The organism is Rhizobium atlanticum (genome assembly GCF_030182485.1).
Taxonomy (GTDB): Bacteria; Pseudomonadota; Alphaproteobacteria; order Rhizobiales; family Rhizobiaceae; genus Rhizobium.
In genome coordinates this window covers 114,141-170,897 of sequence record NZ_JAQJCJ010000012.1, presented here as the reverse complement: position 1 = coordinate 170,897, position 56,757 = coordinate 114,141, and the positions used below count along the sequence as shown (strand labels likewise).

At 61.0% G+C, this 56,757-nt stretch carries 55 protein-coding genes and 2 pseudogenes (2 of these 57 running past the window's edge); 25 read left to right on the top strand and 32 right to left on the bottom strand.

Going from position 1 to position 56,757, the window contains the following annotated elements; translation table 11 throughout:
• The 3 genes from PH551_RS18745 to PH551_RS18735 form a co-directional block, all read right to left on the bottom strand.
• Positions 1-269 carry the 5' portion of a DUF2325 domain-containing protein gene (locus PH551_RS18745; protein ID WP_285194327.1) on the bottom strand. The gene continues 139 nt to the left of window position 1, outside the view, so 269 of the gene's 408 nt are visible here — the first part of the coding sequence; its start codon is at positions 267-269; its stop codon lies off the left edge, out of view.
• 107 nt (positions 270-376) lie between these two features.
• On the bottom strand, positions 377-1,699 hold the full coding sequence (locus PH551_RS18740) for an energy transducer TonB family protein (protein WP_285194326.1): 1,323 nt from the start codon (positions 1,697-1,699) through the stop codon (positions 377-379).
• Between the two features lie 140 nt (positions 1,700-1,839).
• The gene (locus PH551_RS18735; protein ID WP_285194325.1) at positions 1,840-2,265 is read right to left on the bottom strand and encodes a hypothetical protein; all 426 of its coding nucleotides are present in this window, start codon (positions 2,263-2,265) and stop codon (positions 1,840-1,842) included.
• Between the two features lie 178 nt (positions 2,266-2,443).
• Between PH551_RS18735 and hemP the strand changes: the two genes are divergently transcribed.
• The 7 genes and pseudogenes from hemP to PH551_RS18700 all read left to right on the top strand — a co-directional run bounded on the left by hemP (position 2,444) and on the right by PH551_RS18700 (position 7,446).
• Positions 2,444-2,617: a hemin uptake protein HemP gene (gene hemP, locus PH551_RS18730; protein ID WP_183699158.1), complete on the top strand. Its 174-nt coding sequence runs from the start codon at positions 2,444-2,446 to the stop codon at positions 2,615-2,617.
• A gap of 20 nt (positions 2,618-2,637) precedes the next feature.
• Positions 2,638-3,687, top strand: coding sequence for a hemin-degrading factor (locus PH551_RS18725; protein ID WP_285194324.1), 1,050 nt, complete (start codon positions 2,638-2,640; stop codon positions 3,685-3,687).
• Between the two features lie 11 nt (positions 3,688-3,698).
• Positions 3,699-4,621 (top strand): annotated as a pseudogene (locus tag PH551_RS18720) (heme/hemin ABC transporter substrate-binding protein).
• 19 nt (positions 4,622-4,640) lie between these two features.
• Positions 4,641-5,728: pseudogene (locus tag PH551_RS18715) on the top strand (FecCD family ABC transporter permease).
• Between the two features lie 23 nt (positions 5,729-5,751).
• Positions 5,752-6,546: a heme ABC transporter ATP-binding protein gene (locus PH551_RS18710; protein ID WP_285194375.1), complete on the top strand. Its 795-nt coding sequence runs from the start codon at positions 5,752-5,754 to the stop codon at positions 6,544-6,546.
• A gap of 147 nt (positions 6,547-6,693) precedes the next feature.
• Positions 6,694-7,038, top strand: coding sequence for a glycine zipper domain-containing protein (locus tag PH551_RS18705; RefSeq protein ID WP_085779156.1), 345 nt, complete (start codon positions 6,694-6,696; stop codon positions 7,036-7,038).
• Between the two features lie 9 nt (positions 7,039-7,047).
• Positions 7,048-7,446: a hypothetical protein gene (locus tag PH551_RS18700; protein WP_285194323.1), complete on the top strand. Its 399-nt coding sequence runs from the start codon at positions 7,048-7,050 to the stop codon at positions 7,444-7,446.
• 347 nt (positions 7,447-7,793) lie between these two features.
• Here the strand turns inward: PH551_RS18700 and PH551_RS18695 are convergent, their stop codons facing one another.
• On the bottom strand, positions 7,794-8,351 hold the full coding sequence (locus tag PH551_RS18695; protein ID WP_011426507.1) for an RNA polymerase sigma factor: 558 nt from the start codon (positions 8,349-8,351) through the stop codon (positions 7,794-7,796).
• 9 nt (positions 8,352-8,360) lie between these two features.
• Positions 8,361-8,567: a NepR family anti-sigma factor gene (locus tag PH551_RS18690; RefSeq protein WP_011426508.1), complete on the bottom strand. Its 207-nt coding sequence runs from the start codon at positions 8,565-8,567 to the stop codon at positions 8,361-8,363.
• A 251-nt stretch (positions 8,568-8,818) separates the two neighbouring features.
• Between PH551_RS18690 and PH551_RS18685 the strand changes: the two genes are divergently transcribed.
• From PH551_RS18685 to treZ, 5 genes are all read left to right on the top strand, one after another.
• Positions 8,819-9,613: a response regulator gene (locus tag PH551_RS18685; protein ID WP_020922074.1), complete on the top strand. Its 795-nt coding sequence runs from the start codon at positions 8,819-8,821 to the stop codon at positions 9,611-9,613.
• A gap of 193 nt (positions 9,614-9,806) precedes the next feature.
• Positions 9,807-10,802: a sensor histidine kinase gene (locus tag PH551_RS18680; protein WP_176536356.1), complete on the top strand. Its 996-nt coding sequence runs from the start codon at positions 9,807-9,809 to the stop codon at positions 10,800-10,802.
• A gap of 399 nt (positions 10,803-11,201) precedes the next feature.
• Complete coding sequence (locus PH551_RS18675; RefSeq protein WP_285194322.1) at positions 11,202-12,563, top strand: NAD(P)-dependent oxidoreductase; 1,362 nt, start codon at positions 11,202-11,204, stop codon at positions 12,561-12,563.
• 15 nt (positions 12,564-12,578) lie between these two features.
• Positions 12,579-13,892, top strand: coding sequence for an NAD-dependent dihydropyrimidine dehydrogenase subunit PreA (preA, locus tag PH551_RS18670; protein ID WP_285194321.1), 1,314 nt, complete (start codon positions 12,579-12,581; stop codon positions 13,890-13,892).
• A gap of 141 nt (positions 13,893-14,033) precedes the next feature.
• On the top strand, positions 14,034-16,028 hold the full coding sequence (gene treZ / locus PH551_RS18665; RefSeq protein WP_285194320.1) for a malto-oligosyltrehalose trehalohydrolase: 1,995 nt from the start codon (positions 14,034-14,036) through the stop codon (positions 16,026-16,028).
• Here treZ and PH551_RS18660 read toward each other — a convergent pair whose 3' ends face one another.
• The 4 genes from PH551_RS18660 to PH551_RS18645 all read right to left on the bottom strand — a co-directional run bounded on the left by PH551_RS18660 (position 16,029) and on the right by PH551_RS18645 (position 18,792).
• Positions 16,029-16,865, bottom strand: coding sequence for an SIR2 family NAD-dependent protein deacylase (locus tag PH551_RS18660; protein ID WP_483315430.1), 837 nt, complete (start codon positions 16,863-16,865; stop codon positions 16,029-16,031).
• A 139-nt stretch (positions 16,866-17,004) separates the two neighbouring features.
• Complete coding sequence (locus tag PH551_RS18655; protein ID WP_285194318.1) at positions 17,005-17,439, bottom strand: DUF6766 family protein; 435 nt, start codon at positions 17,437-17,439, stop codon at positions 17,005-17,007.
• Between the two features lie 67 nt (positions 17,440-17,506).
• Positions 17,507-18,544, bottom strand: a complete 1,038-nt coding sequence (locus PH551_RS18650; protein ID WP_285194317.1) for a TIGR03885 family FMN-dependent LLM class oxidoreductase — start codon at positions 18,542-18,544, stop codon at positions 17,507-17,509.
• The gene (locus PH551_RS18645; RefSeq protein WP_285194315.1) at positions 18,541-18,792 is read right to left on the bottom strand and encodes a hypothetical protein; all 252 of its coding nucleotides are present in this window, start codon (positions 18,790-18,792) and stop codon (positions 18,541-18,543) included. The genes PH551_RS18650 and PH551_RS18645 overlap by 4 nt, the downstream gene beginning before the upstream one ends.
• A gap of 296 nt (positions 18,793-19,088) precedes the next feature.
• On the opposite strand from PH551_RS18645, the gene PH551_RS18640 reads away from it, so the two are divergent.
• Positions 19,089-20,735: a glycoside hydrolase family 13 protein gene (locus PH551_RS18640; protein WP_285194313.1), complete on the top strand. Its 1,647-nt coding sequence runs from the start codon at positions 19,089-19,091 to the stop codon at positions 20,733-20,735.
• Positions 20,736-20,834: 99 nt separating this feature from the next.
• On the opposite strand, the gene ftrA is transcribed toward PH551_RS18640, so the two are convergent.
• Positions 20,835-21,833: a transcriptional regulator FtrA gene (gene ftrA / locus PH551_RS18635; RefSeq protein ID WP_285194311.1), complete on the bottom strand. Its 999-nt coding sequence runs from the start codon at positions 21,831-21,833 to the stop codon at positions 20,835-20,837.
• 69 nt (positions 21,834-21,902) lie between these two features.
• On the opposite strand from ftrA, the gene PH551_RS18630 reads away from it, so the two are divergent.
• The gene (locus PH551_RS18630; protein ID WP_285194309.1) at positions 21,903-22,313 is read left to right on the top strand and encodes a rhodanese-like domain-containing protein; all 411 of its coding nucleotides are present in this window, start codon (positions 21,903-21,905) and stop codon (positions 22,311-22,313) included.
• A 40-nt stretch (positions 22,314-22,353) separates the two neighbouring features.
• Here the strand turns inward: PH551_RS18630 and PH551_RS18625 are convergent, their stop codons facing one another.
• The gene (locus PH551_RS18625; protein WP_285194307.1) at positions 22,354-23,376 is read right to left on the bottom strand and encodes a zinc-dependent alcohol dehydrogenase family protein; all 1,023 of its coding nucleotides are present in this window, start codon (positions 23,374-23,376) and stop codon (positions 22,354-22,356) included.
• 102 nt (positions 23,377-23,478) lie between these two features.
• On the opposite strand from PH551_RS18625, the gene PH551_RS18620 reads away from it, so the two are divergent.
• Positions 23,479-24,378: a LysR family transcriptional regulator gene (locus tag PH551_RS18620; RefSeq protein ID WP_285194305.1), complete on the top strand. Its 900-nt coding sequence runs from the start codon at positions 23,479-23,481 to the stop codon at positions 24,376-24,378.
• Between the two features lie 29 nt (positions 24,379-24,407).
• On the opposite strand, the gene PH551_RS18615 is transcribed toward PH551_RS18620, so the two are convergent.
• Positions 24,408-25,052, bottom strand: a complete 645-nt coding sequence (locus tag PH551_RS18615; RefSeq protein ID WP_085779165.1) for a TetR family transcriptional regulator C-terminal domain-containing protein — start codon at positions 25,050-25,052, stop codon at positions 24,408-24,410.
• Between the two features lie 299 nt (positions 25,053-25,351).
• Here PH551_RS18615 and PH551_RS18610 point away from each other — a divergent pair, with 299 nt between their 5' ends.
• Genes PH551_RS18610 through hydA form a run of 3 tightly spaced genes read left to right on the top strand, consistent with a single transcriptional unit; the run spans position 25,352 to position 28,646 of the window.
• A complete protein-coding gene (locus PH551_RS18610; RefSeq protein WP_085779166.1) occupies positions 25,352-26,605 on the top strand; it encodes a Zn-dependent hydrolase in 1,254 nt (417 codons plus the stop codon).
• Positions 26,605-27,195: an endonuclease domain-containing protein gene (locus PH551_RS18605; RefSeq protein ID WP_285194301.1), complete on the top strand. Its 591-nt coding sequence runs from the start codon at positions 26,605-26,607 to the stop codon at positions 27,193-27,195. The genes PH551_RS18610 and PH551_RS18605 overlap by 1 nt, the downstream gene beginning before the upstream one ends.
• The gene (hydA, locus tag PH551_RS18600) at positions 27,192-28,646 is read left to right on the top strand and encodes a dihydropyrimidinase (protein ID WP_285194300.1); all 1,455 of its coding nucleotides are present in this window, start codon (positions 27,192-27,194) and stop codon (positions 28,644-28,646) included. Before PH551_RS18605 ends, hydA begins: the two co-directional genes overlap by 4 nt.
• A gap of 58 nt (positions 28,647-28,704) precedes the next feature.
• Here hydA and PH551_RS18595 read toward each other — a convergent pair whose 3' ends face one another.
• Positions 28,705-29,118 (bottom strand): cupin domain-containing protein, encoded by a 414-nt coding sequence (locus PH551_RS18595; protein WP_011426527.1) that lies wholly within the window; start codon positions 29,116-29,118, stop codon positions 28,705-28,707.
• A gap of 94 nt (positions 29,119-29,212) precedes the next feature.
• Between PH551_RS18595 and PH551_RS18590 the strand changes: the two genes are divergently transcribed.
• From PH551_RS18590 to PH551_RS18565, 6 genes are all read left to right on the top strand, one after another.
• Positions 29,213-29,998, top strand: a complete 786-nt coding sequence (locus PH551_RS18590; RefSeq protein ID WP_285194298.1) for an ABC transporter ATP-binding protein — start codon at positions 29,213-29,215, stop codon at positions 29,996-29,998.
• Positions 29,999-30,232: 234 nt separating this feature from the next.
• On the top strand, positions 30,233-31,162 hold the full coding sequence (locus PH551_RS18585; RefSeq protein WP_285194297.1) for an ABC transporter permease: 930 nt from the start codon (positions 30,233-30,235) through the stop codon (positions 31,160-31,162).
• Positions 31,159-32,286, top strand: coding sequence for an ABC transporter permease (locus PH551_RS18580; RefSeq protein WP_285194296.1), 1,128 nt, complete (start codon positions 31,159-31,161; stop codon positions 32,284-32,286). Before PH551_RS18585 ends, PH551_RS18580 begins: the two co-directional genes overlap by 4 nt.
• A gap of 59 nt (positions 32,287-32,345) precedes the next feature.
• Entirely contained in the window at positions 32,346-33,317 is a 972-nt protein-coding gene (locus tag PH551_RS18575; protein ID WP_085779170.1) for an ABC transporter substrate-binding protein, read from the top strand.
• Between the two features lie 392 nt (positions 33,318-33,709).
• Complete coding sequence (locus PH551_RS18570; protein WP_285194295.1) at positions 33,710-34,900, top strand: efflux RND transporter periplasmic adaptor subunit; 1,191 nt, start codon at positions 33,710-33,712, stop codon at positions 34,898-34,900.
• Between the two features lie 12 nt (positions 34,901-34,912).
• Positions 34,913-38,233: an efflux RND transporter permease subunit gene (locus tag PH551_RS18565; protein ID WP_285194294.1), complete on the top strand. Its 3,321-nt coding sequence runs from the start codon at positions 34,913-34,915 to the stop codon at positions 38,231-38,233.
• A 300-nt stretch (positions 38,234-38,533) separates the two neighbouring features.
• On the opposite strand, the gene ureG is transcribed toward PH551_RS18565, so the two are convergent.
• From ureG to PH551_RS18470, 19 genes are all read right to left on the bottom strand, one after another.
• Entirely contained in the window at positions 38,534-39,145 is a 612-nt protein-coding gene (ureG, locus tag PH551_RS18560; RefSeq protein WP_085779173.1) for an urease accessory protein UreG, read from the bottom strand.
• An 86-nt stretch (positions 39,146-39,231) separates the two neighbouring features.
• Positions 39,232-39,903 (bottom strand): urease accessory protein UreF, encoded by a 672-nt coding sequence (locus PH551_RS18555; protein WP_285194293.1) that lies wholly within the window; start codon positions 39,901-39,903, stop codon positions 39,232-39,234.
• Positions 39,903-40,505, bottom strand: a complete 603-nt coding sequence (locus tag PH551_RS18550; RefSeq protein ID WP_285194292.1) for an urease accessory protein UreE — start codon at positions 40,503-40,505, stop codon at positions 39,903-39,905. The genes PH551_RS18555 and PH551_RS18550 overlap by 1 nt, the downstream gene beginning before the upstream one ends.
• An 88-nt stretch (positions 40,506-40,593) precedes the next feature.
• Positions 40,594-41,457, bottom strand: a complete 864-nt coding sequence (locus PH551_RS18545; RefSeq protein WP_285194291.1) for a GGDEF domain-containing protein — start codon at positions 41,455-41,457, stop codon at positions 40,594-40,596.
• 330 nt (positions 41,458-41,787) lie between these two features.
• The gene (locus PH551_RS18540; protein WP_285194290.1) at positions 41,788-42,459 is read right to left on the bottom strand and encodes a TIGR02117 family protein; all 672 of its coding nucleotides are present in this window, start codon (positions 42,457-42,459) and stop codon (positions 41,788-41,790) included.
• Between the two features lie 12 nt (positions 42,460-42,471).
• Positions 42,472-44,184, bottom strand: coding sequence for an urease subunit alpha (gene ureC, locus PH551_RS18535; RefSeq protein ID WP_285194289.1), 1,713 nt, complete (start codon positions 44,182-44,184; stop codon positions 42,472-42,474).
• Positions 44,185-44,187: 3 nt separating this feature from the next.
• Entirely contained in the window at positions 44,188-44,826 is a 639-nt protein-coding gene (locus tag PH551_RS18530) for a Urease operon accessory protein (RefSeq protein WP_285194288.1), read from the bottom strand.
• A gap of 1 nt (position 44,827) precedes the next feature.
• Positions 44,828-45,235: a lysozyme inhibitor LprI family protein gene (locus PH551_RS18525; RefSeq protein ID WP_097600664.1), complete on the bottom strand. Its 408-nt coding sequence runs from the start codon at positions 45,233-45,235 to the stop codon at positions 44,828-44,830.
• Positions 45,236-45,252: 17 nt separating this feature from the next.
• Positions 45,253-45,558: an urease subunit beta gene (locus PH551_RS18520; RefSeq protein ID WP_003542314.1), complete on the bottom strand. Its 306-nt coding sequence runs from the start codon at positions 45,556-45,558 to the stop codon at positions 45,253-45,255.
• 10 nt (positions 45,559-45,568) lie between these two features.
• The gene (locus PH551_RS18515; protein WP_183699108.1) at positions 45,569-45,820 is read right to left on the bottom strand and encodes a DUF1272 domain-containing protein; all 252 of its coding nucleotides are present in this window, start codon (positions 45,818-45,820) and stop codon (positions 45,569-45,571) included.
• A 9-nt stretch (positions 45,821-45,829) separates the two neighbouring features.
• Positions 45,830-46,132, bottom strand: coding sequence for an urease subunit gamma (locus PH551_RS18510; protein ID WP_064695492.1), 303 nt, complete (start codon positions 46,130-46,132; stop codon positions 45,830-45,832).
• Between the two features lie 28 nt (positions 46,133-46,160).
• Positions 46,161-46,982, bottom strand: coding sequence for an urease accessory protein UreD (locus PH551_RS18505; protein WP_285194285.1), 822 nt, complete (start codon positions 46,980-46,982; stop codon positions 46,161-46,163).
• Between the two features lie 151 nt (positions 46,983-47,133).
• A complete protein-coding gene (urtE, locus tag PH551_RS18500) occupies positions 47,134-47,829 on the bottom strand; it encodes an urea ABC transporter ATP-binding subunit UrtE (protein WP_097600743.1) in 696 nt (231 codons plus the stop codon).
• 18 nt (positions 47,830-47,847) lie between these two features.
• Positions 47,848-48,366 (bottom strand): hypothetical protein, encoded by a 519-nt coding sequence (locus tag PH551_RS18495; protein WP_097600667.1) that lies wholly within the window; start codon positions 48,364-48,366, stop codon positions 47,848-47,850.
• A 76-nt stretch (positions 48,367-48,442) separates the two neighbouring features.
• Positions 48,443-49,198, bottom strand: coding sequence for an urea ABC transporter ATP-binding protein UrtD (urtD, locus tag PH551_RS18490; protein ID WP_085779184.1), 756 nt, complete (start codon positions 49,196-49,198; stop codon positions 48,443-48,445).
• A 6-nt stretch (positions 49,199-49,204) separates the two neighbouring features.
• A complete protein-coding gene (urtC, locus tag PH551_RS18485; RefSeq protein ID WP_097600668.1) occupies positions 49,205-50,368 on the bottom strand; it encodes an urea ABC transporter permease subunit UrtC in 1,164 nt (387 codons plus the stop codon).
• Positions 50,365-51,990: an urea ABC transporter permease subunit UrtB gene (urtB, locus tag PH551_RS18480; protein ID WP_285194284.1), complete on the bottom strand. Its 1,626-nt coding sequence runs from the start codon at positions 51,988-51,990 to the stop codon at positions 50,365-50,367. The genes urtC and urtB overlap by 4 nt, the downstream gene beginning before the upstream one ends.
• A 111-nt stretch (positions 51,991-52,101) precedes the next feature.
• Positions 52,102-53,394 carry an urea ABC transporter substrate-binding protein gene (urtA, locus tag PH551_RS18475; protein ID WP_097600669.1) on the bottom strand — a complete coding sequence of 431 codons (1,293 nt, stop codon included), beginning with the start codon at positions 53,392-53,394 and terminating at the stop codon, positions 52,102-52,104.
• A 179-nt stretch (positions 53,395-53,573) separates the two neighbouring features.
• Entirely contained in the window at positions 53,574-55,478 is a 1,905-nt protein-coding gene (locus PH551_RS18470) for an acid phosphatase (protein ID WP_285194283.1), read from the bottom strand.
• Between the two features lie 178 nt (positions 55,479-55,656).
• On the opposite strand from PH551_RS18470, the gene PH551_RS18465 reads away from it, so the two are divergent.
• Positions 55,657-56,757, top strand: the 5' portion of a protein-coding gene (locus PH551_RS18465; RefSeq protein WP_285194282.1) for a hybrid sensor histidine kinase/response regulator. It continues 2,283 nt past the right edge of the window; the window shows 1,101 of its 3,384 coding nt (coding positions 1-1,101); its start codon is at positions 55,657-55,659; the stop codon falls past the right edge of the window.

Here is a 56,757-nt window from a genome sequence, read left to right as displayed (position 1 = left end):
CAGTCGATGGGGCAGAACACGCAATCAACAGAGGGAAGCAAGGTGTCGATGCGCGAAACCGCCTCGCGCAGGCCGCCATCGTGATGAATGAGTTCGGCGCCGAAATTGCTGGCGATCTGGCGCAGATGCGCCACTTGGCAGTCGCGCCCGCCGACATAAAGGAAACTGCGGCCATCCAGTTTGGTTCGTCCGTTGGATGCCTGGCCGGCCTCCTCCCCCGCGCCGTCGCGGACCTCCCGGTTCGATCCCTTCTTGCCCTTGCGAGCCATATGCCACCCGTTCGCTCGTTGATCGTCACACGATTCCTGCGTGTGCGGATGGACCTTATTAAACTTGATTTTTGCAGTAAAGTATAAAGTTGATTATTGTTATCATATTATTCGACTGAGATTGGCACGGAGGTGAAGCTCCTACCATTTCCACCGGGCGTCGCTCCAAACGGCGCCGCGCGCCGGATGGCATCGATGGCAATCTGATCGATTTCGGGGACGCCAGAGCCGTTCACGACGCGAACGGAAGTCAGGCCGCCGCTGCCATTCACCGAAAACGACACGACCACAGTTCCCTCGACACCACGCGGCGTTCTGATCGCACGGCGAATGCGACTGCGGACCTTGCCGTCGTAATTGGCGAAAGCTGCACGTCCGACACCATCATTGTTGCTGACGCCGCGTGAATTGCGATCCGACTGAGCTGACGGGTTACCCTCAGCAACGCCTCGTGTTGAATCCTGCTGCGCCTCGCCCTGAGAGCCGGAGGCTTTTTGCGGCGGGCGCTTCTTTTCAACCTGTTTCGGCTTTTCCTGAACCACCACTTTTGGCTTCGGTTTCGGCGCCACGACCTCTTGCGGCACTTCCGGCTCCGGCTGAACCTCCGCCCTCTCGACCGGCTTCACCTCTTCGGGCTCCACCTCCGCAACAGGCGGCGCCTCGGACGGCTGCACTTCCGCTGGAACTTCCTCAAGCTTCCGCTCCTCCGGAACAACCGTCGACATCGGCGGCGCAACGGCAGTTTCGGCCGGCACTTCCGAAACGAGAACTTCAGGTTTCACGGCTGCCATAAATTCCGGAGAGACGCGTGTTACCTCAGGAGTAGGAGCTTGTTCTATCGGATCCTGCGTCTCGACGGGTGAGACCTGGGTTGGCTGAACGGTTTCCGGCTGAAGACTTATCGTTTCCATCGGTTGAATCGTATCCAGCTGGACCTCCTCCGGAATGATCTCATCTTGGACGGCTACGTCGGTCTCGCTTGCAGCCGTCTGATCGATGTCCGAGTTGCCGAACATCACGACACTTACGGCTTCACCAGCTTCCTCGACCGCCTCCTCCGGAAGCTTCGGGAACGCAGTGAGTAACGCTACCGCCAACGCCGCATGGAAAATCAGCGAACCGAAACACGTCAGCGCCACCCGCCGCCGCACCGCCTTCTGCTCGTCTTCCTGCCTCTCCACCGCCGCATCCATCGGCGGCGCAGAAGCGGGAGCGGCCGGTTCGACTTCCGGATGGTCGGGAAAAGAAGAGATCTGCACGAAACGCGTGTAGTGGATCACCGTCTCTCCGGCCGGCTGCCGCTGCGCGTTTCGCAGTTCGGGAAGTTCGTGGCCGGGGTGCATGCCGGGTGTGTTGTCATTCAGGCTGGTGTCGGCGTCCGCCTCCCCGATGAGCACGTGTCTCGATTTGGATTTCGCTGAAATCGCCATTCTTTGCGCCTCGGACAGCCGGAAACATGTTCGCCGGGGTTCATCCCCGGCGTCTTCTTGAGCAATTCCAGCAAAAGTGCGCAGCGGTTTTGCGTCCGGAATTGCGTAAAAACAAAGAGTTAGAGCATTTCCGAAATGCTCTAACCTTCGAAGGGAACGGAGATCTGCGAGCGAGTGACGAGACCCTTCATGCATCCACCGGCGACCGGCCCGTCGCAGACCGGTGTGTCGTTGATCAGGATGCGGGTCACGCTCTCGCATTTGACATTCGGCATGTCGAACTGGCGCACGCGCTTCTTGCCTTGCGGCAGATCGCGGAAGTCGAGAACGGTGATCCGGTCGACGGCATTCTTGTCGTTGAAGAAGGCAAGCTCGAAGGAAACCTTGTCGATGGCGGCGGCTAGCTTGTTGAGCGCCACGAAGGTCATCATGCAGCCCTTCTGCGAGGGCGCCAGCGCATTGAGTTCGACATCGAGGGAGGCTGCGGGCGCCGCCTCCTGCGCCTGGGCTGCGATTGCAACCATCATCACCAAGCCGGCCGCAACGGCCGCAAACCTACCAGTCATAATCGTCTCCGCATCGTCGCGAGCCGTCGGCGGACGGCTTCGTATCAGCAATCTCAAAAACTTGACTACGTTAGTCTCCTATTGCGTCTTTAAAAAACTATGAGTAAGAAAGTCAAGTTAATTGTAGACACGACCGGAGACCTTCAGATCCCCGGCCTCACGGAAATGCCAAACCGAAATGATGGTTGATAACTTTAAGGACATGGCGCTGCAGAGCGAGCCTGCGGCGCAACACCGGATCATCGAAAGCGCGGATCTTTTCCGCGGCACGAACGAGATCATGATCAGACACGACGGGCTGGTTTACCGCCTGAAGATTACCCGCCAGGGCAAGCTCATTCTCAATAAATAGGGCCAATAAACAGGTAAGACATGACTGAGCAGAAAAGACCGGCGCCAGCCGAAATCCGTGCATTTCGCGCCGAAAACCTGAAAATGCGCGAGCGCGATATCGCCGCCCAGCTGAAGATTTCCGAGGCAGCCCTCGTCTCCGCCGAAACCGGCATCAGCGTGACCCGCATCGATGGCAGCGCGGCGAAGCTTCTCGAACGCGTGGAACGCCTCGGCGAAGTGATGGCGCTGTCGCGCAACGGAAGCGCCGTGCACGAAAAGATCGGCGTCTTCGAAAACATCAAGAGCGGCGCCCAGGCCGCGATCGTCCTCGGCGAGAACATCGACCTGCGCGTCTTCCCCAACCGCTGGGGGCATGGCTTTGCCGTCTCCAAGAAGGATGGCGAACAGGAGCGTCTCAGCCTGCAATATTTCGACAAGGCGGGCAACGCCGTGCACAAGGTGCATCTGCGTCCGAATTCGAATATCGAGGCCTATCACGCGATCGTCGCTGAGCTGAAGCTCGAAGAACAGTCGCAGGAATTCGTCGAGGCCGAGATCTCGAATGCAGCCGACGAGACCGCCGACGTCAGCCGCGACGAGCTGCGCGACAACTGGAGCAAGCTCACCGATACCCACGAATTCTTCGGCATGCTGAAGCGCCTGAAGATCGGCCGCCAGGCCGCTGTGCGCACCGTCGGCGACGACTATGCCTGGAAGCTCGACAACACCGCGACGGCGGAAATGATGCATGTTTCGGTAAAATCGGGCCTGCCGATCATGTGCTTCGTCGCCAATAACGGCATCGTCCAGATCCATTTCGGCCCGATCTTCAACTTGCAGACGATGGGTCCGTGGATCAACATCATGGACCCGACCTTCCACCTGCATCTGCGCCAGGATCACATCGCCGAGACCTGGGCCGTGCGCAAGCCGACGAAGGACGGCCACGTCACCTCGCTGGAGGCTTACAATTCCGAGGGCGAGATGATCATCCAGTTCTTCGGCAAGCGGAAGGAAGGTTCCGATGAACGCGCCGAATGGCGCGAGATCATAGAAAACCTGCCGCGGGCAGCCAGCGTAGCCGCATAAGGATCACAGCGATGACGATGCGTAACAATCTGCGCCGGATTCGTCTATGGGAACTAACCTTGACGGCGGTTGTCATGGCGCTGCCGCTGATCCAGACGGCGCCGGCCGGCAAGCACTTCACTTTCATCCGCACCGCTCACGCCGAGGAAAATAAGCTCGATACGTCGCGCCTCGTTTCGGCCGGCGGCGACGTCACCGAGATCGTCTACGCCCTCGGCGAGGAAAGCCAGCTGATCGCCCGCGACACGACGAGCCTCTATCCGGAGGCGGCGCTGAAGCTCCCGAACGTCGGTTACATGCGGGCGCTCTCGCCGGAAGGCATCCTCGCCATGAACCCGACGGCGATCATCGCCGTCGAAGGGTCCGGTTCGCCGGAGGCACTTGCTGTGCTGAGCCCGCGTGCCCTTCGAGACCGTGTCGAACACCTTCACCCGCGACGGCCTCGTCGCCAAAATCGACCGCATCGGCACACTGCTCGATGTGCCCGACAAGGCGAAGGCGCTCGAAAAACAGGTCGCTGCCGACCTCGACACGGCGATCGCCGATGCCGAAAAGCGCCCGGAGGCCGAGCGCAAGCGCGTTCTCTTCATACTCAGCGCCCAGAACGGCCGGATCATGGCCTCGGGCACCGGCACGGCGGCCGACGGCGTGATTAAGCTTGCCGGCGCCGTCAATGCCGTCGGCGTATTTCCGCTACAAGCCGCTGACGGACGAGGCGATCATCGAAGCCAAGCCCGACATCATCCTGATGATGAACCGCGGCGACGGCGCCGGCACCAGGAACGAGGACCTGCTGGCGCAGCCGGCAATCGCGTTGACGCCGGCCGGAGAGAAGAAGGCGATCATCCGGATGGACGGCGTCTACCTGCTCGGCTTCGGCCCGCGTACGGCGAGCGCGGTGCGTGACCTCAATGCGGCGATCTACGGGGGCTGATCATGACCCTCCACAAGCCATGACGGAACGAAGGCGATCAATCGCGATGGCGGCGATGCTTGAAAGCCAGCAGGCAGGCGACAGGACGCGGCTCGCCCTGCTGGCAATCACCCTGCTCGTCGCCGGCTCTGCCTTCTCGATGATGTTTTCGGTGACAATGGGCGCCTCGAATGCTTCGATCCTCGATGTCATCGCCAATATGGCCGGCTCCGAGACGGCGCTCAGCGCCAGTGACCGGATCATCATCTTCGACATCCGCCTGCCCCGGGCGATCCTCGGCTTCCTGATCGGCGCCTCGCTTGCCGTTTCCGGCACGGTGATGCAGGGCCTGTTCCGCAATCCGTTGGCCGATCCCGGCCTCGTCGGCGTCTCCTCCGGCGCAAGCTTCGGCGCGGTCGTCATGTCGTGCTCGGCGGCGGCCCCGCAGCCCCGCTCCAGGCATTTTTCGGCATCTATGCCCTGCCCGCGGCCGCCTCCGGCGGCGGCCTCGCGACGACGCTGCTGCTCTACGGGATTGCGACACGGCACGGCCAGACCTCGGTGGCGACGATGCTGCTTGCCGGCATCGCGCTCGGCGCGCTTGCGCTGGCGCTCACCGGCCTCTTGATCTGCATGGCGAACGACCAGCAGCTGCGCGACCTGACCTTCTGGAGCATGGGCTCGCTTGCCGGCGCCACCTGGACGAAGATCGCCACCGCCGGCCCGATCATTCTCCTGTCCTTCACCGTCCTGCCCTTCATGGCGCGCGGTGCCATCACGCTCGGCGAGGCAGCCGCCTTTCATATGGGCGTGCCGGTGCAGCGGCTGAAGAATGTCGCGATCGTCGGCGTCGCGGCCGCGACCGGCGCTTCCGTCGCCGTCAGCGGCGGAATCGGCTTCGTCGGCATCGTCGTGCCGCATGTCCTGCGCATGGCGATTGGGCCGGATCATCGTCGCTTGCTGCCCGCCGCAGCCCTTCTCGGCGGTTCGCTGCTGATCTTCGCCGACGTGCTCGCCCGCACCCTGGTCGCTCCTGCCGAGCTGCCAATCGGCATCATCACCGCAGCGGTCGGCGGCCCGTTCTTCCTGTGGATCCTGCTGAAGCAGCGTTCGCGCCTTGCCCTCTGAGCAACCTTGTGAGTGACGTGCCGATGATCGAAGTGTCCGGCCTCTCCGTGCGCCTTTCCGGCAAATCAATCGTCAGCGACGTCGCTTTCAGCGCAAAGGCCGGTGAACTGACGGCGATCGCGGGACCGAACGGCTCCGGCAAGACGACGACGATGAAAGCAATCTCCGGCGAGCTCGCCTATGACGGCTCCGTGCGCATCGGCGGCGATGAGGTGAAGGGGCTGAAGCCCTGGCAGCTTGCCGCCATTCGCGGCGTGCTGCCGCAGGCAAGCACCATCTCCTTTCCCTTCACTGTGCGCGAGATCGTCCGCATGGGCCTGACCGCGGGCCTGAACCCGCACCCCGACAAATCAGATCAGACGGCGGCGGCCGCCCTCGCCTCGGTCGATCTGACCGGTTTCGAAGGCCGCTTCTACCAGGAACTCTCCGGCGGCGAGCAGCAGCGCGTGCAGCTTGCCCGCGTGCTCTGCCAGATCTCGGAACCCATCATTGATGGCAAGCCCTGTTGGCTGCTGCTTGACGAGCCGGTCTCGAGCCTCGACATTAGCCACCAGCTGACCATCATGTCCCTCGCCCGCACGTTCTGCGAGCGCGGCGGCGGCGTCATCGCCGTCATGCACGACCTCAACCTGACAGCACTTTTTGCCGATCGCATCGTGCTGATGAAATCCGGCCGGCTCGCCGCCGCCGCTAGAGTTAAAGAGGTGCTGACCGACGAGACGATGCTTTCGGTATTTGGCTACGCGCTGCGGATCAATCAGATCCCGGCTGATGGCACGCCTTTCGTGCTCGCCCACAGCGCCCTCTCCCATGCCTGAGCCTGCGCGGGCGGAACTTTTGCCCCTTCAACACGTTGTCGGCAATGATCTGGGTCAATGCCGGGCGACATCATTCATGCAACGGACGGTGGTGACCCTCGTGCGAAACAGGCGGGCTCGCGCGCGCCCCAGCCAATGGAGACAGCCATGAGCTATTCTATCTTCCAGTCCGGCCGCAGCCGCCGCAACGGCACCTTCCACCATCTTGAATCCGGGATCGAAGAACAGATCGAGGCATTGCGCGACGAGCTCGCCGAACTGACGCGCCTCGTCGGCAAGAACTCGCGCCACCAGAGCGAGAAGATTCGCAGCCAGGCTAGCGCCGGCTTTGAGGAACTGCTCGGCCGCAGCGAGGAACTGCTGCGCGAGCTGCAGCACGGTTATGAGCGCGGCGCGACCGAAATGCGCGAGACGGTGCGCAATCATCCGCTGGCAACCATCGGCGCCGCTGCCGCTTTGGGCTTGGCCATCGCCTTCCTCGCCCGTCGCTGAGGAAGCTCGATGCTCTCGATCCTCAGTCTGCTCACGGGCGCGAGCGTGCATCGGACCGTTGCGCGCGTCAAACGTAACAGCATCTTCGTCGCGCTTGCCGCGCTGTTCCTCCTTACAGCCTATGCGCTGGCGGTGGCCGCCGGCGCCATTTGGCTCGCCGGCATCTACGGTCCCCTCGCCGCCGTCCTCTTCCTGGCCTTCGGCGCGCTGCTGATCGCAATCATCATGCTGGTGGTGATGTCGATCATCAACGCCCGCGAGGCACGTCGAGCCCGCAATCGCCGAGCGGCGCTGGAATCTCTGGCGACAGTAGGCATCGGCCTCGTCCGCGCCCAGCCGCTGCTCACTGCCGGCGTCCTGGCGGCCATCGTCGCGGCCAATCTGATCGGCTCGAAGCGGGAGGATTAGGGGAGCCACTCGCTCGCCCACAAGAAGAGAGGTAGGAAGGTGTGCTATCCCTTTCTACACGCAAGCAGAAGATTGGGACAAGACTCCCACTCCACTCTCCCTCACCTGTGCTCGTCACAGGAATCCAGCCACGGCGCGTCTGCGCCGTGAATGAAAAAGCTTCAAAGGTTAGAGTCGTTCGCGGCCAACGACTTGGGCGCGCTGGATTCCTGTGACAGGCACAGGAATGAGGGAGGAGAGGTAGTGCCTCGAATAACAACCACCGTACAGCGTCCTCCCCGTGCAACGAAGCAAAACGCCGGCGCGCCCAAGAAGCAGCCGGCGTCCTTTTCAAGCAGAGTCGCTTCTCAGAACGCAAAAGCCTTCGATGTTAGAGGCGCCGAAGTGGCGTCGGGGCCGAAATCGGCCTCGCCTGAAATCTGCAGCAGTTCCTGCAGGCGCTGCCGCGCGCGGTTGACGCGGCTCTTGATGGTGCCGACGGCGCAGCCGCAGATTTCGGCGGCTTCCTCGTAAGAAAAGCCCGAAGCGCCGACGAGGATGATCGCTTCGCGCTGGTCCGGCGGCAACTGGTCGAGCGCCTTCTTGAAATCCTGCAGGTCGAGCGCGCCATATTGCGAGGGATGCATCGCCATCGATTCCGTGAACAGCCCGTCGCTGTCCTGCACCTCGCGGCCACTCTTGCGCATCTGGCTGTACAACTCGTTGCGCAGGATCGTGAAGAGCCAGGCCTTCATATTGGTGCCCATCTCGAAATGATCCTGCTTGGCCCAGGCTTTCATGATGGTGTCTTGAACGAGATCATCGGCGCGATCGTGCCGTCCGATCAGCGAAATGGCAAAAGCGCGAAGGCTAGGGAGGGCCGCCAGCAATTCCCGCTTGAAGCTGGGTTGCAGTTTCTCTTCCATGCGACGATCCTATTCGGCCATCTTGGCAGAAGCCATCATTTCAGCATGGTCGAGCTTTTCGAGAAGATCGAGAAAACGATCGGGGATCGCCTCTTCTTGTGCCGCGGCATAGAGCGACCGCAGCTTGACGCCGATCTGGTTGTTCGGGTCCAGAATATCGCTTGCCCGCAGCTCCAGCTTCCGCTGATCCGCCGCCTCTTTATTGCGTGTAGTCATCAACTCGTCTTCTCACCGTTATCTGTTACAAAGGCGTGCAATCAAGAGATCAACCACCGAGACCGACCGTTCCACTATCGATATCGCTGATATTTGCCGCGGCATGGATCAAAATGCTACGCTCGCCCTTTCTTTGTCGGGTGGAATAATGCGGCGCGACAAAAAAAGTTCCTACAGTTCCGGAACTTTTTTACCAAGGCAGCGTTAACTGGCCATTGAACCTACGACCGGCCTGCATACGGGAGCCTTTAATGACACTTTCCACTCGAATTGCGCCGCACCTTCCTTATCTGCGTCGCTATTCCCGCGCCCTTACCGGCACCCAGACTTCAGGTGACGCTTACGTCGCTGCCGTTCTTGAAGCCATTATAGCCGATTTGTCGATTTTCCCGGATACGGCCAATGACCGGGTCGCGCTTTACAAACTGTTCACGCAACTATTTGGTTCCACTGCGGTGCAGATTCCGGAGCCGACTTCCCCTTATGCATGGGAACAGCGCGCCACACTCAATCTGTCCAAGGTTTCCCCCGGCGCTCGCCAGGCTTTTCTGCTCGCGTCGGTGGAGAATTTCCGCGTTGCAGAAATCGCGGAAATTCTCGAACTCGATGAACAGGATGTCATGCAGTTGCTCGACAAGGCCTCGCAGGAAATCTCCCGTCAGGTCGCAACCGACATCATGATTATCGAGGATGAACCGCTGATCGCCATGGATATCGAGCAGATGGTCGAGAGCCTCGGCCATCGCGTCACCGGCATTGCCCGCACGCACGCCGAAGCCGTCGCGCTCTACAACAAGACGAAACCGAGCATGGTGCTCGCCGACATCCAGCTTGCCGACGGCAGTTCCGGTATAGACGCGGTCAACGACATCCTCAAGACGTCGAGCGTGCCGGTGATCTTCATCACCGCATTCCCGGAACGGCTTTTGACGGGCGAACGCCCCGAACCCACTTTCCTCGTCACCAAACCGTTCAATCCCGACATGGTCAAGGCCCTGATCAGTCAAGCGCTTTTCTTCAATGAATCGACCAAGGTAGCCGCCTGAGACGCAATTTTCCGGTTCTCGGAACCAAACCGCCGAGACAGGCGTTCCGGTGCTACCGGGGCGCCCCGATGGCTTTAACGGTTTTTGCAGCGCTTTATTCTAGAGTTGGCAGGCGGTTTCTGGCGGGGCGTTCCGTTCAGCGATGCTCCGAGATGTCACAGGGAAAGGCGGCCGAGTGAATACGACTGAACCATTGTCGGGCACGCCTTTCACCTTCGAAGGCAAAGCCGCAATGATGGAGCGGGCGCTCGGCAGCGCCGGGATTTCGATCCTCTGCCAGGACGCCCGGCTTTCAATCTTCTACGCCGAAAATCTGCCGCCGCATTTCGCAGCGCTTTTTATGCCCGGCGGCAGTGATTCCGCCCTTTTCGGTGATGTCCATGGACAATATCTGACGGCGCTGAAGCGCAAGGTGCTGGAGACTGGCATTCCCAACAATGCCGAGGTCGAAATCGATGTCGACGGCGAACTGCGTACCTACGAATTGAAGATCCAACGCACTGGCGACCGCGGCACGCTTGGACTTCTGTCCGTGATGACGGAGGTCACTGAAAGCCGGCATCGCGAAAAAGTGCTGAAATCGCTGCTGCGTGAGCTCTCGCACCGCTCGAAGAACCTTCTCGCTATCATTCAGGGCATTGCGACTCAAACAGCGCGCAACACGCTCTCCCTCGACAGCTTCCTCCTCAAGTTCCGCGGCAGGCTGCAATCGCTTTCGAATTCCCAGGACCTCGTCACGGATTCCAGCTGGCGGGGCGCCTATCTCTTCGAACTCGCTGAAAAACAGTTCGCTCCCTACTGGCCGGAGACATCAGGCTCCATGCCGATCTACGGCATCAATGCCCATCTGACGCCGAATGCCGCCGTGCATCTCGGCCTCGCCCTCCACGAGCTCATTGTCAACTCCGCTTCCTACGGGGCAATATCAGGCGGCGCCGCCTCAATCACGTTGAACTGCCGCGAAGCGATGATCAACGACAGGAAGGCGATCGAGATCGCCTGGGCCGAAGTGCTGCAGGATCAGTCTGAAGTCCACGAATTCAGCGATAACAGCTTCGGCCGCACCGTGCTGGAGCGTGTCGTACCCTCGTCGGTCAACGGCAAGGCGGAATTGAACCTCGTGCCCGGCCGTATCGAATATCGGCTGACTATTCCGGAAACCGAATTCGAGATCTTCAAGCGAGTGTGAAGAGCGACACCACAACGAAAAACAGCCGGTGCGAGGGCGGCGCACCGGCTGTCTTCACTCACCGGGAGGGGACCGTGAGTACGTCCGGATAGTGGGTTGGGGGCGCGCATGTTGGGTCGATGCGATCACCATCCGGATACCGCAATAACGGCGAAGCTTAAGTTTGGTTCCCTGCCATTCGAAAAAAATCGTGTTTTTTTAATCTTTTTTCCGATGCTCTTTCCTCGCCGCACGCTCAGATAAATCATCGGTCAAAACTGAAGAAATTAATCTTTAAAAAACAGTTATTTACCGGCACCTCTTCCAGGAGGATCCGTCAAAATTTTACCGTTTGATAAATTTTTAAACCTGAGTTACGCTTTCCCTCACAGGCCGTTTACCAATAATGAGGGAACTTCAATGGAACGACTGGAAACTGGGATTCATGCCGGCCGGCTTTCGCCCGCCGAGTATGAGGCTAATTTTTCCGACCTGCATCCGCGCCTTGACAATCACGAGGCGCTGGTCGCCGCCGACCGCTGTTATTTCTGTTATGACGCGCCGTGCATGACGGCCTGTCCCACCTCGATCGACATTCCGCTTTTCATCCGCCAGATTTCGACCGGCAATCCGCTGGGTTCGGCCAAGACGATCTTCGACCAGAACATCCTCGGCGGCATGTGCGCCCGCGTCTGTCCCACCGAAGAGCTCTGCGAACAGGCCTGCGTGCGTAACACGGCCGAGGAACGGCCCGTCGAGATCGGCCGCCTGCAGCGTTATGCGACCGATGCCGCCATGCAGGTCGGCAAACAGTTCTATGTCAGGGCCGAAGCGACAGGAAAGAAGATCGCCGTCGTCGGCGCCGGCCCGGCAGGTCTTGCCGCCGCCCATCGTCTCGCCGTGAAGGGTCATTCCGTCACGATTTACGACGGCAGGGAAAAATCCGGCGGCCTCAATGAATACGGAATCGCCACCTATAAGACGGTCGACGATTTCGCCCAGCAGGAAGTTGATTACATCATCTCGGTCGGCGGCATCGACGTCCGTCACGGCGCTCTCCTTGGCCGCGATTTTTCGCTCTCCGATCTGCAGTCGCAATATGACGCCGTCTTTCTGGGCATAGGTCTTGCCGGCGTCAATGCGCTGCGTATCGAAGGCGAAAACCTAGCCGGCGTCGAGGACGCCGTAGATTTCATCGCAGCGCTCCGCCAAGCTGAAGACAAAAGCGAAATCGCGATCGGCCGCCGGGTCGTCGTGCTCGGCGGCGGTATGACGGCGATCGACGCTGCCGTGCAGGCAAAGCTGCTTGGCGCCGAAGAGGTGACCATCTGTTACCGCCGCGGCAAGGAGCACATGAACGCCTCCGAATACGAGCAGGATCTGGCCAGCTCGAAGGGCGTCATCATCCGCCACTGGCTGGCGCCGAAATCGATCCTGTCGCAGGACGGCAAAGTTGCCGCGATCGAAGTGGAATACACCAAGATCGTCGAAGGCCGTCTCGTCGGCACCGGCGAGACCGGCGTGATTGCCGCCGACCAGATCTTCAAAGCGATCGGCCAGACCTTTGATGCCGGGGGCCTTGGTTCGCTGCGCATGGAGTCCGGCCGCATCGCGGTCGACGTCGAAGGCCGCACCTCGCTCGACGGCGTCTGGGCCGGCGGCGACTGCGTCTTCGGCGGCGAGGACCTCACGGTTTCCGCCGTCGCCCACGGCCGCGACGCGGCTGAATCCATCCATCGCGCCCTCTCCGCAACAGCCGCTCCGGCTGTCGCGGTTGCTTGAAGGGGAGAATGAACAATGGCTGATCTCCGCAACAATTTTGTCGGCATCAAATCCCCGAACCCGTTCTGGCTGGCATCCGCGCCGCCGACCGACAAAGCCTATAACGTCGAGCGCGCCTTCAAGGCCGGCTGGGGCGGCGTGGTCTGGAAGACGCTCGGCGAGGAAGGCCCGCCCGTCGTCAACGTCAACGGCCCGCGCTACGGCGCGATTTTCGGCGCCGACCGCCGCCTGCTAGGCCTCAACAATATCGAGCTCATCACCGATCGCGACCTCTATACAAACCTGCGTGAAATGAAGCAGGTGAAGATGAACTGGCCGGATCGGGCGCTGATCGCCTCGATCATGGTGCCCTGCGAGGAACAGGCCTGGAAGTCGATCCTGCCTCTGGTCGAGGAGACCGGCGCCGACGGCATCGAACTCAATTTCGGCTGTCCACACGGCATGTCGGAGCGCGGCATGGGCTCCGCCGTCGGCCAGGTCCCGGAATATATCGAAATGGTCGTCCGCTGGTGCAAGCAGTACACCCGCATGCCCGTCATCACAAAGCTGACGCCCAACATCACTGACATCCGCCGCCCCGCCCGCGCCGCCAAAGCCGGCGGCACCGATGCCGTCTCGCTGATCAATACGATCAATTCGATCGTGTCGGTCGATCTCGACAACTTCGCTCCCAACCCGACGGTCGGCGGCAAGGGCAGCCATGGCGGCTATTGCGGCCCGGCGGTCAAGCCGATCGCTCTCAACATGGTCGCCGAGATCGCACGCGATCCCGAAACCTACGGCATGCCCATCTCCGGCATCGGCGGCATCACCACCTGGCGGGACGCGGCCGAATTCCTGGTTCTCGGCGCCGGCAACGTTCAGGTCTGCACGGCGGCGATGACCTATGGCTTCAAGATCGTGCAGGAGATGATAACGGGTCTCTCCGACTGGATGGACGAAAAGGGCCATCGCAATCTCGACGACATCACCGGCCGCGCAGTGCCCAACGTCACCGACTGGCAGTATCTGAACCTCAACTACGTCGCCAAGGCGAAGATCGACCAGGATGCCTGCATCAAATGCGGCCGCTGCCATATCGCCTGCGAAGACACCTCGCACCAGGCAATCACCAACGTCGTCAACGGGCTACGCCATTTCGAGGTGATCGAAGAGGAATGCGTCGGCTGCAATCTCTGCGTCAACGTCTGCCCGGTCGAGAACTGCATCACCATGGAACCGCTTGCCGCCGGCTCCATCGACAAACGCACCGGCCGCGTCGTCGATCCGAACTATGCCAACTGGACGACCCACCCGAATAATCCGATGACCCGCCAGGCGGCGGAGTGACGGCTTCGCAACGCCGCGGACCAGCGCGTCCGCGGCGTAACGCTAGATTGCAAATCCGGATTTCCGGCTTGATGGACGACCCTGAAGCGGGAACATCATGAGGCTGCCGAAGTTAGCGCAGGCGATCTCCGCGAGAGAGCCATGCACGACCACTCAAGCAGCGAAAAATCGAGACCGGCACCCCCCCGTTGGAGCCGACGCCTCCCGATCGGAGCGGAGGTTGATGCCGGCGGCGTTTGGTTCCGGCTATGGGCCCCTGCCAGGGAACGCTGTTTCCTCATCATCGAGGAAAATTCCGGATATGAGATGACGGCGGAGGAAGGCGGCTACTTCTGCCTCTATCTGCCCGGTCTGGCTGCAGGGACGCGATACCGGTTTCACTTTGAGGACGCAGGTGATCTTCTTGCCGATCCTGCCTCGCGTTTTCAGCCGGAGGGTCCATCGGGGCCATCAGTCGTCGTGGATCCGACGCGGTATCAGTGGCGCGATCACCATTGGCAAGGAATGTCCCCCTTCGGAGCCGCTCTCTATGAGATGCACGTCGGCACCTTCACAAGGGAGGGGACCTTTGCGGCGGCCAGGGAAAAGCTGGCAAGACTCAGGTCGATTGGCATCAACTGCCTGGAAGTCATGCCGATCAACGAATTTGAAGGCGAGTTCGGCTGGGGTTACGACGGCACGTTGCTCTATGCTCCGACCCGACTCTATGGACCACCGGACGATGTGCGCGCCTTTGTCGACGAAGCCCACCGAATCGGCATTGGGGTGATCCTCGACGTCGTCTACAATCACTTCGGTAAAGGTGAGCGTTTTTGCGAATTCACACCAGACTATTTCACCGAGCGTTATTCGAACGAGTGGGGCAAGTCGATCAACTTCGATGGACCGAACAGCCGTGGCGTTCGCGAGTATGTCGCAAAGAACGCGGCTTATTGGATCGACGAATTTCATTTTGATGGACTGCGCATCGATGCAACGCAGGCCTTATTCGACTCAAGCCGCGAACACATCGTCACGGTTATCGCCAGGGAAGCTCGCGCAGCAGCGAGACAGCGTCAAATCTATCTCGTCAGCGAAAATGAGCCGCAACAAACCAGTATGGTGCGGCCGGCTGAGGTGGGAGGGCATGGGCTGGACGCCTTGTGGAATGAGGATTTCCACCGCTCCGCGACAGTGGCGCTGACGGGCCGCAACGAAGCCTATTTTCATGATTATTGTGGTACCGCTCAGGAGCTCGTTTCTGCCGCCAAATATGGCTGCCTGTTTCAGGGACAAAGATATGATTGGCAGGACAAACCACGGGGCACTGCGGGGCTCGACCTCAAGCCGTGGAATTTCGTACACTTTCTCCAAAACCACGATCAAGTCGCTAACTCCGGCACAGGAGCGAGGATCGGCCACATAACATCGCCGGCTCGCCTTCGAGCCCTGACGGCGCTCCAGCTGCTGGGGCCGCAGACCCCCATGCTCTTTCAGGGGCAGGAGTTTGGTTCCTCTTCCCCGTTCTATTATTTCGCTGATCACACCGGAGAAATCGCCGACATCGTACGGCAGGGACGGCGCGATTTTATCAGTCAATTCCCGAACCTGCGGGATGAAGAACTCATCAGACACATGGCGGATCCATGTGCTCGCGAGACGTTCGACAAGGTGAAGCTTGATTGGGCCGAATGGGAGAGGAACGCGGCAGTCGTTCAGCTTCATCGCGACCTGCTGAATCTGCGTCAGACAGAAAAGGCATTTTCCCGCCAAGCCTGCGCCCGTGACGGGCAATTGGACGGCAGTATCTTGCCCAGCGCCTCCAGCACCGCCTTCCTCCTCAGATTCTTCGCGGAAAAACCGTCTGAGGAGAGACTATTGCTGATCAACTTCGGCAATGATCTCGTGATCGACAGTCTGCCGGACCCGCTTTTTGCTTCACCAAGAGGTCACCAATGGCATCTCTGGTGGTCGAGTGAAGATGCCGCCTACGGTGGCAGCGGGCGCCGCCCCTATGACTTTCAGAAGCGTTGGGTATTGAACGGGGATATCGCCCTGGTTCTCGCCCCCGTCAAAGTCGACAACCGGCAAAACGCCTCGGCAGTGCCAATGGAGGAATGGCAGGCCGGCATTTTGCGAGCCGGAGACTCCTGGTAGCTAACGGCAGGCACCCGGGCTTCGGCGTTCAAGCAGACGTTCGAGGAACTGAGCGAGGGAGTGGCCTGAATTCTCTCCCTCGCCACTGAGGACGGTAACACCCCACCTCTTTAGAACATGCACCTGGACTTCGGTTGGCTCGTGCATGAAGAGAAAAAGCGGTGGTCGGTGTCGGTCCAGTCCTGTCCGCCGCCATGTTGACCATAAGTGATGCAGCAAAAAGCGAATATTCAGATCGGACATGCTGTAGCCGATGAACAGCAACGTCGAGGCGAAGGCATCGCTCCTGAATTTAATATCCAAGGGAGCGTCGAATGAGAGGCGGTCGAAATAATCCGACTCGGTCAGCACCAGCGTGTCGGGATCGGAGAAATCACCGTGGTACTTGACGATCTGCGTTTTGCCGGCTGGCGCGGCCGCCATGTCTTTCGCACTTGTGATCCGGGTGAACGGCCGCTCGAATGTCTCATAGGACATTTCGAGATTTGCATCATAATTTGTGGTGTAAACGAGAGGAAAGTCCAGTTCCACGATGAGCCGATGCAACTCCGAACTCCTCAGTTGCTCCGGCGAAATCTGCCACTCGTGCTTCATCCATGCGACCAACTGAGACAATGACCCGTGCTTCAGCCGGTAATATTCGGCGATTTCCTGATAGGTGGTGCCGTGCTCGGCGGCGAACGACGACGGCAGGCCGAGATCCACCAACATGTGGTCGATGAGGCAGGTCCACGACGGCAAGCCGACATTCATCGATATGCCTGCCCCAACGAACAAGATGGCCTGCCGGCGTTCAAGCGCACCGGCGATCGCCATTATCTGTTCATCGTGTGGCACAAATCCTCCTGACTGCCATAGATCGAACGTCGTCTGGAGGGACTTGTTTCCGTTCGCTAGCGTACCTCCGTGAGGTGCCTAAGCGGCCGGCTGCAAGGATGCAACCGAACCGGCAGCTCCGTGGTCCAGCTTAGCCTGCCTAAGTGGCGTCGCCGGTCCTCTGGGGGCCCCTACGCGTCTCCAGCTCGTGGGCGTAGGGACCCGCATGTCCACCGGTTCTCATGAAGTGTTTGTCGATCTCGGCGATGATCGCTTCAGCCTTCTCTCCGCCATTTAATCTGATCAGAGCGTCCAGCTTCGCTTCGGTGCGATCATCGTTTTCCTTCGAAGACGGAGAGCCGATATAGAGAAAGTAGGCAAGACCGACGACCTGCCAGAGCAACTGCAAGAATTCGGACTGCCAGTTTTCAAAGGTGTCTCGGCTCATCTCCATCAGGTAGGCATTGATATCAGGGGCTTGACCGTGGCTCTGTTGCTCGCCGACAAAGGCGAACCAGCCAAATAACCAATGGCCGGCGAGCGAAAATAGAAAGAAGCCGACTGTGATCCAGGCGTAGGCGTATTTCTTGAACATGATACCTCCTTTGGACAGGCGACCGATGGGCGGCGTGCACGACCAGCCGCACTTTTTGAAGTCCTCATCAGCTGATACCTGGCCTGCCCTCCAAGTCCGCTCGGATCGAGAGATCGCCTGCAGCAATCGGCGCGCCGATGCTGAAAGCGGGCACGACCTCGTGTCCAAAGGTTTTGATGAACTCGCGCTGGTTGCGCCCGACATTGTGGATATAAATCTCTTCAAATCCCATCGCGATATCGGCCTTCAGCCACTCGACGTGCTGTTGCGGATCGGCCGAGATGCGCACATGCTCATCCATGTCTTCGGGCCGCACCTTCAGGCACGCCTCGTCGAACTCCTCCGGCAAACGAAGCGTTTCCGAGATCGCGGCCGAAATCGCGTTGCTCCGCCATTGGTCGAAAGCGTTTGCCCTCGCTTCGCCTTCGGAGTCGGCATAGGACACATGCGCCTGTAAATAGAGCGGCTTGTCCTTCCCGCCGCCACGGCGGAAGGCATCGACGACTTCGCCGAGCTTGTCGGGCGGCTGGTTGATGGTGATAAGCGCATCCGCCCATTCTCCCGCCCACTCGGCCGTTTCGGGCGAAAGAGCACCGACGACAATGCGGGGAAGCCTGTTCGACAGGGTATGGACCCGCGCCTGATCGACTTTGATCGGCGCTGACCGACTGACAAGCTTCCCCGACCATAAGTCCCGTATGATCTCGACCGCCGCTCGCAGTCGTTCATTTCTTTCTGCCTTGGAAGGCCAGCGTTCCCCCATGACGTGTTCATTCATGGCTTGCCCGCTGCCGACCGCGATCCACGGCAACCGTCCGGGAAACATCTCTGCGATCGTCGCGCCGGCCTGTGCAGTAATCGCCGGATGATAACGCCAGCCCATAGGGACGGTTATGATACCGAAGGGAATAGACCGCGTCGCCTGGAGGCCCGCCCCTAACCAAGCCCAAGCAAAGCCTGACTGACCCTGCCTCTCGCTCCATGGCGTCAGATGATCGGACGACATCACGGCGCCGAAACCTGCAGCTTCCGCCGCCTGCACATATCCAAGGAGCTCACTTGGCGAAAATTGTTCATGGGATGCGTGATAACCGATGAGCGTCATGATCCGTTTCCTTCCGAAACAAACCAATGGTTGGCATAGGGCTCGAGCTCCGGGCGTGGTTGGAGGATACCTTCGAACTCCACATCGCCGATGAGATCTCTGAACTTCCTGGGCTGCATGCCGCTAAAATCGATTTCCGTCTTGTAGGAAAACGGTCCGTCGGCGACGATCGGCTGACACAGTTTTCCGACATTCGCACTGGAGAACCCCGCCTTCTTCTCCGACCACCATTGCATCGGCAGCCGCACTGCTGGTCGCGGTGCTTGCCTAGGACGGGTTCTGCACCTTCGAATATGGAATAGCCTATGCATACCAGCTGCTGCTTCGGTTCGGCACCGCGACGGTCTCCCGATAATCTCTGTTGCCACACCTTCTAACGGTTCCGGAGGGAGGGGGTTCCTTGAGCCGCGCCACGGCTACGAACGGGAAGTTGGGATCAAGTCCGGCCCGATGGAACCCACGCGCACCACCGGTGTTCTCCCAAGATCCCAAACAAGTAGGAAAGCTTCCGATGGATCAGTCCACGACACCGCTGGGAGGTCCCATGCGATCACCTCTCCAACCGAAATGGTGGCATACGGCAACTGTCTATCAGGTCTATCCGCGCAGCTTCTGCGATTGTAACGGAGATGGCATCGGCGATATTCCGGGCATTACCTCCAAGCTCGATTACCTGAAGAAACTCGGGATCGACATCATCTGGCTGTCGCCGATCTACAAGTCGCCGATGGACGACAACGGCTACGACATATCCGACTATAGGGACATCGCCCCCGAGTTCGGCTCGCTCGCAGATTTCGACGAGTTGGTGGCGGAGGCGAAAGACCGCGGGATCGGCATCATGCTCGACCTCGTCGTGAACCACAGCTCCGACGAGCATCCGTGGTTTCTTCAATCTCGCCGCGACCTGGACAACCCATTCCGCGATTTCTACATCTGGCGCAAGCCCGCCCCGGACGGAGGACCGCCGAACCGGTTAACATCCTCCTTCGGCGGGCCGGCCTGGACGCTCGATCCCGCCACCGGCGAATATTACCTGCACATGTTTTCCCGTCGCCAGCCGGACCTCAATTGGGAGAGCGAGAAGGTCCGGGCGGAAATCTACGACATGATGAACTGGTGGCTCGAGCGCGGCATTGCAGGCTTCCGAATGGATGTCATCGACTATATCGGCAAGCAGGTGGATCAGGAGCTCGTCAAGGACGGACCACATTTGCACGATTATCTGCAGGAGATGAATGCCAAGACCTTTGGCAGCCGCGATATCCTGACGGTCGGCGAAGCCTGGAGCGCCACACCCGGCGCAGCGCTCCTCTATTCCGGGCGTGAACGCCGGGAACTGTCGATGATCTTCCAGTTCGAGCACGTCACCCAGCAATGGGACGCGGTTTATGGGAAATGGCGCCCGAAGCCGTTCGACCTCGTAAACCTCAAGACCGTCCTCAGCAAATGGCAGCTTGCTCTATCCGAAGATGGGTGGAATTCGCTCTTCTGGGGCAATCATGATCTTCCGCGCGCAGTCTCGCGCTACGGCAATATCACCGGCTATCACGTTGAGTCGGCGAAGATGCTGGCGACCGCGTTGCATCTCCTGAAGGGCACGCCTTTCGTCTATCAGGGCGAGGAGATCGGCATGACGAACGTTCCCTTCACCTCCATCGAACAGTATCGCGATATCGAAACTATCAACATGCACAGACTGCACGTGGAGGCCGGCCTTTCACCGGAGGAATTCATCCGCGGAGCAAACGAGAACGGCCGCGATAACGCCCGCACGCCGATGCAATGGAGTGCTGCCCCCTATGGCGGTTTTTCCACAGGCGTCCCCTGGATCGAGGTCAATCCCAATTATCCGAAGGTCAACGCCGAAGCGGCCATCAAGGACGAGAAGTCGATCTGGAATCATTATCGCAAGCTGATCGCTCTCCGGAAAACCCACCCTGTTATCGTTTATGGCGAGTACCGGTCCTGGCTCGACCAGCACCCCGATGTCTTCGTTTATACCCGCACGCTCGACAGGAGCTGGATCATCGTGGTCGCCAACTTCACACCCAGGGACATTATTCTGAGTTTGCCGACGGAGCTCGCTATCAACGGAGAATGCCTCATCTGCAATTATGAACCAGTGCACATGATCGGCGAAACTGTTGAGCTCAAGCCATACGAAACCTTCGCGATAGAATGTAAGTGAAGCTCTCGAGCCAATGCGCGCTTTGCCAACCGACGGAGTGACGGTTTTCGGCGATCTCGAACTCTTTGAAAAGTTGCACCCTATGTTGGCATGACGCGATCAGCCGCCGAATGACTTCCGATAGGCATGCGGGCTCGTGCCCAGCCGCTTGCGGAAGTGGTGCCGCATCGTCGCCAGCGTGCCGAAGCCGCTTGATATCGCGATATCGTCGAGCGATACGGCTAGTTCTCTTTCGAGAAGGTCGCGCGCATGGCGCAGCCGCTCCTTCAGCAGCCATTCGCCGACGCTGAGACCCGTCGTCGCTTCGAAGCGGCGCTGGAAAGTGCGTATGCTCATGCCGGCCCTTTTGGCGAGCAGGCTGATCGGCTGCTCCTCGGCAAGGCTTGCGCGCATCCAGTCGATCAGCGGGCTGAGGCGTATGCCCTCACGTTCCTCCGGAACCGGCGCGCCGATGAACTGCGCCTGCCCGCCTTCGCGGTGCGGCGGCACGACGAGGCGGCGGGCGACGCTGTTTGCCGCCTCCGAGCCGAAATCGCCGCGCACCACATGCAGGCAGAGATCGATGCCTGCGGCGCTGCCGGCCGCTGTCAGCAGGCTGCCCTCATCTATGTAGAGTACATCCGCGTCGAGCGTGATGTCGGGATAACGCGCCGCGATCGAGTTGACATAGCGCCAATGTGTTGTCGCCCTGCGGTTGGCAAGCAGTCCGGCGCCGGCAAGGACCGCAACGCCGGAACAGAGCGACATGATGCGCGCGCCGCGCTGATGCGCTGCCTTGAGAGCGGCGGCAAGCGGTTCCGGCACCGGCGCATCGATCGACCGCCAGCCGGGCACGACGATCAGGTCTGCCGCGTCGAGCACTTCCAGCCCCCTGTCGACCGCGACCGTCAATCCGCCGGCGGCGCGAAGCGGCCCCGGCTCGATGCCGCAGACGGAGAAGCGATACCACCCCTCGCCCATCTCGGGACGCGGCAGGCCGAAGACCTCATAAGCTATCCCGAATTCGAAGGTGCAGAGCCCGTCATAGGCAAGCACCGCGACCAGCGGTCCGTTCGTCTTCGGAGATATGTTTGGCATGATCTTTACGCTGTCAGTCATGATGGCCAATTTCGCCAAGCTTTAACATCGGCGATATCAGGGGGCAATCCAGCACGAAAGGAAAGACCGATGCCAAGCGCCGTCTCCGAAATCCCCGCCGCCGAGCCTGACCTCGCCGCCGCCCATTATGCCGCTAAGCTCGCCTTCGAGACCGATTGTTCGGATGTCCGCGCCGCTTTCGCAGCTGGAAAGGTCGATTTCGTTCTTCTCGATGTGCGCTCGCCGGCACTGTTTGCGCAGTCCCATGTGCCGGGCGCGATTAACCTGCCGCACGGCAAGATGACCGCACATCGCATGTCGGAATGGGCAAAAAACACGCTCTTCATCGTCTATTGCGCTGGTCCTCATTGCAACGGCGCCGACAAGGCGGCCTTTCGCCTTGCCAAGCTCGGCCTCAGAGCCAAGCTGATGATCGGCGGCATGACCGGTTGGGCCGATGAGGGTTTTGCCTTCGAAACCGAAACCATCGCTGCCGAATAACAGAAGGCTCCCCTCCACGATTCGCAGGGAGCCTCATGTCTCAAAACTCAATGACGATCTTGCCGAAGGGGCCTCGATAGAGATGATCGAGCGCCTGCGGCAGCTCTTCGAAGCCATAACGCCTGTCGATAACAGGCTTCAGCCCGGTCTGGTCGACGGCGCGCACCAGATCCTCCAGTGCCCTGCGGTGACCGACCGTAATTCCCTGCAGGACGGGCGCCTTGAGAAGCAGTGGCGCCACCGGCGCCGAAACCTCGAAGCCCTCGAACACACCGATCACCGAAATTCGGCCGTTGACCGCCACGGCCCTCAGCGCTTGGCCGAGATGCGGACCGCCGACGATTTCGAGCACATGGTCGGCGCCGTAATCGCCGGTCAGTTGATGCAGCCGCTCCACCCAGTCGCCCTCGTGCCGGTTGATCAGATGATCGGCGCCGAGCGCCAGCGCCCGGTCGAGCTTTTCGCTACTGGCTGACGTGATGAAGACCTCGGCGCCATGCGCCTTGGCGATCTGCAGGCCGAAGAGCGCGACGCCGCCGGTTCCCTGCACCAGCACCTTGTCGCCAGCCTTGAGCTTGCCGCATTCGATCAGTGCGAACCATGCCGTCAGTCCGGCGCAGGGCAGCGTGCTCGCTTCAGCGGCATCGAGCGTTTTCGGCGCATGCGTGAACCACTCCTCGGAAAACACGGTGTGTTCGGTCAGCACGCCCGGATGGAAGCCGCCGCGCGTCTGGTAGGGTAGATTACGCGCGTTGCCCGGGCCGCGTCCATCGATCCAATCCGGGGAAAAGGTGGATATAACTCGATCTCCGGGTTTGAAGCGTGTGACATCCGGCCCGACGGCCTCAACCACGCCTGCCATGTCCGAGGCCGGGACAAAGGGAAACTGCAGCGGCAGTCCCATGCCGCTTTCGAGCACAAGCCTGTCGCGGAAATTGAGGGAGACCGCCTGCGTCCGCACCCGGATCATGCTGCCAGACACGTCGGGAATTCTCGCTTCACCGATCTTCAGATTGGCCTCCGGCCCAACGGCATCGGTTTGCCACTGCTTTGTCGTCTGCATCTCCTGCTCCTTCTCGATTGGAGGAGCAGCAGGTATATCGTTGAATATTCATCGCCTGTTGCGATATTATGTCGTCGAACTGGTGCCATAAAGGAAACAAAGATGGAGCAATTGAAGGGGATTTCGATCTTCGTCCAGACGGTCGAAGCCGGCGGTTTCTCCGCCGCCGCCGAACGGCTTCACCTCACCCGCTCGGCAGTCAGCAAGACGATCGCAAGGCTCGAACAGCGACTCGACGTCCGGCTCTTCAACCGCACGACCCGGACCCAGAGCCTGACCGACGAGGGCCGGTTCTTCTATGAGCGCTGCCTGAAAGCTATCGAGGAAATCCGGATCGGCGAGGCCCAACTTGAATCGGGCAGGCGCGAGGTCCGCGGCAGGCTGAGGGTATCGATGCCGGCGCTGTTTGGACGCCATTGCGCCGCTCCGATCCTGACCCGCCTGCTCGACGACCACCCCGATCTCGAACTGGACTTATCCTTCAGCGATCGGGTCGTCGATCTCCTAGAGGACGGCTTCGACCTTGCCGTCCGCAACGGTCCGCTGAAGGACAATCCCGACCTGATGGCGCGAACGATCGCCCGGCAGTCCATGACGGTCTGCGCCTCGCCCGCTTATCTCGAAAACTATGGCGTGCCGCAAACGATCGACGATCTCGCCCGCCATCATGGCATCGTCTATCGCAGGGGTGACAATGACAAGGCTTGGACCTTCCCGGCTCCGGCCGGTCCCCCACGCGAAGTTCTGCCGAAATCACGGCTGCGGCTCGACGATCTCGCTTCGATCGCAGACGCCGCGGTTGAAGGCCGCGGGCTTGCCTGGCTGACCTGCTGGCTGGTGCGGGACAAGGTCCTCTCAGGTGAACTCGTGCGGGTTCTGACCGATACACCATCAACCATATTTGAAGCCTATGCCGTCTGGCCGCGATCGCCGGTGATGCTGCCGAAAGTGCGTCTTGCCATCGATACGCTGGCCGCGGAACTGCCGGCGATCATGAGCTGAAAAAGGCATCCTCTCAGGAAATCGAGCTGTTAGCCACCCTCCGGCCGCAGCCCGCCAATAAAGAGTTGCTCCAGAAACCGCGCGGCATCCTCGAAGCGCCCTTCGCCGGAATGTTCCTGCCCCAGCACCGCGCGCACCTGGACGTCGAAATCCGCATAGTGCTGGGTCGTCGACCAGATCGAGAAGATCAGGTGGTAGGGATCGCATTCGACGATCTTGCCTGATTTCGTCCAGGCGCGGATGACCTCCGCCTTCTCGTCGACCAGTTGCTTCAGCGGCCCCTTCAATTCGTCCTCGATATGCGGAGCGCCCTGCAGCACCTCATTGGCGAACAGCCGGCTCTCGCGCGGAAAATCGCGCGCCATCTCCAGCTTGCGCCTGATGTAGCTGCGGATTTCTTCTTCCGGATTGCCCTCGGCGTCGAAGGCCCGCAGCGGCTCCAGCCAGGTATAGAGGACCCGGTCGATCAGCGCCCGGTGCATCGCTTCCTTGGTGCGGAAATAATAAAGCAGATTGGGTTTCGACATGCCCGCGACTTCGGCGATCTGGTCGATCGTCGAACCGCGAAAGCCGCGTGCCGAAAACACGTCGAGCGCCGCCTCCAGAATCTGCTCTTCCTTCTCCTCCTGGATTCGCGTTCGCCTCTGGGTCTTCGCTGCTCTCGGAATAGCCATCGGCTATTGTTTCCCCTTGATATTCAACTTCTTCCCTCAAGTTTCGGCAGAGGCGACCCCTGGCGCTTTCTTGAGCAACTGCCCGCATTTTTATCGGCAAATTTCGTGATTTTCGTCTTGAGCCCCGCGGTGGAAGTTGTAATGTTTACCAATCGGTCAAATATCCGCCAGATGAAAAACAAAGGCAACTGGCGATTTTCCGGCGCTCGACAAAACCAACAACAGGCGCGGGAAAGGACCACGGGAACAGGCGGGCATGCCCCTTGCATGACTGCCGCAAACAGGTGAGGGCTTGAAGAATGGTGGCAGCACCAGGCGAGAACATGCGCATCAATGGCGACCGTCTCTGGGACAGTCTCATGGACATGGCGAAGATCGGCCCCGGAATCGCCGGCGGCAACAACCGCCAGACGCTGACGGATTCGGATGCCGAGGGCCGCAGGCTTTTCAAGACATGGTGCGACGAGGCCGGCCTGACCATGGGTGTCGACCGCATGGGCACGATGTTCGCCACCCGCCCCGGCACTGATCCCGACGCCCTGCCGGTCTATGTCGGCTCGCATCTCGACACCCAACCAACCGGCGGCAAATATGATGGCGTGCTTGGCGTGCTCTCGGCCCTCGAAATCGTGCGCACGATGAACGACCTCGGCATCAAGACGAAGCACCCCATCGTCGTCACCAACTGGACGAACGAGGAAGGCGCACGCTTCGCCCCTGCCATGCTGGCGTCGGGCGTCTTCGCCGGCGTGCACAGCCTGGACTTCGCATATAACCGCAGGGATCCAGAGGGCAATCTGTTTGGCGACGAGTTGAAGCGCATCGGCTGGGTCGGGGACGAAGAGGTCGGCGCCCGCAAGATGCACGCCTATTTCGAATATCATATCGAGCAGGGTCCGATCCTCGAAGCCGAGGAAAAGCAGATCGGCGTCGTCACCCACTGTCAGGGCCTGTGGTGGCTGGAATTCACGCTGACCGGCAAGGAGGCCCATACTGGCTCGACGCCGATGAACATGCGCGTCAATGCCGGCCTTGCCATGTCGCGCATCCTGGAAATGGTCCAAGGCGTGGCGATGAGCGAGCAGCCGGGCGCCGTCGGCGGCGTCGGCCAAGTCTTCTTCTCGCCGAATTCCCGCAACGTGCTGCCGGGCAAAGTGGTCTTCACTGTCGACATCCGCTCGCCCGACAAGGCCAAGCTCGATCGCATGCGGGCAAAGATCGAGGCCGAGGCTCCTGGCATCTGCGACGCGCTGGGCGTCGGCTGTTCCATCGAGGCGATCGGCCATTTCGCACCGGTCACCTTCGACGAAAAGCTCGTCACCTCGGTTCGCTCCGCCGCCGAACGGCTCGGTTACAGCCACATGAACATTATCTCCGGCGCCGGCCACGACGCTTGCTGGGCCGCCAAGGTCGCGCCTGCCACCATGGTCATGTGCCCATGCGTCGGCGGGCTCAGCCACAACGAGGCGGAAGAAATCTCCAAGGAATGGGCGACGGCCGGAGCCGATGTGCTGTTCCATGCGGTGGTCGAGACGGCGGAGATCGTGGTGTGATGTCTGCTGCAGAACCCGGAGCCCCCTCATCCGACCCTTCGGGCCACCTTCTCCCCGCTGGGGAGAAGGGAATGGCGAACGTCGCGGCTTCTCCCTTCTCCCCTCGGGGAGAAGGTGCCCGAAGGGCGGATGAGGGGGCTCCGGGCGCGACCAAAATTATCAAACAGGATATCCGCAAACATCGCCCAGTCAAAACAGCACAAGCTCGACAGCTTCGTCAAAACGAAACCGAAGAAGAATACCATCTCTGGAGCGACCTGCGCGCCCGCCGCTTGAACTGTTATAAATTTGCAAGGCAAGTCCCGCTTGGGCCATTCATTGTCGATTTCCTCTGTCGCGAAAAACAATTGATCGTAGAAGTCGACGGCTTCCAGCATGCCGAAAACGTCAGCGATCAACGCCGAACCGAATGGCTTGATGCAAATGGCTATTCTGTCCTGCGCTTCTGGAATCAGGAAGTCTCTCGCGAAAGACGCTCCGTACTCGAAACAATCCTGGCAGCATTGGAAGGCCGGCTTGAAGCCAGCGAGGAAACGCTCAGCTTCTATTCACCAGGCGAATCCAAAGAAAAGAAGAGGGAACGATCATGACCACAGTCATCAAGAACGGCACCATCGTCACGGCCGACCTCACCTACAAGGCTGACGTCAAGATCGATGGCGGCAGGATCGTCGAGATCGGTCCGAACCTCTCTGGCGACGAAACGCTCGATGCCTCCGGCTGTTTTGTCATGCCGGGCGGCATCGACCCGCACACTCATCTCGAAATGCCCTTCATGGGCACCTATTCCTCCGATGATTTCGAGAGCGGCACGCGCGCGGCGCTTTCCGGTGGCACGACCATGGTGGTCGATTTCGCCCTTCCCGCCCCCGGCCAGTCGCTGCTGGAGGCGCTGACCATGTGGGATAACAAATCGACCCGCGCCAATTGCGACTATTCCTTCCACATGGCGGTCACCTGGTGGAGCGAGCAGGTCTTCAAGGAGATGGAGACCATCGTCCGCGACAAGGGCATCAACACCTTCAAGCACTTCATGGCCTATAAGGGTGCGCTGATGGTCGATGACGACGAGATGTTCGCCTCGTTCCAGCGCTGCGCCGAGCTCGGCGCGCTGCCGCTGGTGCATGCCGAAAACGGTGATGTCGTCGCCTCGATGTCGGCAAAGCTGCTCGCCGAGGGCAATAACGGCCCCGAGGCGCATGCCTATTCCCGGCCGGCTGAAGTCGAGGGTGAGGCCACCAATCGCGCCATCATGATCGCCGACATGGCCGGCTGCCCTGTTTACATTGTCCACACCTCCTGCGAGCAGGCGCATGAAGCGATCCGCCGGGCCCGCGCCAAGGGCATGCGCGTCTATGGCGAACCACTGATCCAGCACCTGACGCTCGACGAGAGCGAATATTCCAATCCCGACTGGGATCATGCCGCCCGCCGCGTCATGTCGCCGCCCTTCCGCAGCAAGCAGCATCAGGATAGCCTCTGGGCAGGGCTCGCCTCCGGTTCGCTGCAGGTGGTCGCAACCGACCACTGCGCTTTCACCACGGCGCAGAAACGTTTCGGCGTCGGCGACTTCACCAAGATCCCGAACGGCACAGGCGGCCTCGAAGACCGCATGCCGATGCTCTGGACACACGGTGTCAACACCGGCCGACTGACGATGAACGAATTCGTCGCCGTCACCTCGACCAACATCGCCAAGATTCTCAACATCTATCCGAAGAAGGGCGCGATCCTCGTCGGCGCCGATGCCGATATCGTGGTCTGGGACCCGAACCGTTCGAAGGTCATCTCGTCCAAGACCCAGCAGTCGGCGATCGACTACAACGTCTTCGAGGGCAAGGAAGTGACTGGCCTGCCGCGCTACACGCTGACGCGCGGGGTCGTCGCGATCGAGGAAAGCACGATCAAGACCCGCGAGGGCCACGGCGAGTTCGTCAGGCGCGAACCGGTGACAGCCGTCAGCAGAGCGCTGTCCACCTGGAAGGAGATCACCTCTCCGCGCAAAGTGGAACGCAGTGGCATCCCGGCAACCGGCGTATGACGATGGAGCATAGCGATACGGCCATCAACCGGGGAACGACGCCTTCATGCGGATGACTTCACGCCGGCACCAGCGCGTCCAGTTCCGGCAGAAGCACGACGCTTTCCTGCTCGTGGGGATCGGTGCGCGCAATGACCGCCGTGCAGGGCGTGCTGCTGAGGTTCGCAGGCATATGCGGCACGCCGGCCGGGATGTAGAACAGTTCGCCGGCATGGGTGATGACGTGATGCTCCAGCCGGTCGCCGTACCAGGTATGAGCCTCGCCGGAGAGCACGTAGATCGCCGTCTCATGCGCCTCGTGCAGGTGCGCCTTGGCACGCACGCCGGGCGGGATCGTCAGGAGGTGCATGCAGATGCCCGTGGCGCCGACAGTCTCGGCCGCTATCCCTTCGAAATAGCTGAGCCCCTGCTTGCCGTCATAGGCGTGCTTGGGACGAACGATGTGGCAGGTTGGTTTTGATGTCGCGTCCATTTTCTTCCTCCAAGAATTGCGCCGCCGGGAAAGCCGGCAGCGATGGTAACATGCAAACCGCCGTCAAGCGGGGAAAACAAGATCGGTCGCATTGATGCAAGCACCCTCCGTCGTATCCGCCAAGGACCTCTGTCTCACCTACCAGGCGAATGACGGCCCGGTGCGGGCGCTGAGCGATGTCAATCTCGATGTCCGCAAGGGCGATTTCGTCTCTTTCATCGGCCCGTCCGGCTGCGGCAAGACGACTTTCCTCCGCGTCATCGCCGATCTCGAAAGGAGCACGTCGGGCGAAATCTCGATCAACGGCATGACGCCGGCGGAGGCGCGCAAAGCCCGCGCCTACGGCTACGTCTTTCAGGCGCCGGCGCTCTATCCCTGGCGCACCATCGAGAACAATATTGCCTTGCCCTTGGAGATCATGGGCTACCGCGGCGCCGATCGGACGAGGCGCATCGCCGAGGCGCTCGACCTCGTCGGTCTTTCCGGCTTCGAGAAGAAATTCCCCTGGCAGCTTTCCGGCGGCATGCAGCAACGCGCCTCGATCGCCCGCGCGCTCGCCTTCGACGCCGACCTGCTATTGATGGACGAGCCCTTCGGCGCGCTTGACGAGATCGTCCGCGACCATCTGAACGAAGAGCTGCTGAAACTCTGGGCCCGCACCAACAAGACGATCTGCTTCGTCACCCACTCCATCCCCGAGGCGGTCTACCTCTCGACCAAGATCGTGGTGATGTCGCCGCGCCCCGGCCGCGTCACCGACGTGATCGACTCCACGCTTCCGGCCGAACGCCCGCTCGACATCCGCGACAGGCCGGAGTTCCTGGAAATCGCCCACCGCGTCCGCGAGGGGCTGAGGACGGGGCATAGCCATGAGGTTTAGGCCGTTGCGCTCTTGGGCCACTCCCCTCTGCCCTGCCGGGCATCTCCCCCACAAGGGGGGAGATCGATATGCCGAGCCGGCCTCCCCAAACAACGAAGGCCCCCTAGCCCAGCATGGCAGCATTGGGGAACGACCCGCCATCTCCTTGCCGATCTCCTCCCTTGTGGGGGAGATGCCCGGCAGGGCAGAGGGGGGTAACGGCCCACGCGGTGCCGATATATGGGGGCTATCCCTGTGAAATCCGACACATTCAGGGACAAGATCGTCCCCGTCACCACCATCCTGCTCGCCCTCGTCGCCATCTGGTATGTCGCCGCCATTCTCATGAACGCGCCGTTCCAGCGTGATATCGACAGCCGCGCCGGCGTCACGCCGACCACGATGGAATTCATCGGCAAGACGCTGGCGCAGCCGAAGCCGATCCTGCCGGCACCGCATCAGGTGACTGAGAATGTCTATGAGAACACTTTCCTGCGCAGCCTTTCGAGCAGCCGGAGCCTCGTCTATCACAGCTGGGTAACGCTCTCCTCCACCCTGCTCGGCTTCGGTTTCGGCATGCTGCTCGGCATTCTTCTCGCCGTGCTGATCGTGCATAACCGCGCCATGGACCGCTCGCTGATGCCTTGGCTCGTAGCCAGCCAGACAATCCCGATCCTCGCTATCGCGCCGATGATCGTCATCATCTCCTACAACGTGCTGACCGGCGACAATGCGCTGGCGCATCTGCTGAATCTCGATTCCGACGCCTCCCGCCTCGTCTCCAAGGCGCTGATCTCCACCTACCTCTCCTTCTTTCCGGTCGCCGTCGGCATGGTGAAGGGGCTGCGGTCACCCGAACTCCTCTATCTCGACCTCATGCGCACCTATAACGCCAGTCCGATGCAGACCTTTTGGAAACTGCGCGTCCCTGCCTCGATCCCCTTTCTCTTCACTTCTATGAAGGTCGCGATCGCAGCAAGCCTCGTCGGCGCCATCGTCGGCGAATTGCCGACGGGCGCCGTTGCCGGCATTGGTTCGAAGCTGCTCGCCGGCTCCTATTACAGCCAGACGATCGATATCTGGGCAGCGCTGGTCGCCGGCTCGCTGCTTGCAGGCGTCCTCGTCGCGATTGTCGGCCTTGCGGCGAAGATCGTCGACCGCGCCATGGGCGGGAGGCCGGCATGAGACGTCTGAGCTTCTCCTGGCAAGGCGCGGCCGCTCTTCTTTTCTGCATCGCGGCGCTGGCTGCCTTACCGCTTCTGGCCGAGGGCGCGGCCCGTCCTTTAACCGATGGCACCGCAAGCCTCATCTTCATCGTCATCGCCGCGGCCGCTCTCCTGTCCTTTGCACCGCAACCGCCGGCCTATCGCGCCACCGTGCTGTTCATCGGCGCCCATGGCGCCGCCTGGCTGCTGCTTGCAGCGATTTCCGGCAACGAGGGCACGGCAACGCGGGCTTACTTCCTGCTGCTCTTCGCCGCGTGGCTGCTCGCCTGGCGATGCGTCACGGAGCTTTCGAAAGTGCCGCCTGCCGCCGCCTTCGGTGCATCGGTGCTCGAACTGCTGATTCCGGCGATTTTCGGCGCCTGGATTCTCATCCTCTGGGAGGCGATCACGCGCGGTGCCGGCGTCCCCTTCATCCTGTTGCCGCCGCCGAGCGCCATCGGCGCCCGCATCATGGCCTCTCTGCCCATCCTCGGCGACGACGTCAGGCAGACGATCTTCAAGGCGGTGCTGATCGGTTATATCGTCGGCTGCCTCAGCGGTTTCGTCGTCGCGGTGCTGGCCGACCGCATCGCCTTCCTGCGCCGCGGCCTGCTGCCGATCGGCAACATGGTGTCGGCTCTGCCGATCATCGGCATCGCTCCGGTCATGGTCATGTGGTTCGGCTTCGACTGGCCGTCGAAAGCCGCCGTCGTCATCATCATGACCTTCTTCCCAATGCTGGTGAACACCGTGGCAGGCCTCTCCGCCTCCGGCAGCATGGAGCGCGACCTGATGCGCACCTACGCATCGAGCGACTGGCAGACGTTGCTCAAGCTCAAGCTTCCGGCGGCGATGCCCTTCATTTTCAACGCACTGAAGATCAACTCGACGCTGGCTCTGATTGGTGCCATCGTTGCGGAATTCTTCGGGACGCCGATCGTCGGCATGGGCTTCCGCATCTCGACCGAGATCGGCCGCATGAATGTCGACATGGTCTGGGCGGAAATCGCCGTCGCGGCGCTGGCCGGCTCGATCTTCTATGGCATCATCGCCCTGACAGAACGGGCGGTGACGTTCTGGCATCCGTCTATCCGTGGTGGCTAGGCGCGCGCGGGCCTCGCAAATTGGGTCCGGGCATAACTTCAGAGGGTAAGGACAAGAAAATGAAAAAATTGATGGTTGCAATGATGGCGAGCGCCATGTCGCTTGCAGCGGCCCATGCTATGGCCGCCGACAAGGTGGTGCTGCAGCTGAAATGGGTCACACAGAGCCAGTTCGCCGGTTATTATGTCGCCCAGGAGAAGGGTTTCTACAAGGAAGAGGGCCTCGACGTCGACATCAAGCCCGGTGGTCCCGATATCGCGCCTGAGCAGGTGATCGCCGGTGGCGGCGCCGATGTCATCGTCGACTGGATGGGCGGCGCGTTGGTTGCCCGCGAAAAGGGCGTTCCGCTGGTCAACATCGCCCAGCCATATCAGAAGTCCGGCCTGGAAATGATCTGCCGTAAGGACGGCCCGGTCAAGACCGAGGCCGACTTCAAGGGCCATACGCTCGGCGTCTGGTTCTTCGGCAACGAATACCCCTTCTTCGCTTGGATGAACAAGCTGGGTCTTTCCACCGAAGGCGGCCCGAACGGCGTCACCGTGCTGAAGCAGAGCTTCGACGTACAGCCGCTCGTCCAGAAGCAGGCCGATTGCATCTCCGTCATGACCTACAACGAATACTGGCAGGCGATCGATGCCGGCTTCAAGCCGGAGGAACTGACGGTCTTCAACTATACGCAAATGGGCAATGACCTTCTCGAGGACGGCCTCTACGCCATGGAAGACAAGCTGAAGGACCCGGCGTTCAAGGAGAAGATGGTCAAGTTCGTCCGCGCCTCGATGAAGGGCTGGAAATATGCGACCGAGAACCCCGATGAAGCCGCCGAGATCGTCGTGGACAACGGCGGCCAGGACGAGAACCACCAGAAGCGTATGATGGGCGAAGTTGCAAAGCTGGTCGGCGACGGCTCCGGCAAGCTGGACGAAGCGCTCTATGCCCGCACGGCGAAGGCTCTGCTCGACCAGAAGATCATCAACAAGGAGCCCTCGGGGGCCTGGACACACGAGATCACAGACGCCGCATCCAAGTAAACACGGCAGGAAGTAAAGCGAAACGCGCGGAGAAAATTTCCGCGCGTTTCTCATTTTTGGGGCGACACGAAAAAAAGCGTCGCTGATGTCGCATTTTTCCGGCGTCAAACGTCATTAGGGGAGAAGCGGCATCAATGATCGTCATGTTCGCATAACTCTGCGATGATTGATTCAGGTTATGATGGTAATTATTATCGTCTCATGGGGAATTGTTTTCTGCCGGGCTTGCATATCGAGCAAATCGATACCAACTAGAAGCCGATTTGCCGGCGAGGGATGAAGACGGCAAAGTGGATACCCCTGAGAATGCAGGAAAGGCAGTGGCCTGGTCGCGAGCTCGATGGCAGACGCGCGAATTCGGCTAACCTTATGACGAGATTGGACGAAGACGCATGGCACGCAAGCCGACTGGAATTTTAGGCGCATCCACCCTTTTTGCAGCGGCGCTGGCTGCATCCGCCGCCTTTTCGCAGGAAGCGCCGGTCGCAAAGCCGCAGCAGAACCTGCCGGCGATCGTTGTCACCACAGCCGTCAATCGCACCCTCGTCGACCGTGTTATCGGCACCGGAACGGTCAAGCCGGTGGAGGAAGTCTATATCCAGCCGCAGGTCGAAGGCCTTTCGATTCGCACGCTGAAAGCCGATGTCGGCGACAAGGTCCAGGCTGAAAGCACGCTGGCAACGCTCAATGACGACGCCCTGGTCCTGGAGAAAAGCCAGATGATGGCGACGAAGGCCAAGGGCGAGGCAAGCCTTGCCCAACTGCGCGCCCAGCTCATCGAAGCGCAGGCCAATGCCGAACAGGCAAGGCAGCAGCAGGCCCGCGCCCAGGAAATGGGCAAGAAGGGCACGGTTTCTACAGCCCAGGTCGAGCAGGCCGATGCGACCGCCGCTGCCGCCAACGCCCGAGTCGTCTCCGCCGAGCAGGCGATCGAGGTCGCCGAAGCCGATCTGAAGGTCTTCGACAGCCAGATCGCAGACGCCGATCTGAAGCTCGCCCGCACCGATGTGAAGACGCCGGTTGCCGGTGTGGTTTCGGCTAAGAACGCCAAGGTCGGCGCGATCGCCGCCGGCAACGGCGATCCGCTATTCACCATCATCCGCAACGGCGATATCGAGCTCGTCGCCGAAGTCGCCGAAAGCGATATTGTCAGGATTGTGGCCGGCCAGAAGGCAACCATTTCCCTTTCCGGCAGCCGCGAAAAGCTTTCCGGCGCCGTGCGCCTGGTTTCGCCGACCGTCGATCCCAGCACCCGCCTTGGCCTGGTGCATATCTCGATCGACGATGACAGCAAGGCGCGTTCCGGCATGTATGGCAGCGCCGAGATCATCGTCCGCGAAACCGAGGGCGTATCGCTTCCCCTGACGGCGGTGCTGACCGGCAACGAAGGCTCCTCCGCCCGCAAGGTCGAGGACGGCGTGGTGAAATTCGCCAAGATCGAGACCGGCATCCAGGACGGCGCCTATGTCGAGATCGTCAATGGATTGAAGAGCGGCGACGAGGTCGTCGCCAAGGCGGGCGCTTATGTCCGCGACGGCGACCACATCACGCCGGTGCGTGAACAGCCCTCCGCTTCCAACTAAAGAGACCATCCGATGAATTTTTCAGCCTGGTCCATTAGAAATCCCATCGCGCCGCTGCTGGCCTTCTGCCTGCTGATATTCATCGGCATTCAGTCCTTCAACACGCTGCCGATCACGCGCTTTCCGAACATCGACGTGCCGCTGGTCTCGATCAGCGTGACGCAAAGCGGCGCGTCGCCGGCCGAACTCGAAATGCAGGTGACGAAGGAGATCGAAGACGCGATCGCCTCGATCACCGGCATCGACGAAATCCAGTCGACGGTGACCGACGGCAGTTCACAGACCAACGTCATGTTCCGGATGGAAGTGCCGACCGAACAAGCCGTACAGGACGTCAAGGACGCGATCGACCGCATCCGCAGCGATCTGCCGGCGACGGCCGAAGCACCAATCGTTACCAAGGTTGATGTCGAGGGCCAGGCGATCCAGACCTTCGCCGTGTCCTCACCCGACATGTCGCTCGAAGAACTGTCCTGGTTCGTCGACGATACAATCAAGCGCGCGCTGCAGGGCCAGGCCGGCATCGGCCGAGTCGATCGTTACGGCGGCGCTGAACGCGAAGTGCGCATAGAACTCGCGCCCGGCAAGCTCGATGCTTACGGCATCACAGCTGCAAGCGTGAACGATCAGCTGCGCGGCACCAATGTCGATCTCGGCTCCGGTCGCGGCCAGGTGGCGGGCAGCGAACAGGCAATCCGCGTTCTTGGCGACGCCCGCAATGTCGCCGAACTTGCAGACACGACGATTGCGCTGCCGAGCGGCCGTTTCGTCAAGCTGTCCGATCTCGGCGTCATCAAGGACACCTATGAGGAGCCGAAATCCTTTTCGCGCTTCAACGATACGCCCGTCGTTACCTTCGGCGTCTTCCGCTCGAAGGGCGCCAGTGAGGTCAGCGTCGCCGAGACGGTGGCGCAGAGCCTCGACAAGGTGCGAAGCGAAAATCCGAACGTGAAGATCGAGATGATCGACGATTCGGTCTATTTCACCTACGGCAACTATGAAGCCGCCATCCACACGCTGCTCGAAGGCGCCCTGCTCGCCGTCATTGTCGTGCTGCTGTTCCTCAGGAACTGGCGCGCGACGCTGATCTCGGCCATCGCGCTCCCGCTCTCTGCGATCCCGACCTTCTGGGTCATGGACATGATGGGCTTCTCGCTGAACCTCGTCAGCTTCCTGGCGCTGACGCTCGCGACAGGTATCCTGGTCGACGACGCGATCGTTGAAATCGAGAACATTGCCCGCCATATCAAGATGGGCAAGACGCCCTATCGGGCGGCGATCGAGGCGGCGGATGAAATCGGTCTCGCCGTCATCGCCACCACCTTCACCATCATCGCCGTCTTCGTGCCAGTTTCCTTCATGCCGGGCATTCCGGGCCAGTACTTCATCCAATTCGGCCTGACCGTCGCATTCTCCGTCTTTTTCTCGCTGCTGGTGGCACGCCTCATCACCCCGATGATGGCCGCCTATCTCATGCGCGCCGAAGACGGCGTCGACGACCATCACGACAATGACGGTCTGCTGATGAAGGGTTATACGCGCCTGATCCGCGCCACGACCGGGCACAAATATTCGCGATATCTGACGCTGCTCGCGGCGATCGGTTTCCTCGTCGGTTCGGTTATGCTGCTGATGAAGGTTCCCGGCAGCTTCCTGCCGCCCGAAGATGCCTCGCGCATCGTTCTCTCTGTTGAACTGCCGCCCAATGCGCGGCTCGACGACACCGAGAAGACGACGAAGGCGATTTATGACAGGGTCAAGGACCTCAACGGCGTCGAAAGCGTCTTCGTCCTCGGCGGGGCATCGCCGAAGGGCGATCTCGAACTGCGCCGTGCGACCATTACGCTGGCGCTCCACAAGCTCGACCAGTCGCTGGTCAAGAAGGTGGTCAACGACGTGCTCGGCCATATCCCGGTCATCGGCCCGATGCTGCCGAAGGTGGAAGTCCACGGCCGTGAACGCCCGCAATGGGATATTGAGAAGGAAGTCTTCGCCAAGCTGCGCGATATTCCCGATGTCCATATCCTGAAGCTTAACGACCGCGGCGAACGCGACCTCTCCTTCAACTTCCTCTCCAAAAACGAGAAGGACCTGAACGAAGCCGTCGGCATTCTGGAATCCAAGTTGCGTGCCGACCCGCTGCTCGCCAATGTCAGCGCCGACGGCGCCCTGCCGCGTCCGGAACTGCAGGTCTATCCCCGCAAGGACGAGGCGGCGCGTCTCGGCATCACGCCGCAGCAGATCTCCGAGACGATCCGCGTCGCCACCATCGGCGATGTCGATGCGGCCCTCGCCAAGATCTCGCTCGACGATCGCCAGATCCCGATCCGCGTCCAGGCGGCCCTTGACATGCGCCGCGACCTTGCCGCCATCCGGGCGCTGAAGATCCAGACCGCCAGCGGCGGCACCGTTCCGCTCTCGAGCGTGGCGAATATCGACTATTCGGAAGGCGTAAGCTCGATCAAGCGCAACAACCGTAACCGGGTCGTCTCTATCGGTTCCGACCTGCCGCAGGGTGTAGCGCTCGACACCGCCTCGGCCCGTTTCCGCGAGATCGTCAAGGCGGCCAACATTCCGGCCACGGTACACCTCGCGGAAAGCGGCGACACCAAGGTGCAGACCGAGATGCAGCAGAGCTTCGTCAACGCCATGTTGATGGGCCTCATGTTGGTACTGACCGTGCTGATCCTGCTCTTCAAGGATGTGATCCAGCCCTTCACCATCCTGTTCTCGCTGCCGCTCGCGATCGGCGGCGTCGCGGCGGGCCTGATCATCACCAGCAATCCGCTGTCCATGCCTGTCATGATCGGCATTCTGATGCTGATGGGCATCGTCACCAAGAATGCCATCCTGCTCGTCGATTTTGCAATCGAGATGCGCCATCAGGGCATGTCCCGTGTTGAAGCCATGGTCGAGGCCGGCCGCAAACGCGCCCGGCCGATCATCATGACTTCGATTGCCATGTCGGCAGGCATGCTGCCGTCGGCGCTCGGCGTCGGCGAAGGCGGCTCGTTCCGCGCGCCGATGGCAATCGCCGTGATCGGCGGCATCATCGTCTCGACGGTGCTGTCGCTCGTCGTCGTTCCCTCCTTCTTCCTCATCATGGACGATCTGTCCCGCCTGCTCGGCTGGATATTTGGACGCCTGGTCGGCAGGAAGGATGAGGAAGACCTGCCGCTCTCGCGCGAGGATCTTACCCGCGTGACCCGCGAGAACCGCAGCGATATCGATGCGCTGGACGAGCGCCTGACCGCGATCGAAAAGCCGGAAAGCAAGCGCAAGGGCGCCAACGACACCAATGTGCTCCGCCTGCCGCCGTTTGCGGCGGAGTGAGCAAAGCCTCAGGAAACGAGACGGGCCGGGAGCGACCTCCCGCTCGTCGGGCTGCTGACAAACCGCATGCAAAACCCCCGACGTCATCCTCGGCCTTCTGCCGAGGATCTATGCCGGCCCAATTAAATACCTGGAAATAAATGTTTACCCGTCAAATAATCGCGGTGGTTAGATGCTCGGCACGAGCCCGAGCACGACGGAAGAGACGTTGTCAACAAACTACGGACCGGGAGCGATCTCCCGGCCCGTTTTTGTTTCGCCACCCTCGCCGCCATCCGCCAGATGCGGCGGGCTTGTCCCTCAGAGCCCGCCCTGCTCTCTCAAGAAACGAACGATCGAACTGACGCCATCGCCACGCTTCATATCGGAGAAGACGAAGGGGCGTGAGGCGCGCATGCGCGTCGCATCCCGCTCCATCACCTCAAGATCGGCGCCGACATGGGGTGCCAGATCCTTCTTGTTGATGACGAGCAGGTCGGAGCGGGTGATGCCGGGCCCGCCCTTGCGCGGGATTTCCTCGCCTTGGCAGACGGAGATGACATAGATGGTGATATCGGCGAGGTCCGGCGAAAAGGTCGCCGCCAGATTGTCGCCGCCTGACTCGATGAAGACGACATCGAGATTGGGGATCCGCTCGTTAAGGCTCGCGATCGCCTGAAGATTGATCGTCGCATCCTCGCGAATGGCGGTGTGGGGGCAGCCGCCCGTTTCGACACCGACGATGCGATCGGAAGGCAATGCCTGCATGCGCACCAGCGCCTCGGCATCCTCGGTCGTATAGATGTCGTTGGTGACGACGGCGACGGAATAGTCGTCGCGCATAGCCTTGCAGAGCTTTTCCGTCAGCGCCGTCTTGCCCGACCCGACCGGCCCGCCGATACCGACGCGCAGAGGTCCGTTTCTTGATTTCATATGGCGTACTCCAATAGGATTCCGATGATAGCGACGCCGCCGGCATGCGCCACCGTCAAATGACGCAGTTGCCGAATATTTGATAGTTACGAGCGGAAAAGCCTGGTCGTCTGGGTTTCGTGGCGCAGGCTGGCGATGTCGGCCTGCACCGTCGCCGAACCGAGATCGTCGAGGGTTGAATCTGCCGCCCGCCGCGCAATCCCCGCAATCTGCTCTTCAAGCCCGGCAAGGATGGCAACGCCATCCTTTTGCCCGGCGACGCCGAGACGGATACCTGCTGAAACCGACTGTGAGGCATAGGCATGCAGGAAGACCGCGAGCACCTTCTCAGGCCTTATGGCATGGGCGCCCGCAACCGCTCCGACCGCAATGGGATAGGCGGTTTTGCCAGGCAGTCTTTCGAAAACCTCGTCCGGCCAGGCTCGCGCCGCCAAGAGGAACGCCTCGCCGAGCAGCATCGTTTCCTGATGGCGCTCACGCGATCCGGCAAGCGCTTCGGCAAGCGCAGCGATTTCGGCAAGGCCCGGAGCTTCGGCCTGGCGCCTGTGGCTCTCCGCCAGAAGCACCGCATCGTTCCAGACCGAGCCATGGCCGATCAGCGTGCCGATCCAGTCCGCAAGCGAGGCCGCGTCGGTGACGAGCCCATCGGCTGCCGCCCGCTCCAACCCGCCTGAATAGGCGAAACTGCCGATCGGAAAGGCCGGTGAAAGCCATGCCGTCAGGCGCAACAATGCCTGCAGCTCAGAGTCCTCGGTCATTAGTCGTGCTTGTGGCCATGATGCCCGTGCCCATGACCATGGTCGTGATCATGGTCGCAGGTGTGATCATGCTTGTGGTCATGGCCATGCGTGGGATCATGGTCATGCCCAGGGTTGTGATTGTGCCCGTGGTCATGATGCGCATGCGCCTGGTCATGCGAATGTCCGCCATGTGAATGATAGGCGCCGCGCGCAGGCTGGAAGGGCTCTTCGATATCGAGCACGGTGGCGCCGAGGCCCTGCAGCATGGTGCGGATGACATGATCGCGCAGGATGACGATGCGGTCTTCCTCGATCTGGGCGGCGAGATGACGGTTGCCGAGATGCCAGGCAAGCTCGACCAGATGCGTGCGGTCGCGTCCGCGAATCTCGAAGAGCTTCTCGTCGGCGGCAAGGATCTCGATCAGTTCGCCGTCTTCGCGCACAAGCAGGTCGCCATTGGCGAAGAGCACCGGATCCTTGAGGTCGAGCATGACCATCTCGCCATTCTCCAGATGCAGGAGCTTGCGGCGCAAATGCCGCAGATCATGCGGCAGCTTGACCTGGGCGGTCGGATGGGAGGAAGAGGTTCCGGCGGGAAGATAGGAGGTGACGCGCTGCATGATATGTCCGTTTTGATGAGACGACGACCATGCAAAATAGCCCTTCCTGATGCAAGCACCAATGATCTTTCATTTGGGAGGCCGGCTTTTATATTCCGTAGGCCTGCATCATGTTGTCGCTCCCCAGCCCCCTGCCCTCAGTATTGGCACTAGTTTCGGCGAGCCCGTGCCAGGCATGATGCAGTCCCTCCCGCTCGTGCACGACGCGATTGCGTCCGAGCGCCTTGGCGAGATAAAGCGCCCGATCGGCCGAGGCGTAGACCTGCTGCTTGCTGCGCCCAGGAATGAGATCGGCCACGCCGCCGGAAATGGTGATGGCAATATGGTTCCCATCTGCCACGAGCGGTCTGTTGGCGATATCGGCCTGCACGATCTGGATCCGCTCCAACCGTTTCTCCAGCGGTTCGCCGGAGACGATGACGCCGAACTCCTCACCGCCGAGGCGCGCGACGACGGACGATTCGTCGAAGGCGGAAAGCAGCACCGCCGAGACCGCCGTGATAACCCCATCGCCGCAGGCATGGCCGAAGCGATCGTTGATCGCCTTGAAACGGTCGACGTCAAAAATGACGAGCGAGGCGTCGCCTTCGATCCGATCCAGCGCCTCGGTGAAGGCGCGCCGGTTCAACAGGCCGGAGAGGGTATCCGTGCGGCTGAGCTTTTCGAACTCCGCCCGCGACAGCGTCAGTTCATGCATTGCAAAACCCGCCGCCAGCGACATCATGCCGGAAACCGTGCCGCCGACAAGCCAGGAAAAAATGGCGCCGAAGCCGATCGCGTGCGAAAGGGTCACCGGCAACAGCCCGAGAAAACCGAGTGGCGGTATCGTCAGCGCAATGATAACGCCGGAGAAAATGACGGCAAGAAAGCTCATCTTCAACGCAAAGACATAGACCTGCCTGCGATATAGAAAATGGCCAAAATCGGCCTGCAGCGACATCCAACTTCTCATGAGAATCGACCTTCCTGCCCGGCGTTACAAGGCATTGATAAGAGCCCAATTGCTGCGGGTGTCTTAATCGACTCGCTAAAATTCGAACGATTTCAGACGATTCGGTGGTGAGATTTTTTCTAGCAGGGGCTGCAAGTCTACAATCCCTGAATCGAACAGCGTACACAAGCAGCTAATGTGCTGATATATAATAGCTTTGCCACGATCTTGCGCAGAGCTGTCTCAGAATGGTCTAGCTGAAGAAAAACTGCGGTTTCTTAGCGATTTTTACAACCGCGAGGAGAAATCCATTGACAATTTCGTTTAAGAGCGGACGGGCCAGCGAGTGCGTCAATTGTAGACACCAACAGACAATCGCAATGATTGTGGAAGAGGGTTCCATAAGCCAGTCCGAAGCCCTGCCGAGCGAAGTGCAGCGGCAGTCCAGGTGTTGCAGCCGAAGAGGGCATTGAAGTATCCCTTGGCTTCGAAAAACCGATCGATCTCCCCATAACCCGCATCCGGGATCGGCGCGATCTCGCCCGCGTTGCGGACGAAGCTGTCCGCGATGAATTCGCGCAGCCGCGCCAATTCATCATCACCAATATCGAAGGCCGTAACATCAGACTGCGGCTCGGCAATATGACCGGCGAGATCCACATGCAGCACCGAACGATCGATCGTCAGCGCCCGTAGCACCGGCAGCGGCTTCAGCTCAGCCCAGGTCGGTGTTTCGAGATAGAAGGCGCGGCCGCCCCAGCCGATCACGAGCCATTCCGCATTCGGATGACCGAGCGGAAAATCCGGCTCGTCGAGGAAGGAAAATGCCGCCCGTGTCTCCTCATCGAGCGGAATGGCAATATCGGTATGAATCGATCCCGATAGGAGGAGAATGCGGTGGATTGCCTCCGCCGACGACGCCTTGACCGGGGCAATCAGCGGCCGGGGAATGAAGGTTCCGCCCGCTGCCAGAGCTGCGAGCAGGACCACGATCCGCAACAGCCAGCGCATCCCCCTCAGCACGGAATGACTGGCCTAGAACAGGAAATAGCGCTGCGCCATCGGCAGCACCGTCGCGGGCTCGCAGGTCAGCAGTTCGCCGTTCGCCCTGACTTCATAGGTCTCCGGATCGACTTCGATCTCCGGTGTCAGGTCATTGTGGATCATCGACGCCTTGGAGATGCCGCCGCGCGTATTCTTCACCGCCACGAGTTCCTTCGCGACCCCGAGCCTGCCCTTCAGCCCGGCATCGAGCGACGCCTGGCTGACGAAGGTGACGGAGGAATTGGTGAGGCTGCGGCCATAGGAGGCGAACATCGGCCGGTAGTGCACCGGCTGCGGCGTCGGGATCGAGGCATTCGGATCGCCCATAGGGGCGGCGGCAATCGAGCCGCCGAGCAGCACCATGTCGGGCTTCACGCCGAAGAAGGCTGGGTTCCAGAGCACGAGGTCGGCGCGCTTACCGATCTCGACCGAGCCGATCTCATGGCTGAGACCGTGGGCGATCGCCGGGTTGATCGTATATTTGGCGATATAGCGGCGGACGCGGAAATTGTCGTTGTCGCCCTTTTCCTCCTTCAGTCGGCCGCGCTGGCACTTCATCTTATCGGCCGTCTGCCACGTGCGGATCGCCACCTCGCCGACGCGGCCCATGGCCTGGCTGTCGGACGAAATGATCGAGAAGGCGCCGATATCGTGCAGGATGTCTTCGGCCGCGATCGTCTCCTTGCGGATACGGCTTTCGGCAAAGGCGATGTCCTCGGGAATAGACGGCGACAGGTGATGGCAGACCATCAGCATGTCGAGGTGCTCGGCGATGGTGTTGACCGTATAGGGCCGCGTCGGATTGGTGGAAGACGGGATGACGTTCGGCTGCCCACAGATCTTGATGATGTCAGGCGCGTGCCCGCCGCCCGCTCCTTCCGTGTGGAAGGCATGGATGGTGCGGCCCTTGATGGCGCCGATCGTATCCTCGACGAAGCCGCTTTCGTTCAGCGTATCGGTGTGGATCATCACCTGCACGTCATATTCGTCGGCGACCGACAGGCAGCAATCGATGGCGCCAGGCGTCGTGCCCCAGTCCTCATGCAATTTCAGCGAGGTGGCGCCGGCCAGCACCATTTCCGTCAGTGCTCCCGGCAGCGAGGCATTGCCTTTGCCGGCAAAGGCAAGGTTCATCGGGAAGGCGTCCGCCGCCTCGATCATACGCGCCAGATGCCAGGGACCCGGCGTGCAGGTGGTGGCGAGCGTACCATGCGCCGGTCCCGTGCCGCCGCCGAGCATGCAGGTCATGCCAGACATCAGCGCTTCCTCGATCTGCTGCGGCGCGATGAAATGGATATGGCTATCCATGCCGCCTGCGGTGACGATCTTGCCTTCGGCGGCGATAGCCTCCGTGCCCGGGCCGACGATGATGTTGACGCCCGGCTGCATATCGGGATTGCCGGCCTTGCCGATGGCAACGATGCGCCCACCCTTCAGCCCGATATCGGCTTTATAGATTCCGGAATGATCGACGATCACCGCATTGGTGATGACCGTATCGACCGCGCCGTCCGCCCGTGTCACCTGGCTCTGGCCCATGCCGTCACGGATCACCTTGCCGCCGCCGAACTTCACCTCCTCGCCATAAGTGGTGAAATCCTTCTCGATCTCGATGAAGAGCTCCGTATCGGCAAGGCGCACCTTGTCTCCGGTGGTCGGTCCGAACATGCCGGCATAGGCGGCGCGGGAGATCTTGTAGGGCATTCATCAGGCTCCGTGGAAGGAAGAGACAAGTGTTTTTTCGCCGAGTCGTGTGAGGCGGCCAGCGGCTACATAAGTATCGACAAGCTGCCGTTCGGCCGCAAACGGGTGCCATTCCCAGCCGACGTGACCGAAGCCAGCCAGCATCACCTCGGCCTCGGCATATTTGTCCAGCACCTCGGCGGTGACGATCATGCCGCTGCTCGGCACCACATAGGGCGCCGGCTCAAAGGCCGAAAGCGAGGCGTCGACGGCCTCGTGGACCGTCTTGCCGATGACGATATGCGCCTTGCCGGTTTCAGCGCAGAAGGCAGCGAACGCATCCGTATAGTCGTCGCAGAAATCATCGAGATCAGGATGCGAGACGGCAAGCGGCGCCCGCATCGCGGCAAATTTTTCCGGGTCGCGCACGCTCCAGATTTCGCGCGCCGAAACAACACCGGGATGGGCGCGCCACTCGGGTGAGCCGAGCATTGCCTTTGCCGGCCGGCCGGTATTGCAGACCGCGACGGCATCCGTGCGGCTGCCGCCAGTGCCGTAGGAACGGCAATCGTTGAAGCGGATGACGAAATCGGCGGCATCGATGATGCCTGCCTCTCCTTCCCCAATCTCGCCATTGCCGACGATTACGATCTTTTTGATCACCCTAGTTGCTCATCGTGTCTTCGAGCTGTTTCAGCTCTTTCGTGCGTTTATCCGTCTCTTCGGCCAGACATCCGGCAACCAGCATCGGCTCCATCGTGCCGCCGCGGGCCTGAAAGCCGAAGGCATCGCATTCTGCGTCGCGATAGTCGATCCAGGCGCGCTGCGCCTTGACCAGCGCCCTTTCCGCGCCCTTCATGTCGCCGTCGAGATCCTTGTCGATCGCCGCCATGGCGGCGCGTGTCTTCTTATATTGCTCGTTCAGCGCCTTGTCGGCAGCCTCATGGCGCGCCTCTTCGCAGGAGGTCATGTCCGATTGCGTCTGCGGATTCTTGCAATCGACATCCTGCGCGGACACACGGCCGGCCACAAACAGCATCGCCGCCCCGATGAGGCAGATATTCAGACGCAATCACCTCTCCCGTTCTTCTAAAGCTTGCCCATCACGAGCTGGCGGAAGCCGTAAACCTCGCGCTTGCCGGAAAGCGGGATCAGCGTCACCGAACGCGTCTGCCCCGGCTCGAAGCGCACGGCCGTCCCGGCCGGAATATCAAGACGTTTCCCGTGCGCCGCCGCGCGGTCGAAGGAAAGCCCGGCATTGGTCTCGGCAAAATGATAGTGGCTGCCGACCTGCACCGGCCGGTCGCCTGTATTAGAAACTTCCAGCGTTACAGTCGGCGCGCCGGCATTGAGTTCGATGTCGCCGCTTGCGGCAATGATCTCGCCCGGAATCATCTCATTCTCCTTAAGCCGCTCTGGGCGCACAGCCCTCGGCCTTCAGCACGCGTTTCGTCGACGCCGGATGTTTGGCGAGCATGGCGGCCGGCCGGATGGGCCTGGCGACGAGATTGCCGCCGCAATTGGGGCAAGTGCCCTTCAGCACGCCGTCCACGCAATCGGCGCAGAAGGTGCATTCGTAGGTGCAGATCCGCGCCTCAGCGCTCTCCGGCGGCAGATCCTTGTCGCAGCATTCGCAATTGGGTCTCAGTTCCAGCATTTTCTCTCCCTACCGAATCGGTTCATGTACGGTGACGAGCTTGGTTCCGTCGGGAAACGTTGCTTCCACCTGCACGTCGTGGATCATCTCGGCAACGCCCTCCATCACCTGATCACGGCCGATCACATGGGCGCCGGCTTCCATCAGCTCGGCGACGGGACGGCCGTCGCGGGCGCCTTCGACGACGAAGTCGCTGATCAGCGCAATCGCTTCGGGATAGTTCAGCTTGACGCCGCGCTCCAGCCGCCGCCGTGCCACCATCGCCGCCATCGAAATCAGCAGCTTGTCTTTTTCTCTCGGAGTGAGGTTCATTGCTTGCCCATCTGCCTCATGCTTCGCTTCATAGATTCCAGACTTTCGGCACAGGCGCACCGTTGCGCAAGACGGAAATGACCGGGATAAGGATTTTTCTCAGCGTAAAACCGTCGGCTGCGGCAAGGCGAACGACGAGCTTGTCGCTCCAGGCGCTCGCGCCGCCCATGATCCCTTCGACGAGCGGCCGCACCTTGCCGAGATAGGCTTCAGCCAGCGGACCGGCATAAAGCAGCGTCGCAAAGGCCACCTGCCCGCCGAGCACGGCCTGACGCGCGGTCAATGCCGCGATACCCTCGGAAAGTCTAAGCTCCTCGGCATGGATCAGCCGGCCCGAGCGGCGGATACGCCAGCGGTCACGAAAGAGCCCAGTCTCCACCGCCTCGCCCATTGCCTTGCGGCCGAGCAGCACCGCTTCGACGGCCAGGAATTCGGCGCTTTCGTCGAGATCGACGTCCAGGCGGCGGAAAAGCGCTGCCCTGTCGAAGAGGATCGTTTCCTGCGGAAGCCAGTCGACGCGCGCTCCAACGCCGACTTCGATGCGGGTCGTCACCTCGGCGGCGCCGGCCGACGCCTTGTAGATCTTTTCGCAGGCCTGGGTGGTAACGTCGATCTTCGTGCCGGCACCGGCAACAACGCTCCAGTCCAGCCGATCGCCGCCGGTCAGCCCGCCCGCGGTGTTGATGATGACGGCTTCCATCGAGGCGTCGAAAGTATCAGGCAAGCGGATCTTCGCCGCGCCCTCCTGATAGAGCTCGCGAATACGAGTGCGCCCATCGAGCAGCCTTGCCGCCAGATGCCCCCGTCCCTCCGCTCTTTGCGGTCTGGTACTCACTGCCGCACTCGTCATGTCGTCCTTTCAATAGCGCCACCGCTTTCCATTCACGCGCGCGAATGACGGAATGCAAGCAATTCCCATGCCGCCCGACAAGGGCTGCGGTCCGCGCAGAAGAGATCAACGAGCCGTCGTTCTCTCTGCCGCAAATTGCGGCATTTGCCGGTCAGACGGTCAGATGGCGGCGAGCCTCCTGCGTATCCAGCGTTTCGGCAAGCCCTTCATGCACGATCTCGCCGCGGTCCATGATGTAGACATAGTCGGCAAGCTCCCGGCAGAAATCCAGATATTGCTCGACAAGCAGGATCGCCATGCCTGTGGAATCGCGGAGATAGCGGATCGCCCGGCCGATATCTTTGATGATCGACGGCTGAATGCCCTCGGTCGGCTCGTCGAGCACGAGAATTTTCGGCCGCGTCACCATGGCGCGCCCGATTGCCAGCTGCTGCTGCTGCCCGCCGGAAAGATCGCCGCCGCGCCGTGACAACATCGATTTCAGCACCGGGAAGAGACTGAAGATATCGTCGGGAATGTTGCGGTCGCGGCGGCCAAGCGGAGCGAAGCCGGTTTCGAGATTTTCCTTGACGGTAAGCAGCGGAAAAATTTCACGCCCCTGCGGCACATAGCCGATGCCCTGCTTGGCGCGGGCAAAGGGCGGCAGGCCGTTCAGTTTTGTATCGTTGAAGGTGACGGTGCCGGCCGACAGCGGATGCTGGCCGGTGACGGCGCGCAGCAGCGAACTCTTGCCGACGCCGTTGCGCCCCAGCACGCAGGTGATCTTGCCCATCTCCGCCTTGATGGAGATGCCGCGCAGCGCCTGCGCCGCGCCATAATGCAGATTTGCGTTCTCGACTGTCAGCATCCGTTCACCCATTCCCCATCAGTTCATCAGACTGCGCCTCAGCGTCTGCAGGGCGTAGTCCTGTTCTTTCGTTCTCTCGCCGCCGGTCTCGGCCACGTCCTCGGCAATGCCGATCAATTGCTGGCGCTCCTGCATGTCGAGCGCCTTTAACCAGAGATCCCGGAACCGGCGGATCGGATCTTCCGGACTGGTGACGTTCTTGGAAGCCCACTCGCCGAAAACCAACACCTCTTCCAGGTCGCCCGGCCGGATGATGCCTTTCATGCGGCTGCGGATAACATCCTTGGCCGCGTCGACATACATCGGCTTCTCCTTGGCAAGGCAGAAGAAAAAGGCCACCGCCGCAATCGCCGGATCGGCAATCGAGGCCAGCGGCGCTACCTCGGCCTGCTTGCGAAACTTCCTGCGCTTATAAGCGCCCCGCATGCGCTCGACGGAATCGATGATCTCGTTTCCCGCCTCGCGCACCATTTTAAAACGCCAATACCAGATGACGGCGCCGCTGAGCGCCGCGACCAGAATACCGAGAAAAGCCATGATGAAACCCCACAGTAAACCCCGCTCGTTTTAGAGCGTCTTCCATTGTCAGGTTCAAGCCTGGAAGTTGCATTCCTCACCTTCCTAGATAATTCTCGATCACCTTCGGATCCGAACTGACGAAATCGATCGATCCCTCCGCCAGCACCGATCCTTCCGCAAGGCAGGTCACCTTGACGCCGAGGTCGCGGATGAAGCCCATGTCGTGCTCAACGACGACGACCGACCGGGTCTTGGCGATATTCTTGAGCAGAATCGCCGTTTCCGCTGTCTCCGCATCCGTCATGCCGGCGACCGGCTCGTCGACGAGCAGCAGCTTCGGCTCCTGGGCAAGCAACATGCCGATCTCCAGCCATTGCTTCTGCCCGTGCGATAGATTGGCAGCCAATTCGTCGCGGCGGTGGGTCAGCCGCACGGTTTCGAGAATCTCATCGATGCGCGTCCTGTCTTCGCTCGAAAGTCGATAGAACAGCGTCGAGAAGACGGAGCGGCGGCGGTTCAGCGCCAGTTCCAGATTGTCCCAGACCGTATGGCTTTCGAAGACCGTCGGCTTCTGGAACTTGCGGCCGATGCCGAGCTGAGCGATGTCGGCCTCATCCTTCTTGGTGAGGTCGACGGTCCCGTTGAAGAAAACCTCGCCCTCATCAGGCCTGGTCTTGCCGGTGATGATATCCATCATCGTCGTCTTGCCGGCGCCGTTCGGGCCAATAATGGCGCGAAGCTCGCCGGGCTCGATGACGATCGAGAGCGAATTCAGCGCCTTGAAGCCGTCGAAGGAAACGGAGACGCCGCTGAGATAGAGCACGCTGTTGGGTTTGACGTCGGGAATCATGGGCGCTCACTCCGCTGCCTGGATTTTCGCTTCGATGTCATCTTCCTCTGCCGCCGGGGGTACAGCGTCGGTGACGGCCTTCCGTTTGCCGAGTTGGTGCGCGATGGTGCCGACGACGCCCTTCGGCAGGAACAGCGTAACGGCGACGAAGAGACCGCCGAGCGCAAACAGCCAGAACTCGGGGAAGAGACCGGTGAAAATCGTCTTGCCGCCATTGACGAGGATCGCCCCGATGATCGGCCCGATTAGCGTTCCCCGCCCGCCGACCGCCGTCCAGATGACGACTTCGATGGAGTTTGCGGGCGCGAATTCGCCGGGATTGATGATGCCGACCTGCGGCACGTAGAGCGCGCCGGCAATGCCCGCCATCATCGCCGAGACGACGAAGGTGAAGAGCTTGAAATGCTCGACGCGGTAGCCGAGGAAGCGTGTGCGGCTTTCGGCGTCGCGTACGCCGACGAGCACCTTGCCGAACTTTGAGCGCACGATTGCCGAGGCGATCGTCAGCGATAGCGCCAGAAAGATCGCGGTCGCGGCGAAGAGGCTGGCGCGCGTGCCGTCTGCCTGGATGTTGAAGCCGAGGATGTCCTTGAAATCGGTCATGCCGTTATTGCCGCCGAAACCCATGTCGTTGCGGAAGAAGGCAAGCAGCAGCGCATAAGTCATCGCCTGGGTGATGATCGAGAGGTAGACGCCGTTGACGCGCGAGCGGAAGGCGAACCAGCCGAAGACGAAGGCGAGCAAACCAGGCACGAGGAGCACCATCAGCGCCGCGAACCAGAACTGGTCGAAGCCGTACCAGAACCAGGGCAGCTCCTTCCAGTTCAGGAACACCATGAAGTCGGGAAGGATCGGATCGCCGTAGACGCCGCGCGAGCCGATCTGGCGCATCAGATACATGCCCATCGCATAACCGCCGAGCGCGAAGAAGGCGCCGTGGCCGAGCGAAAGGATGCCGCAGAAGCCCCAGACGAGATCGAGCGCCAGCGCCAGCAGCGCATAGGTCAGATACTTGCCAAACAGCGCCATGATGTAGGTCGGGACGTGAAGCGGATGGGTAGGCCCGGTGGCGAGGTTCAGCACCGGCACGAGAATGGCGACCGCCAGCAGCAGGGCGACGGCGATTGAGATCCTGCGATCGAGCGATCGGAGAAGGAAGGCCGTTATCATGCTTCCACCGCCCTTCCTTTGAGTGCGAAGAGCCCGCGCGGACGCTTCTGGATGAACAGAATGATGAGGACGAGCACCAGGATTTTACCGAGCACGGCGCCGGCGAAGGGCTCAAGGAACTTGTTGACGACGCCGAGCGACAGGGCGCCGACCAGCGTGCCCCAGAGATTGCCGACCCCGCCGAATACGACGACCATGAAGCTGTCGATGATGTAGTTCTGGCCGAGGTTCGGCGAGACGTTATCGATCTGCGAGAGCGCCACACCGGCCATGCCGGCGATGCCGGAGCCGAGCGCGAATGTGAAGGCGTCGACCCAGCCGGTGCGGATGCCCATGGAGGAAGCCATGCGCCGGTTCTGTGTCACCGCCCGCATCTGCAGCCCGAAGGCGGAGCGCTTGAGCAGCATCAGGAGCGTCAGGAATACCACCACAGAGAAGACGATGATCCAGAGCCGGTTCCAGGTGATGACCAGCCCGCCGAAATCGAAGGCACCGGACATCCAGCTCGGATTGCGGACCTCGCGGTTGGTCGGTCCGAAATAGCTGCGGATCGCCTGCTGCAGGATCAGCGACACGCCCCAGGTGGCAAGCAGGGTCTCCAGCGAGCGGCCGTAGAGATAGCGGATCACCGAACGTTCGATGACGAGACCGACCAGACCGGTGAAGAGGAAGGCAGCCGGCACCGCGAAGGCCAGTGAATAATCGGCAAGCGAGGGGAAGGCCGAGGCGATCGTTTCCTGCACGACATAGGTCGTATAGGCGCCGATCATCACCATCTCGCCATGCGCCATGTTGATGACGCCCATGACGCCGAAGGTGATGGCAAGGCCGATAGCGGCCAAGAGCAGCACCGAGCCGAGCGACAGGCCGTACCAGACGTTCTGGACGACGTCCCAGAGCGCCAGGTCACGGTTGATCGAATTGATCTCCGTCTGGATCGCGGGCTTCAGATCGTCGGGCGCATTCGCCATCGCCGTCGTCAGGATCGTCAGCGCATCGCGGCCGCCGCAGGCGGCGATCATATCGATGGCAGCCCGCTTCTCCTCGAGACCGGCATCGCTCTTCAGCACCATCACGGCCCGCGCCGCTTCCATCGTGTTTTTGATCTCGCCATCCTTCTCGGCTGAAAGAGCCGAATTCAGCAGTTCGAGATTGGCAGGATCGGCATCCCTAAGCATGCCCTCGGCCGCAGCGAGCCGCGCCGAGCGATCCGGGCTCAGAAGCGTCAGCTGGCTCATCATCGTTGTGATCGTGGTGCGCAGTGCATTGTTGATCTTGACCTTCGACATCAAGTCGGGATCGACATCGGCAACCGCCTCGCCGGTGATCGGATCGGAATAGGTGGGCTCGTCCTCCGTCCCGCCCTGCACGAGCACGGGACCACCCTCCGAATTGACGTAGAGTTGGCCGTCGCTCAGCTGCTGCAGGATTTGGCTGACATGCGTATCCGCGGAAGCGGCAAGCGCCCGGATGGCCGCGTCGCGCTCGGGAAAGCCGCCAACGCCGAGCGCATCGACGAGAGCGTGCACGTCGTCCTCGGCGCGAAGGCCGGTCCCAGAAAGCGTCAGGCCCGAAAGCATCAGACAAAATGTCAGAAGGAGAATCTGGATGGCGCGAAACATCGGCTCTCTCGCCTTGAGTGTCGTCGGCCTTGCGGCGCAGCGGTAAAGATGGAGCTTCCGCCCGGTTCGGCTCCGGACGGAAGTCTTCAGGCTATCAGCGGATGGGTCTCCTCAGGAGCCCTTGCCGCCGCACTTGCCGGTGGCAACGTTGAAGTTGCCGCAGTTCAACGGCTTGCGCCAATCAGAGATCAGGTCCTTGGAGTCCGGCAGATAGTCCGACCATTCGTCGCCGACGACAGCGGGCGTTTGCTGGACGATTTCGAACTGGCCGTTGGCCTGGATTTCACCAATCAGCACCGGCTTGGTGATGTGGTGGTTGGGCATGACGGTGGCATAGCCGCCGGAGAGGTTCGGAACGGTCACGCCGATGATGTTATCGAGAACGGCATCGGTATTGGTGGTGCCGGCGGCCTCGACGGCCTTCACCCACGCGTTGAAGCCGATATAGGCGGCCTCCATCGGATCGTTCGTCACACGCTTGTCGTTCTTTGTGAAGGCGTGCCATTCCTTGATGAACTTCTTGTTGGCGGGGCTTTCCACCGACTCGAAGTAGTTCCAGGCAGCGAGATGGCCGACGAGCGGCTTGGTGTCGAGGCCGGCAAGCTCTTCTTCGCCGACCGAGAAGGCGACAACCGGAATGTCGGTCGCCTTGATGCCCTGGTTGCCGAGCTCCTTGTAGAACGGCACGTTGGCATCGCCATTGATCGTGGAGACCACGGCGGTCTTCTTGCCGGCCGAGCCGAATTCCTTGATCTTGGCGACCTCGGTCTGCCAGTCGGAGAAGCCGAACGGCGTGTAGTTGACGAGAATGTCTTCCTTCGGAATGCCCTTGGATTCGAGATACGCTGCCAGGATCTTGTTGGTCGTGCGCGGATAGACATAGTCGGTGCCTTCGAGCACGAAGCGCTTCACGCCTTCGGTCTTCATCAGATAGTCGACAGCCGGGATCGCCTGCTGGTTCGGAGCCGCACCCGTGTAGAAGATGTTGCGCGAGGATTCCTCGCCTTCATACTGCACAGGGTAGAAGAGCAGCGAGTTCAGCTCTTCGAAAACCGGCAGCACCGACTTGCGCGAGGACGACGTCCAGCAACCGAAGACCGCGGCGACCTTGTCCTTTTCGATCAGCTCACGCGCCTTTTCGGCAAAGAGCGGCCAATCGGACGCCGGATCGACGACGACAGCTTCGAGCTTCTTGCCGAGAAGGCCGCCCTTCTTGTTCTGCTCGTCGATGAGCATCAGCATGGCGTCTTTCAGCGTGGTTTCGGAAATTGCCATCGTGCCCGAGAGCGAATGCAGCACGCCGACCTTGATCGTATCGTCGGCGGCAATCGCGCTGCTGAAGGCAGCCGACGCTGTCATAATGGCGCCGAGCGCGGCACCCGTAATCGTGGATTTGAGATTCATATGGTTGATCCCCTCTCTTGTTCCGCAACAGGCCGGAAACGGAGTTAACTGTTGCCGAGAGGACTATCGGGTGCTGCAGCGCAAAAACACATACGCAAAATGACGTAGGCGCAGGGGTCGAATGCGCAGTCATGACGAGGAGGGCATCCCCGCCGCAGGGGTGCCCGGTCGGTTCGATATTAGCCGTCGATCGTCAAGGTGACCGAGCTCGGGCCGTAAGACAGGGTCGCCCTGTGGCCGGAGATGGTGAACTTGCCGAAGGTGCCGTTAATGGCGGCAGCCTTCAGGATTTCGATCTTCGTTCCAGGCGCCGGCGCAAAGCCATGGGCGAGCGCCACGTCAAGATCGCCGGCAAGCGCCGCCTTGCCTGCAACGACCAGCGTGCCGGCGCCATTCGCGCCGAGCGTCGGCTTCGCCGTCGCACTGGCGAGCTGCTGATAGTCGCCGCCCACGGCTAAGGGCTTGTCGGCGGCCACAATGAGCGAACCGCCATTGACCATCAACCCGCCGGCGCCGAGGGCCGAGGGAGAGCCGGCAACCAGCACGCCCTCTTCCAGCACGGTGCCGCCGGCATAGCTGTTGGCGCCGGAAAGATCGAGAATGCCGCTGCCGCGCTTCACCAGTCTGCCCTTGCCGCCGATGTCGTTGCGCCAGGTATCGATCGCATTGAAGCCGCCCTTTGCCGCATCCATCGTCACGGTCACGTCCTGTTCGAAGGCGCCGTAACCGTCGGCGGCGGCAAACAGGTTGAGGCGGCCATAGCCTTCCGCGTCATCGAGCAGCGGATAGCCCGAGGCGATTTCCGTTGTACCAAGCACCTCGCGGCGCTGTTCACCATCAAGATAGGGCAGGCGGGTTTCCAGAAGCGCTTCGGCGCCCTCCGGCACGCGGGCCGGCTGATCGGTCGCATGGATCGTCGGCAGCCCATAGCTCAGGCGCTGCAGCACATAGGCACGATTGGCTTCGTGATCGGCGAAACGGTCCGCCGAAAGCGGCGCCGCATGGGCGGCGACTTCGAGCGCGCCCGCATCCGCAACACCCGACTTGGCGATCAGCCATGACTGCGCCTGGGCGTAGGCAGCGCTCTTCAGCGCTGAATTGTCGGACTTGTTCAGGTTATAGACGACAGTGGCGGTGCCGAGCATGCGGCCGCCCATCACGTCGAGCAGAGAGTGCATGCCTGCAAGGATGCGGTCTTCACCCATTTCGCTGGCGCGGGCGATCATTTCCTGGAATCGCTGCGGCACCAAATAGGCCATGGCGAGCGCATCCCGCCAGGCTTCCGCCGTATGTCCGCTGGGGAAGCCACCGTCCTCGACCGGCTTGCTGCTTTTGGCGGGCTCGAGTGTCGGGACGACCGAGACGTCCGGGCTCCAGCGATAGGGACGGGCATATTTGAAATAGCGCTTGGCGGGCTCCGTCGAGCCATCGCCGCTTGCGGCATTGATGAAGTCGATGGCGAGGCCCATGTCCGGGTTGGCGTCGGTCTTGTTTTCCGTATCCGCTTTGCTGCCGGCGCCGCGATTGTTGCCCTTGTCGTCATATTTGACCGTCGTCGCGTCGGCCGCCACCTCAGTGATCGTGGTGATCTGCTTGGAACCGGCCTTCCAGGCATCCGTCAGCGGACCGAGACCATCGACGATGCTGGCATTCTTGCCGCGCCGATCGTCAAGATAGGCGGCCACCGCCTGCTCGGCCGTTCGCGCCTGCGTCGCCTTCACGACATAGCCGATATTAGCATCATGGACCGGCCTGTTGACGATCTGGCCGTCGGTCTTGCTGAAGGGAATGCCGTCCCAATCTGTCTTCGCGACTGCAGGGCAATTGTCCTTGGCTGCGGCTTCCACACCGGCATCGACAAAAGGAGTGCGCGGGGTCCATACTTCGAGGAAGCCGGAGAGAAGATGGACGGCGGCGTTGGTGTCGGCCGTCGAGAAGCAAGCGTCACCGCGCTTGTTGGTGTTTCCGGTCTCGGCATAGGGCGCTTTCGCACTTGTGGCTTGCTCAGCGGCGGCAAGCGAGGGCACGACCGAAAGAAGGCTGACGAGAGCGGTGCTCAGGCGGCAAAGTTTTGAAACAGACATGAGTATACCCGAAATGGTTTAACGAGTGGCGGCAGGGTTAGAGCGGATATGTGACAGAGCCGTTTCAAAAATATGACTGTTCTGCAAATCCGCCAGTGCGCACCCCTTGCCTTTCCCGTCCATCCCGCCAAAACTGCCGTGGAAACGATGAGCCCAACGAGAGTGCCGGAAAGAGGGCATGACAGCGCGCCAACGCATCATTCCGGTGAGACGCGAATATAATCGCTGGGTCGCCAACCAGACGCTTGAAGACTATGCGCTGCGCTTCACCGCAAAGAGCGCCCGCCATTTTTCGTCTGAGCGCATCTCGCAGACGGCAATCGGCGCGATCTCCTTCCTGGCGCTCGAAGCGATCGGCGGGGCGATCACCCTCTCCTACGGCACCACCAACGCCTTCTACGCCATCATCGTCGCCTCGATCGTCATGCTGGCAATCGGCCTGCCGATCAGCCGCTACGCCATCCGCCATGGCGTCGACATCGATCTTCTGACGCGCGGCGCCGGCTTCGGCTACATCGGCTCGACCATCACCTCGCTGATTTATGCGAGCTTCACCTTCATGCTGTTTGCGATAGAGGCCTCGATCATGTCCGGGGCCCTGGAGCTCACCCTCGGCATTCCGCTCTGGATCGGCTACCTCATCAGCGCCGTCATGGTGATCCCGCTAGTGACGCACGGCGTGCGGCTGATCAGCAAGTTCCAGCTGATCACCCAGCCCTTCTGGATCGTGCTGAACATCCTGCCCTTCATCTTCATCGCCTTCATGGACTGGGAGAAATTCGATCTCTGGCGCGCCTTTTCCGGCATCCGCCACGCTTCCGGCCCGCCCGGTACCATCGCCGACTTCGATCTGATGGAGTTCGGCGCCGCCTCCGCCGTCATTCTGGCGCTGATGTCGCAGATCGGCGAGCAGGCCGATTTCCTCCGCTTCCTGCCGCCGGCGCTGCAGCGCAAATGGCGCCATCGCCTAGCCGTCTTCCTTGCCGGACCCGGCTGGGTTATCATCGGCGCGCCGAAGCTGCTTGCCGGCTCCTTCCTGGTCGTGCTCACCTTCACTTCCGGCGTTCCCCTCGACCGCGCCGCCGATCCCGCGCAGATGTACCTCACCGCCTTCGGCTACATGGTTCCCTGGCACAATGCTGCGCTGCTGCTTATGGCCGCCTTCGTTGTCGTCTCGCAGCTCAAGATCAACGTGATGAACGCCTATGCCGGCTCGCTCGCCTGGTCGAATTTCTTCTCCCGGCTGACCCACAGCCATCCCGGCCGCGTTATTTGGCTT

Excerpts from the sequence above, each read along its gene's own strand:
- PH551_RS18550 (WP_285194292.1), bottom strand. The coding sequence starts at position 40,505 with ATGCAGCGCGTCACCTCCTATCTTCCCGCCGGAACCTCTTCCTCCCAT.
- PH551_RS18705 (WP_085779156.1), top strand. The coding sequence starts at position 6,694 with ATGAGCTATTCTATCTTCCAGTCCGGCCGCAGCCGCCGCAACGGCACC.
- PH551_RS18725 (WP_285194324.1), top strand. The coding sequence starts at position 2,638 with ATGACTGAGCAGAAAAGACCGGCGCCAGCCGAAATCCGTGCATTTCGC.
- PH551_RS18655 (WP_285194318.1), bottom strand. The coding sequence starts at position 17,439 with ATGTTCAAGAAATACGCCTACGCCTGGATCACAGTCGGCTTCTTTCTA.
- urtC (WP_097600668.1), bottom strand. The coding sequence starts at position 50,368 with ATGATAACGGCCTTCCTTCTCCGATCGCTCGATCGCAGGATCTCAATC.
- PH551_RS18625 (WP_285194307.1), bottom strand. The coding sequence starts at position 23,376 with ATGCAGACGACAAAGCAGTGGCAAACCGATGCCGTTGGGCCGGAGGCC.
- ftrA (WP_285194311.1), bottom strand. The coding sequence starts at position 21,833 with ATGACTGACAGCGTAAAGATCATGCCAAACATATCTCCGAAGACGAAC.
- PH551_RS18605 (WP_285194301.1), top strand. The coding sequence starts at position 26,605 with ATGTCTGCTGCAGAACCCGGAGCCCCCTCATCCGACCCTTCGGGCCAC.
- PH551_RS18515 (WP_183699108.1), bottom strand. The coding sequence starts at position 45,820 with ATGCTGGAACTGAGACCCAATTGCGAATGCTGCGACAAGGATCTGCCG.
- PH551_RS18740 (WP_285194326.1), bottom strand. The coding sequence starts at position 1,699 with ATGGCGATTTCAGCGAAATCCAAATCGAGACACGTGCTCATCGGGGAG.
- PH551_RS18495 (WP_097600667.1), bottom strand. The coding sequence starts at position 48,366 with ATGGCTTTTCTCGGTATTCTGGTCGCGGCGCTCAGCGGCGCCGTCATC.
- preA (WP_285194321.1), top strand. The coding sequence starts at position 12,579 with ATGGCTGATCTCCGCAACAATTTTGTCGGCATCAAATCCCCGAACCCG.
- PH551_RS18520 (WP_003542314.1), bottom strand. The coding sequence starts at position 45,558 with ATGATTCCGGGCGAGATCATTGCCGCAAGCGGCGACATCGAACTCAAT.
- PH551_RS18505 (WP_285194285.1), bottom strand. The coding sequence starts at position 46,982 with ATGACGAGTGCGGCAGTGAGTACCAGACCGCAAAGAGCGGAGGGACGG.
- PH551_RS18565 (WP_285194294.1), top strand. The coding sequence starts at position 34,913 with ATGAATTTTTCAGCCTGGTCCATTAGAAATCCCATCGCGCCGCTGCTG.
- PH551_RS18695 (WP_011426507.1), bottom strand. The coding sequence starts at position 8,351 with ATGGAAGAGAAACTGCAACCCAGCTTCAAGCGGGAATTGCTGGCGGCC.
- PH551_RS18615 (WP_085779165.1), bottom strand. The coding sequence starts at position 25,052 with ATGGCTATTCCGAGAGCAGCGAAGACCCAGAGGCGAACGCGAATCCAG.
- treZ (WP_285194320.1), top strand. The coding sequence starts at position 14,034 with ATGCACGACCACTCAAGCAGCGAAAAATCGAGACCGGCACCCCCCCGT.
- PH551_RS18595 (WP_011426527.1), bottom strand. The coding sequence starts at position 29,118 with ATGGACGCGACATCAAAACCAACCTGCCACATCGTTCGTCCCAAGCAC.
- PH551_RS18510 (WP_064695492.1), bottom strand. The coding sequence starts at position 46,132 with ATGAACCTCACTCCGAGAGAAAAAGACAAGCTGCTGATTTCGATGGCG.
- PH551_RS18470 (WP_285194283.1), bottom strand. The coding sequence starts at position 55,478 with ATGTCTGTTTCAAAACTTTGCCGCCTGAGCACCGCTCTCGTCAGCCTT.
- urtD (WP_085779184.1), bottom strand. The coding sequence starts at position 49,198 with ATGATTCCCGACGTCAAACCCAACAGCGTGCTCTATCTCAGCGGCGTC.
- PH551_RS18545 (WP_285194291.1), bottom strand. The coding sequence starts at position 41,457 with ATGAGAAGTTGGATGTCGCTGCAGGCCGATTTTGGCCATTTTCTATAT.
- PH551_RS18570 (WP_285194295.1), top strand. The coding sequence starts at position 33,710 with ATGGCACGCAAGCCGACTGGAATTTTAGGCGCATCCACCCTTTTTGCA.
- urtA (WP_097600669.1), bottom strand. The coding sequence starts at position 53,394 with ATGAATCTCAAATCCACGATTACGGGTGCCGCGCTCGGCGCCATTATG.
- PH551_RS18620 (WP_285194305.1), top strand. The coding sequence starts at position 23,479 with ATGGAGCAATTGAAGGGGATTTCGATCTTCGTCCAGACGGTCGAAGCC.
- PH551_RS18580 (WP_285194296.1), top strand. The coding sequence starts at position 31,159 with ATGAGACGTCTGAGCTTCTCCTGGCAAGGCGCGGCCGCTCTTCTTTTC.
- hemP (WP_183699158.1), top strand. The coding sequence starts at position 2,444 with ATGATGGTTGATAACTTTAAGGACATGGCGCTGCAGAGCGAGCCTGCG.
- PH551_RS18630 (WP_285194309.1), top strand. The coding sequence starts at position 21,903 with ATGCCAAGCGCCGTCTCCGAAATCCCCGCCGCCGAGCCTGACCTCGCC.
- hydA (WP_285194300.1), top strand. The coding sequence starts at position 27,192 with ATGACCACAGTCATCAAGAACGGCACCATCGTCACGGCCGACCTCACC.
- PH551_RS18555 (WP_285194293.1), bottom strand. The coding sequence starts at position 39,903 with ATGACCGAGGACTCTGAGCTGCAGGCATTGTTGCGCCTGACGGCATGG.
- PH551_RS18710 (WP_285194375.1), top strand. The coding sequence starts at position 5,752 with ATGATCGAAGTGTCCGGCCTCTCCGTGCGCCTTTCCGGCAAATCAATC.
- ureG (WP_085779173.1), bottom strand. The coding sequence starts at position 39,145 with ATGAAATCAAGAAACGGACCTCTGCGCGTCGGTATCGGCGGGCCGGTC.
- urtE (WP_097600743.1), bottom strand. The coding sequence starts at position 47,829 with ATGCTGACAGTCGAGAACGCAAATCTGCATTATGGCGCGGCGCAGGCG.
- PH551_RS18690 (WP_011426508.1), bottom strand. The coding sequence starts at position 8,567 with ATGACTACACGCAATAAAGAGGCGGCGGATCAGCGGAAGCTGGAGCTG.
- ureC (WP_285194289.1), bottom strand. The coding sequence starts at position 44,184 with ATGCCCTACAAGATCTCCCGCGCCGCCTATGCCGGCATGTTCGGACCG.
- urtB (WP_285194284.1), bottom strand. The coding sequence starts at position 51,990 with ATGTTTCGCGCCATCCAGATTCTCCTTCTGACATTTTGTCTGATGCTT.
- PH551_RS18610 (WP_085779166.1), top strand. The coding sequence starts at position 25,352 with ATGGTGGCAGCACCAGGCGAGAACATGCGCATCAATGGCGACCGTCTC.
- PH551_RS18650 (WP_285194317.1), bottom strand. The coding sequence starts at position 18,544 with ATGACGCTCATCGGTTATCACGCATCCCATGAACAATTTTCGCCAAGT.
- PH551_RS18640 (WP_285194313.1), top strand. The coding sequence starts at position 19,089 with ATGCGATCACCTCTCCAACCGAAATGGTGGCATACGGCAACTGTCTAT.
- PH551_RS18735 (WP_285194325.1), bottom strand. The coding sequence starts at position 2,265 with ATGACTGGTAGGTTTGCGGCCGTTGCGGCCGGCTTGGTGATGATGGTT.
- PH551_RS18590 (WP_285194298.1), top strand. The coding sequence starts at position 29,213 with ATGCAAGCACCCTCCGTCGTATCCGCCAAGGACCTCTGTCTCACCTAC.
- PH551_RS18675 (WP_285194322.1), top strand. The coding sequence starts at position 11,202 with ATGGAACGACTGGAAACTGGGATTCATGCCGGCCGGCTTTCGCCCGCC.
- PH551_RS18685 (WP_020922074.1), top strand. The coding sequence starts at position 8,819 with ATGACACTTTCCACTCGAATTGCGCCGCACCTTCCTTATCTGCGTCGC.
- PH551_RS18575 (WP_085779170.1), top strand. The coding sequence starts at position 32,346 with ATGAAAAAATTGATGGTTGCAATGATGGCGAGCGCCATGTCGCTTGCA.
- PH551_RS18700 (WP_285194323.1), top strand. The coding sequence starts at position 7,048 with ATGCTCTCGATCCTCAGTCTGCTCACGGGCGCGAGCGTGCATCGGACC.